The sequence below is a fragment of the Sulfobacillus thermotolerans genome, from assembly GCF_039623705.1.
GTDB classification, from domain to species: Bacteria; Bacillota; Sulfobacillia; order Sulfobacillales; family Sulfobacillaceae; genus Sulfobacillus; species Sulfobacillus thermotolerans.
Genome location: NZ_CP133983.1, coordinates 1 through 57,671, shown reverse-complemented (window position 1 = coordinate 57,671; position 57,671 = coordinate 1). Strand labels below are relative to the sequence as shown.

General features: G+C 52.4%; 48 protein-coding genes, 1 tRNA gene and 1 pseudogene (1 of these 50 running past the window's edge). 17 read left to right on the top strand and 33 right to left on the bottom strand.

All coding sequences use genetic code 11. From position 1 onward, the window contains the following. Positions 1-1,361 carry the 3' portion of a hypothetical protein gene (locus tag ORD20_RS00250; RefSeq protein WP_146038960.1) on the top strand. 592 nt of this gene lie to the left of the window's left edge, so 1,361 of the gene's 1,953 nt are visible here — the last part of the coding sequence; the start codon falls outside the window, past its left edge; its stop codon occupies positions 1,359-1,361. Between the two features lie 238 nt (positions 1,362-1,599). Here the strand turns inward: ORD20_RS00250 and ORD20_RS00245 are convergent, their stop codons facing one another. From ORD20_RS00245 to ORD20_RS00235, 3 genes are all read right to left on the bottom strand, one after another. Further along, positions 1,600-2,022 carry a hypothetical protein gene (locus ORD20_RS00245; RefSeq protein WP_103374272.1) on the bottom strand — a complete coding sequence of 141 codons (423 nt, stop codon included), beginning with the start codon at positions 2,020-2,022 and terminating at the stop codon, positions 1,600-1,602. 252 nt (positions 2,023-2,274) lie between these two features. Then, a complete protein-coding gene (locus ORD20_RS00240; RefSeq protein WP_158246141.1) occupies positions 2,275-3,948 on the bottom strand; it encodes a glycosyltransferase in 1,674 nt (557 codons plus the stop codon). An 8-nt stretch (positions 3,949-3,956) separates the two neighbouring features. Then, a complete protein-coding gene (locus ORD20_RS00235) occupies positions 3,957-4,292 on the bottom strand; it encodes a hypothetical protein (RefSeq protein WP_158246142.1) in 336 nt (111 codons plus the stop codon). A gap of 315 nt (positions 4,293-4,607) precedes the next feature. On the opposite strand from ORD20_RS00235, the gene ORD20_RS00230 reads away from it, so the two are divergent. Continuing rightward, on the top strand, positions 4,608-5,006 hold the full coding sequence (locus ORD20_RS00230) for a hypothetical protein (RefSeq protein WP_430626389.1): 399 nt from the start codon (positions 4,608-4,610) through the stop codon (positions 5,004-5,006). 537 nt (positions 5,007-5,543) lie between these two features. Continuing rightward, positions 5,544-7,097 carry an AMP-binding protein gene (locus tag ORD20_RS00225; RefSeq protein WP_103374275.1) on the top strand — a complete coding sequence of 518 codons (1,554 nt, stop codon included), beginning with the start codon at positions 5,544-5,546 and terminating at the stop codon, positions 7,095-7,097. Positions 7,098-8,720: 1,623 nt separating this feature from the next. Here ORD20_RS00225 and ORD20_RS00220 read toward each other — a convergent pair. From ORD20_RS00220 to ORD20_RS00200, 5 genes are all read right to left on the bottom strand, one after another. Next, positions 8,721-9,398 carry a formylmethanofuran dehydrogenase subunit E family protein gene (locus ORD20_RS00220; RefSeq protein WP_430626388.1) on the bottom strand — a complete coding sequence of 226 codons (678 nt, stop codon included), beginning with the start codon at positions 9,396-9,398 and terminating at the stop codon, positions 8,721-8,723. Positions 9,399-9,453: 55 nt separating this feature from the next. Further along, positions 9,454-9,807 carry a hypothetical protein gene (locus tag ORD20_RS00215; RefSeq protein WP_242968256.1) on the bottom strand — a complete coding sequence of 118 codons (354 nt, stop codon included), beginning with the start codon at positions 9,805-9,807 and terminating at the stop codon, positions 9,454-9,456. A gap of 191 nt (positions 9,808-9,998) precedes the next feature. After that, positions 9,999-12,188 (bottom strand): SF1B family DNA helicase RecD2, encoded by a 2,190-nt coding sequence (recD2, locus tag ORD20_RS00210; protein WP_103374279.1) that lies wholly within the window; start codon positions 12,186-12,188, stop codon positions 9,999-10,001. 592 nt (positions 12,189-12,780) lie between these two features. Further along, positions 12,781-14,073, bottom strand: a complete 1,293-nt coding sequence (locus ORD20_RS00205) for an RtcB family protein (RefSeq protein WP_103374285.1) — start codon at positions 14,071-14,073, stop codon at positions 12,781-12,783. 575 nt (positions 14,074-14,648) lie between these two features. Beyond that, positions 14,649-15,113: a hypothetical protein gene (locus tag ORD20_RS00200; protein ID WP_242968258.1), complete on the bottom strand. Its 465-nt coding sequence runs from the start codon at positions 15,111-15,113 to the stop codon at positions 14,649-14,651. Positions 15,114-15,664: 551 nt separating this feature from the next. Between ORD20_RS00200 and ORD20_RS00195 the strand changes: the two genes are divergently transcribed. Further along, complete coding sequence (locus tag ORD20_RS00195; protein WP_103374280.1) at positions 15,665-17,335, top strand: AAA family ATPase; 1,671 nt, start codon at positions 15,665-15,667, stop codon at positions 17,333-17,335. Positions 17,336-17,390: 55 nt separating this feature from the next. Here ORD20_RS00195 and trxA read toward each other — a convergent pair whose 3' ends face one another. Beyond that, positions 17,391-17,717, bottom strand: coding sequence for a thioredoxin (trxA, locus tag ORD20_RS00190; protein ID WP_103374281.1), 327 nt, complete (start codon positions 17,715-17,717; stop codon positions 17,391-17,393). A 54-nt stretch (positions 17,718-17,771) separates the two neighbouring features. Here trxA and ORD20_RS00185 point away from each other — a divergent pair, with 54 nt between their 5' ends. Beyond that, a complete protein-coding gene (locus ORD20_RS00185; protein WP_430626387.1) occupies positions 17,772-18,311 on the top strand; it encodes an MFS transporter in 540 nt (179 codons plus the stop codon). A 170-nt stretch (positions 18,312-18,481) separates the two neighbouring features. On the opposite strand, the gene ORD20_RS00180 is transcribed toward ORD20_RS00185, so the two are convergent. From ORD20_RS00180 to ORD20_RS00170, 3 genes are read right to left on the bottom strand one after another with little or no spacing between them, the layout of a single operon-like run. Then, a complete protein-coding gene (locus tag ORD20_RS00180; RefSeq protein ID WP_103375911.1) occupies positions 18,482-19,258 on the bottom strand; it encodes an RNA-guided endonuclease InsQ/TnpB family protein in 777 nt (258 codons plus the stop codon). Positions 19,259-19,270: 12 nt separating this feature from the next. After that, on the bottom strand, positions 19,271-19,669 hold the full coding sequence (locus ORD20_RS00175) for an RNA-guided endonuclease InsQ/TnpB family protein (protein WP_430626386.1): 399 nt from the start codon (positions 19,667-19,669) through the stop codon (positions 19,271-19,273). After that, positions 19,666-20,280, bottom strand: coding sequence for an IS607 family transposase (locus tag ORD20_RS00170; protein ID WP_430626385.1), 615 nt, complete (start codon positions 20,278-20,280; stop codon positions 19,666-19,668). The genes ORD20_RS00175 and ORD20_RS00170 overlap by 4 nt, the downstream gene beginning before the upstream one ends. 56 nt (positions 20,281-20,336) lie before the next feature. Here ORD20_RS00170 and ORD20_RS00165 point away from each other — a divergent pair, with 56 nt between their 5' ends. Together ORD20_RS00165 and ORD20_RS00160 are read left to right on the top strand one after the other, a co-directional pair. Further along, positions 20,337-20,639 carry an MFS transporter gene (locus ORD20_RS00165; RefSeq protein WP_103373962.1) on the top strand — a complete coding sequence of 101 codons (303 nt, stop codon included), beginning with the start codon at positions 20,337-20,339 and terminating at the stop codon, positions 20,637-20,639. Between the two features lie 574 nt (positions 20,640-21,213). Beyond that, positions 21,214-21,954 carry a tyrosine-protein phosphatase gene (locus tag ORD20_RS00160; protein ID WP_430626737.1) on the top strand — a complete coding sequence of 247 codons (741 nt, stop codon included), beginning with the start codon at positions 21,214-21,216 and terminating at the stop codon, positions 21,952-21,954. A 46-nt stretch (positions 21,955-22,000) separates the two neighbouring features. On the opposite strand, the gene ORD20_RS00155 is transcribed toward ORD20_RS00160, so the two are convergent. After that, entirely contained in the window at positions 22,001-22,345 is a 345-nt protein-coding gene (locus tag ORD20_RS00155) for a hypothetical protein (protein WP_103373965.1), read from the bottom strand. Between the two features lie 258 nt (positions 22,346-22,603). On the opposite strand from ORD20_RS00155, the gene ORD20_RS00150 reads away from it, so the two are divergent. Continuing rightward, complete coding sequence (locus ORD20_RS00150) at positions 22,604-22,966, top strand: undecaprenyl-diphosphate phosphatase (protein WP_430626384.1); 363 nt, start codon at positions 22,604-22,606, stop codon at positions 22,964-22,966. Between the two features lie 110 nt (positions 22,967-23,076). Beyond that, positions 23,077-23,223, top strand: coding sequence for a hypothetical protein (locus tag ORD20_RS00145; RefSeq protein WP_430626383.1), 147 nt, complete (start codon positions 23,077-23,079; stop codon positions 23,221-23,223). A gap of 331 nt (positions 23,224-23,554) precedes the next feature. On the opposite strand, the gene ORD20_RS00140 is transcribed toward ORD20_RS00145, so the two are convergent. From ORD20_RS00140 to ORD20_RS00115, 6 genes are all read right to left on the bottom strand, one after another. Then, entirely contained in the window at positions 23,555-23,719 is a 165-nt protein-coding gene (locus ORD20_RS00140; protein ID WP_158246112.1) for a hypothetical protein, read from the bottom strand. Between the two features lie 470 nt (positions 23,720-24,189). Further along, the gene (locus ORD20_RS00135) at positions 24,190-24,939 is read right to left on the bottom strand and encodes a hypothetical protein (RefSeq protein WP_103373969.1); all 750 of its coding nucleotides are present in this window, start codon (positions 24,937-24,939) and stop codon (positions 24,190-24,192) included. 243 nt (positions 24,940-25,182) lie between these two features. Next, on the bottom strand, positions 25,183-25,431 hold the full coding sequence (locus tag ORD20_RS00130; RefSeq protein WP_158246113.1) for a GNAT family N-acetyltransferase: 249 nt from the start codon (positions 25,429-25,431) through the stop codon (positions 25,183-25,185). 314 nt (positions 25,432-25,745) lie between these two features. Next, on the bottom strand, positions 25,746-25,910 hold the full coding sequence (locus ORD20_RS00125) for a DUF1778 domain-containing protein (protein WP_430626736.1): 165 nt from the start codon (positions 25,908-25,910) through the stop codon (positions 25,746-25,748). Between the two features lie 238 nt (positions 25,911-26,148). Further along, the gene (locus ORD20_RS00120; protein WP_430626382.1) at positions 26,149-27,450 is read right to left on the bottom strand and encodes an MFS transporter; all 1,302 of its coding nucleotides are present in this window, start codon (positions 27,448-27,450) and stop codon (positions 26,149-26,151) included. Between the two features lie 156 nt (positions 27,451-27,606). Beyond that, positions 27,607-27,999, bottom strand: a complete 393-nt coding sequence (locus tag ORD20_RS00115) for a MarR family winged helix-turn-helix transcriptional regulator (protein WP_158246115.1) — start codon at positions 27,997-27,999, stop codon at positions 27,607-27,609. Positions 28,000-28,111: 112 nt separating this feature from the next. Between ORD20_RS00115 and ORD20_RS00110 the strand changes: the two genes are divergently transcribed. After that, positions 28,112-30,034 (top strand): ABC transporter ATP-binding protein, encoded by a 1,923-nt coding sequence (locus ORD20_RS00110; protein ID WP_103373974.1) that lies wholly within the window; start codon positions 28,112-28,114, stop codon positions 30,032-30,034. On the opposite strand, the gene ORD20_RS00105 is transcribed toward ORD20_RS00110, so the two are convergent. Further along, positions 29,970-31,355: a leucyl aminopeptidase family protein gene (locus ORD20_RS00105; protein WP_103373975.1), complete on the bottom strand. Its 1,386-nt coding sequence runs from the start codon at positions 31,353-31,355 to the stop codon at positions 29,970-29,972. The two genes, ORD20_RS00110 and ORD20_RS00105, sit on opposite strands and share 65 nt — an antisense overlap. A gap of 211 nt (positions 31,356-31,566) precedes the next feature. Between ORD20_RS00105 and ORD20_RS00100 the strand changes: the two genes are divergently transcribed. From ORD20_RS00100 to ORD20_RS00090, 3 genes are all read left to right on the top strand, one after another. Continuing rightward, complete coding sequence (locus ORD20_RS00100) at positions 31,567-33,294, top strand: peptide ABC transporter substrate-binding protein (protein ID WP_103373977.1); 1,728 nt, start codon at positions 31,567-31,569, stop codon at positions 33,292-33,294. 207 nt (positions 33,295-33,501) lie between these two features. Next, positions 33,502-34,365, top strand: coding sequence for a DNA adenine methylase (locus ORD20_RS00095; RefSeq protein WP_103373978.1), 864 nt, complete (start codon positions 33,502-33,504; stop codon positions 34,363-34,365). 291 nt (positions 34,366-34,656) lie between these two features. Then, entirely contained in the window at positions 34,657-35,763 is a 1,107-nt protein-coding gene (locus ORD20_RS00090; RefSeq protein WP_103373979.1) for an MFS transporter, read from the top strand. Between the two features lie 241 nt (positions 35,764-36,004). Here the strand turns inward: ORD20_RS00090 and ORD20_RS00085 are convergent, their stop codons facing one another. Together ORD20_RS00085 and ORD20_RS00080 are read right to left on the bottom strand one after the other, a co-directional pair. Next, complete coding sequence (locus ORD20_RS00085) at positions 36,005-37,597, bottom strand: hypothetical protein (RefSeq protein WP_103373980.1); 1,593 nt, start codon at positions 37,595-37,597, stop codon at positions 36,005-36,007. Positions 37,598-37,633: 36 nt separating this feature from the next. Next, positions 37,634-39,097 (bottom strand): NAD(P)/FAD-dependent oxidoreductase, encoded by a 1,464-nt coding sequence (locus ORD20_RS00080; protein ID WP_255398081.1) that lies wholly within the window; start codon positions 39,095-39,097, stop codon positions 37,634-37,636. A gap of 16 nt (positions 39,098-39,113) precedes the next feature. Here ORD20_RS00080 and ORD20_RS00075 point away from each other — a divergent pair, with 16 nt between their 5' ends. The 4 genes from ORD20_RS00075 (at position 39,114) to ORD20_RS00060 (ending at position 44,512) form a co-directional block, all read left to right on the top strand. Beyond that, a complete protein-coding gene (locus ORD20_RS00075; protein WP_430626381.1) occupies positions 39,114-39,278 on the top strand; it encodes a hypothetical protein in 165 nt (54 codons plus the stop codon). 65 nt (positions 39,279-39,343) lie between these two features. Further along, positions 39,344-40,051 (top strand): EAL domain-containing protein, encoded by a 708-nt coding sequence (locus ORD20_RS00070; protein WP_430626380.1) that lies wholly within the window; start codon positions 39,344-39,346, stop codon positions 40,049-40,051. After that, a complete protein-coding gene (locus ORD20_RS00065; protein WP_103373983.1) occupies positions 40,052-42,454 on the top strand; it encodes an MFS transporter in 2,403 nt (800 codons plus the stop codon). 264 nt (positions 42,455-42,718) lie between these two features. After that, positions 42,719-44,512, top strand: coding sequence for a peptidoglycan-binding protein (locus ORD20_RS00060; protein ID WP_103373984.1), 1,794 nt, complete (start codon positions 42,719-42,721; stop codon positions 44,510-44,512). Between the two features lie 455 nt (positions 44,513-44,967). Here ORD20_RS00060 and ORD20_RS00055 read toward each other — a convergent pair whose 3' ends face one another. The 11 genes and pseudogenes from ORD20_RS00055 to dnaA all read right to left on the bottom strand — a co-directional run bounded on the left by ORD20_RS00055 (position 44,968) and on the right by dnaA (position 57,671). After that, positions 44,968-45,339: a HepT-like ribonuclease domain-containing protein gene (locus ORD20_RS00055; protein ID WP_103373985.1), complete on the bottom strand. Its 372-nt coding sequence runs from the start codon at positions 45,337-45,339 to the stop codon at positions 44,968-44,970. A gap of 254 nt (positions 45,340-45,593) precedes the next feature. Beyond that, positions 45,594-45,677 (bottom strand) — tRNA-Ser (locus ORD20_RS00050). A 73-nt stretch (positions 45,678-45,750) separates the two neighbouring features. Continuing rightward, positions 45,751-47,013 (bottom strand): serine--tRNA ligase, encoded by a 1,263-nt coding sequence (gene serS / locus ORD20_RS00045; RefSeq protein ID WP_103373987.1) that lies wholly within the window; start codon positions 47,011-47,013, stop codon positions 45,751-45,753. A gap of 133 nt (positions 47,014-47,146) precedes the next feature. Beyond that, on the bottom strand, positions 47,147-48,214 hold the full coding sequence (gene mtnA, locus ORD20_RS00040) for an S-methyl-5-thioribose-1-phosphate isomerase (RefSeq protein ID WP_369825222.1): 1,068 nt from the start codon (positions 48,212-48,214) through the stop codon (positions 47,147-47,149). A 345-nt stretch (positions 48,215-48,559) separates the two neighbouring features. Next, positions 48,560-49,144: a pyridoxal 5'-phosphate synthase glutaminase subunit PdxT gene (gene pdxT, locus ORD20_RS00035; protein WP_103373988.1), complete on the bottom strand. Its 585-nt coding sequence runs from the start codon at positions 49,142-49,144 to the stop codon at positions 48,560-48,562. Further along, entirely contained in the window at positions 49,145-52,234 is a 3,090-nt protein-coding gene (gyrA, locus tag ORD20_RS00030; RefSeq protein WP_430626379.1) for a DNA gyrase subunit A, read from the bottom strand. A gap of 16 nt (positions 52,235-52,250) precedes the next feature. After that, a pseudogene (locus tag ORD20_RS00025) lies at positions 52,251-53,541 on the bottom strand (ATP-binding protein). 155 nt (positions 53,542-53,696) lie between these two features. Next, on the bottom strand, positions 53,697-53,822 hold the full coding sequence (locus tag ORD20_RS00020) for a hypothetical protein (RefSeq protein ID WP_430626378.1): 126 nt from the start codon (positions 53,820-53,822) through the stop codon (positions 53,697-53,699). Continuing rightward, positions 53,822-54,874, bottom strand: a complete 1,053-nt coding sequence (gene recF / locus ORD20_RS00015; RefSeq protein ID WP_103373994.1) for a DNA replication/repair protein RecF — start codon at positions 54,872-54,874, stop codon at positions 53,822-53,824. The genes ORD20_RS00020 and recF overlap by 1 nt, the downstream gene beginning before the upstream one ends. After that, positions 54,875-55,984 carry a DNA polymerase III subunit beta gene (gene dnaN / locus ORD20_RS00010; RefSeq protein ID WP_103373995.1) on the bottom strand — a complete coding sequence of 370 codons (1,110 nt, stop codon included), beginning with the start codon at positions 55,982-55,984 and terminating at the stop codon, positions 54,875-54,877. A gap of 301 nt (positions 55,985-56,285) precedes the next feature. After that, the gene (dnaA, locus tag ORD20_RS00005) at positions 56,286-57,671 is read right to left on the bottom strand and encodes a chromosomal replication initiator protein DnaA (RefSeq protein ID WP_103373996.1); all 1,386 of its coding nucleotides are present in this window, start codon (positions 57,669-57,671) and stop codon (positions 56,286-56,288) included.

Genomic DNA, 57,671 nt, shown 5'->3' with positions numbered 1-57,671 from the left:
CCTTGTCGCTCGAGACGCCCAGCATACCGGACACTACGGGGCTTCCTGCGTTATGGAACGACCTAGACGAGCATTCGCCGTCGCGCGACGCCATCGATATCTTAGCCCTAACACTGGTGGCTCCATGGAATTTTATCCAAGAGATATTGCACCGTCCCGTGAGCCTTGCGGAATACCAATCCTTAAGCCAGCTGGCCTTTGTGCGGCGCACGCCGCAAGGCTTGACCCTGCATGACTTGGTCCGGCATTATTGGTATGAGCATCTGCGGACGAAGCGCCCCGAGCACTTTACTCAGCTCCGCGACAAAATCTTTCGCCGGTTTGTCCACGATTGCCGCGTTGGCACGCCCACAAGCGGAACCTTTATGTCCCAGCAATTTTTCTGGTTGTTCCGCGACGTCTTTGGTATCACCACGCCGTACGCGAATCTAAGGGCCCTCTTGGATCAATTCGAACCCACGCCCTTCCGGCGCGAGGACACCGAGTGGTTGCTTAACGTCAGCAGGTTATGGCAGCGTGAAAGCCTTCCCGTAAGCGCAGAAGACGCCCAGGGCTTTCTCTACGAGGTCATGACCCGTTTCCCAGAGCTCTTGCGTATCTTGCGCCGGCAAGATACCGGGCGTCCTGTCGCCTATATGATGTCCATTTGGCTCACTCCGGCAACGGCCGATCTGATGCGCGCCTATCATCCGGCGTTTACGGACGCATTACTAGATGCTTTACACCTATCCCAAGAGAATCTGGGGCAGTCTAATACTACCTATCATCTCACAGCAGGCGTAGACCCCACGCAACACGATTATCCCCGTGATGAACTCATGGGCATCGTCATTCGCGATGCCTTTGGGTTGATGGCAGGAAACCGCAATTTGGTCATGGCCCAAGTCCCAGCACTGCAGCAATTTCTACAAACGTTTGGTTATCATGCAACAACTTTTCACAGTGGTGACGCCATACTTTATGAGCTAGACCTCAGACAACTGCCGTTTGCGCGTTGGATTGTCCCGGTGTTAGCACGCTTGTCCCACAGTGCCTTAATACGTCGGACAGACATTACCAGTGCTGAGGTCAAAGCGGCCTATGAGCACCTTCATGACCATTCCTTTCATCTCGCGGATGACAGTGTATTTTCCGCAGACGCTGGACCCATTTGGCGCCGGGGCCTGAAAGACTTATTAGAGCCGCCATTTATTGCCCCTTTAACGGCACAGGATGCCCAGGTCTTGCACTGGGTCTATGTCGAGCGCCACACTGATCCCATCTCGGCCATGAAACGCTTTGCATTCAGCCGTGCTAGCTTTTATCGGCACTTACGCTCCGCCCTCGAACACGTCACAGAGGTTGTGCAAAAAACATTCTAAAGACAACGGGGACCCTCGTTCAAGACATCTGTGAAGTCCCCTTGCGCAACTCACTGTGCCACAGCAATAGGGACCGCCTCAGTCCTATTAGCGACCGGGGCTCCTGCTCGAGTTCGTCTATCATAAGAAGGTGAATGACCAAGTGGCACCCATTTTGCTTGATACGTTTAGCCCCTCTGGCCTGATAGACGCTTCATGAATCCGGGCCTAACAAAAACACCACGTCTAGGGCATGGAGTTAACGCAGGATGCGCTCTATTTGTTCGCGGACTGATGGAATAGCCGCTAAGCGGATTAAGACATCTTGCGCTTCCTCTAAAGACAGCAGCCGAATCAGGGACGTCAACGGTTGGCGTTGCAAGACCTGATCAGGAAAATCCCGAGCAATCACCACAACGGCCACCACATGGGCACACCACACACCTGGGTCCGAACAGGAACACGCTACCGTCTCCGGCACCCACGCGTCATGATGAGGCGCCAAGGTCACGTGCACCTGGTACGGTTCCCGCCCCAGTCCTTCCACTTCCCCCATTAAATGGCCACGCCGCACCGTGACATTAAACACCCGACTCTCCTTCGCATAGGTGAGTCCTTTGGCGAGAACCTCGCTTTTTGCAATTTGTCCTATCCGCTCATTGCTAATATCAATTCGGTCCATAGTATTTTCTACCTACCTTATTTTGTGTAAGCTCTTGGAGCTCACAACAATCGTTAATGGGTTGTGATACCATCTCAAAGTTTTTAAACAGACCACAAAATGGTTGACACCGCGTCCAAACGTGTTCGCTGACTTAGTGTATCATGATCTCAATCTTTTGGAATACCAACGCGCTTACACGTTATTGAGGCCAACCAAATCTCAGCACCACGCCTAAAATCAGCGGAAATTTCGTAAGGCATCGCCCCGTCTTTATCCAAACATTGACGGCGACTGGCCTGATTGTTGCTGATAACGTGGACGTCTTGTTGTCCCATGCCAGCGGTGACGCAATCCGTGGAACACCGACGTAATTTTGGGATCTGACTGGAGGGAAAAACCCGTAGTTTGCGCGTAAGTCAGCCGAAAGACCGCCTGATACGCCAGATCGTCCAGGGCCTCCCAGCGCACATGCAAGAGTACCGAGTCTCCTTGATTATCGGCCCGCTGCACAATGTGCCCGGTCACATCCACACCATTTAAAAAGATTTGAAATGAGTCGTTCACGCTCCACGAACTATCCCCAGACACGGTCACCGCACATCCTCCTTCACTCAAATCCACGACCCGCACCGGCACCACCCGATGACGGTATACGCCGTAGGTCGTGTAGTTCACGCGAAATCGCTCAGTTCGGCGCCAACGCGGCCAATCGACACTGACGGCCACGCCTGTGAGAATCGCAGCCGCATTGTACAGGGCCCAAAAAGCGGCCAGCACCAGAAAACCCACCGGTCCTGCCCCCATTTGCATTTGATGCCAACGGCGGATAGCGCCCAGGGCGGTCATCGCCAAAATGACCACAAAAACGGCCATGGACTGCCATGCCACTTGAGGACGGTCCGATGTTAGGTTTTTCTCGGTGACCCGAAAGGTTTGAGTTTTGCACCCGACCGTTTCACAAAATGCGGCCGCCGCCATCACCGGAGCCTGCACGACCTCATAAACGTGGCTCCACCATAGTGTGCGAGACCCCCGTGTAATGCGCCGAAAGGTCATCCATTGACTCAAAAACGCCGGAAGCCACAGACCGACAATCCACAAAGTGGGCGCCACCAAACTGCGGACATCGAAATCTAAATAAAGGAGAGGCGCTAAGAGATAAATCATTTTTTGCATCCCAAAATACCAATACAAAGTGCCTGAGAGATAAATCATCCGCTGCATCAGGCTGAGTCCTGGCAACGTTAACGGATTCCACTGTTTGAACACTTGAATATTCCCGCGGCACCACCGGGCGCGTTGATGCAGGAATTCTTGATACGACTCAGCAGCTAAGCCTTGTGCCACAACTTGGGGAACAAAACATCCTCGCCATCCCTGACTCTCGAGTAACACACTCGTCGCCGCATCTTCGGTAATCGTCCCGGTTGGAAAGCCGCCGATCGCTTCGAGGGCTTGGCGCCTAAAGGCGGCATTACTGCCTACAAAAAGCAACGCATTGACCTGGGCCCGTGCAGCCTGCAAGGAGCGCATGAAAAAGTCCTGCTCATTAGGTAGCGCCTCATATAATCCTAAATTATGCTGAAACGGATCATGATTAAAGAAGGCTTGGGGTGCTTGCGAAAACGCACATGGGGTATTTTGTAACACGGGTTTTACCAAAGTTTTGACCGCCTTGGGCTTTGGGACCATATCCGCATCGAAAATCACGACGAACTCGCTAGTCGTCTGCGCCAACGCCGCGTTTAAATTGCCGGCCTTGGCATCGGTGCGGGTCTTGCGTGATAAATAGCGCACCCCCATAACCTCAGCTAAGTGCTCAACAGCAGGACGCGCTCCGTCATCACAGACATAGATGTGCAGGCGGTCAGGCGGGTAATCTTGAAGGATACAGCCCGTCAGTGTGCGGCGCAAGATCGAGAGGTCCTCGTTGTAGGTCGGCACCAAAATATCTACCGTAGGCCAGAGTAAGGCCTTGGGCTCCGGATCCGGAAGCCACGATCTAGTAAGTGCCACGACTGGAGATAAAAAATGACCAATTGAAAGAGGCCAAGCAGTTCCGCTATCCATAGCAGCACAGAGGCCACACCGTCCCATAACGTGGCTCCATCCAGCGTCGTCATCCGAAACAGGAAATAGGCTGTACTCGTCATGACAGCCGCTACAATCCCAAACCGCCGCCCAAGGTCCTCGTCACCGCGAGTGAGAAGACCACCTATCAGAAGCACGAGTACCCATAAACCCAGCCACCATAAAGGCCATAAGAAGTCGATATTATGATAGTTCATATCCTTATAGAGGATAACAATTTCCTACTGAATGCTCTATGGTTCTCGCGATTTATTTTTTCATGAACTTATATTTGCCCAGCACAAATCCACAATGTCCGCGGTAAGGGCCAAAATTAAAGCAAATCGATAAAATGCAGCCCTCCCAACTATTGTCATGGAACCGAATTCGGTACGCGGTGCAGGACTTTTCCCAAATCGATGGCTCCTCGTTGTGCAACCCTTAGGAAATTCTTAAGAAGGACTTATCGTCCCTATGATACAATCACTCATAAGTCTAATGAACATGCCCAAGGCATGAATGCGGAGGTTTCGATGTCCCACCATGTGAATCAACCCACGCCCACGCGTGCGGCTAAAGCCTCGAATAAACGCGCCAAATGGCGCGTGCGGCCCGGACGCAGACGACGCCTTATGGCCTTGCTTCTCGTTATCATCGCGGTCTTAGCCGGTGCCTTGTGGTGGCTGTTTGATCCCTCTCGAGCCCTTAATACAGCACGCGTGAGCGCCTTGAACAAAGGCTATGCCTTAGGCCAACAACGCGTGACGATTTTGATGCTCGGCAATGCACTTAGCATTATTAATGGAAAAGATGTGACCAATCCGCATGTGCGTGACCGCACCGATGCCATGATGATCATAACCACACGCAAAATACGATCGTCAATTTCACGGGAGACGACCCCTTTGCGAAATCCATCGCTAGCGTGTTAGGCCCTCAAGGCACCACCACGTTATCCGACAGTCCTTATCACGACGTGCCCCATGTCGATATGATTATTACGTTGGGATCTGACTTTAAACCCTCATTCTAACGGCTATCCTCATGACGGAAGAAGCTCCCACATGTTGGGAGCTTCTTCCGTCATCTGGGAAAACGACCAACAAAAAACCCTGCCGGGCGCGGCGCTTTTGGGCAAAAGAGCCAAAGTTCTGTCATTGCTTAGTTCTCTTGGGGGTCGTTTATAATAAGAGTAACAGCATGTTTGGATAGTCTTTTGCCTTGCACTATCCCAAATCAGAACTTCTACACCCTCGACTTCTTGTCATACATCATGGCACAGCATTAACACCGTCGTTGCCGTTCAGGCACAGGAAATGTTTTGTAGTCTTCACACAAAAAGGAGAATGCCCTTGAAGCCGAAAGCCGGGCGTACGGTGTTTACTCGCCTCTTTCTGTCTCTATTTTGCAGACCCACAAAAGACACAACCCGTATCGGCCATTCTCGTCAATGAGGAAAGAGGTGCGTCATGGACCAATTCACCATCCCTCAAGTGCTTCGTGAAGCGAGCGACAAATATCCGGCTCAAGGCGTTTGGGCGGACAATCAATTCACGCCTTACCCGGACCTTTTAGAACGCGTGATACACTTGGCAGGGGCCTTAGACCAAATCGGCATACGCCCTGGCGACGTTGTCGGCGTGTTAGACGTCAATTCCTTGCGTCATCTTGAGTTGCACTATGCCCTGGCCATGCTTAAAGCCGTGATTCATCCTCTCAATTTCCGCCTCTCATTAAACGACTTAGAATACACTGTACGACTGGCTCATGATGAATGGCTGATTGTGGGACCAGATTTTATGTCCTTGGGCCATTCTTTGCGGCACATGGTGCCTCATCCTCTGATAAAGCCCGAAGACATTGAAGCGCATCGGCACGCTGACAACAAGCCCCTCATGACCCCTATCCATGAAAATGACCCCTATTCCCTGTGTTTTACTACCGGAACGACGGGACGTCCCAAAGCGACTCTTTACCGCCACCGCGATGTCCTACTATCATCGTGGCAAATGGTGCATCATTTGGCGCTCCATGATACCCCTGCACGTCTTGGAATGAATGAGGTCATCTTACCGCTGATTCCGTTCTTTCACATGCATGGGTGGGGCATCCCCTTCATTGCTCCTTATGTTGGCGCCTCTGTGGTGCTCGCAGGGAAAATATCCCCCCAAGAGCAAGCCGCTCTCATCTATCGTCACGGTGTCACCTGGAGCAACATGGTTCCGACCCAGCTGCAAGCCTTGCTCAACGTGTTGACAGACCCTCCGACGGAACCGCTGAAAGTGCTGACAGGGGGGATGCCCATCACAGCCGGCCTCGTGCGTCGTGCGAACGAACGTCACGTCGCCCTATCCGTCGTCTATGGCGGCGCCGATCAATTGGCAGCCGCCATCTCAGCCGTACCTCCCCATACGGCATTGTCCTCCGTAGAGCAGGCCACGGTGCTCGCCACCCGACTTTTGCCCCTCCCGATGGTCGAGATCCGCGTCTGTGATGAAGCTGGCCACGATGTCCCTCATGACGGGAAAAGCACGGGAGAACTGTGGGTAAAAAGCCCCTGGCTACCATCTGGGTATTGGCATAATCAGGCAGCAACGCTCTCACATTACCGCGAGGGCTACTTTGTTTCCGGAGATTTAGGGACCCCTTTCCCTGATGGCACAATTGCCGTCATCGACCGCCTCACCGAGGCGGTGAAATGGGAGAACCAATGGATCCCAACTCACTACTTGGAAACCATTATTTCGGAAATCGAAGGCATTGACCAAGTCGCCGTCTTACCCGTCATGAGCCCGCAGTGGGGCGACAAGCCCGTAGCCGTTGTACAAACGCGGCAGGCCATAGACCCCGAAATGGTCACCGCGTATTTGCACGACCAAGCCCTGGCTGGGCGTATCGCGCCGATATGGGTTCCCGAACGAATTTTCTATATTACCACCATGCCCCTAACCAGCGCCGGTAAGATTAACAAAGCCGATTTACTGGCCAAGCTTGACCAATTGCCCGAATATCCCGCGGTCTAATCAATAAGGGAGGATCCGTAAACGGAGCCTCCCCAAGGCCCACACGTCTTCAACGCGCAAAGCGACTGGGCTTTCCCTGCTATCAGGCGCCATGCCATGTCCCGACCAAGGTTTAGGCTATTCCTTCCCCTTCTGTTGGACGGCCAGAGGCCCGTGACTTTTTCGCGGTCATTTACGTTATGTTGATTAATAAACCACCGTACAGGGGGGCCAGCACCTTGCCATACAAAACATCCTGGGGTCTATTCCCCGCGCTACCGATCCTACTCACGTTAAGCGGTTGTGGACTGCAGCACACCGCAGCGCCCTATCATCCCCCCCATTCTAGCGCTTCTACAACACCGGCCAGCACAGGGATAACGCCATCTTCCCAAAGCACAGCGTCTGCCTCGCCGGCAGTGACCCCTTCGCCTACAACAACCATCACCGTGCAGAACGCGCCCCCGACCCAAATTGAATCGTGGGCCAAGCAGCATATCCTCTATATCCTAGGTCCCAGCAACGCCTATGATGTAAATCCGGGTGGCACCATTTTTCTTTTGCCAAAAGCCTTCCATATTCCCACCACGCTCCATCATTGGCCTTCTTCGCGGTTCCAAGCCGTGGCGGTCCTCACAAATCCAGGGATCCAATTAGGCACGGGAACCGGCACCTTATGGAATCAAATGACCTCGAGCATCTATTGGCTCAAGCCGGCTTCATCTTCTGTCCTTCCCCGCACTATCAGTGCCAGCACAGATCCCTCGTCAGTCTTCACAGTGCCCGCCGGCCAGTTATTTGCGGTACCGTGGCCAAGTTCCGCCTACCCCGAGCGCGTGTTGTTTCTAAAACCCCGGCACTTCAAGGTGCCCACAGAAGTCAACCACTGGCCATCTCATAATTTCCGTGTTGTGGCCGTCTATCCCGAAAAAGATCTCCCCGGCATGAGCCCATGGCTAAACCTGGCCCGCGTCATTCCAGAAGCCGCCGGACTCAACGCCCGTGCCACCCCTATCCCCCTATCCGCGTTGCCATCTGCCTTGTCCAATTATGCGGCTGTTCGCAACACGGTTGGCAAACGTCTAGCGCAGACCGCTGATGTCCCGGTTTACCTGCCCTCCCACCTTCTCCAAGGCTCTTATCATGGCGATTTAGACGTGAAGTATTCCGAAAAAAACCAGGGCTATTCAATCACCATTGGCGCAGGCCCTGCATTACCTGCTAATTCCCCTAAAATTGAGATAGGGAATGCCGAGCTTTTGGGAACCATCACCGCCATGCCCTGGTACCTACCCTTTCACGCCCGCCAAGACGATATGCCGCTTTATCCGGCGCCTCCCCACACCCAAGGCCTCAGCATTCCGCTCGCACCAGGCATCACCGGGATTCAATATACCGGCACAGAACTAATACCCACGCTCATTACCTGGCATGAAGATGGATGGACCATGAATTTTCTAGGCACCGGGGTATCTGCTAGCATCATCACCGGATCCGCCAAGTCCATCGCAAAGTCGTTAGTTGGAGCCAAGTTGCCCGGTACGCACGGACGGGCGACCTTTAGCATTGGGTCCGATGCGCCAAGCGAAGCCAGTTACGACCTTCACGGCACGCGGTATTTTATCTATGCCAATGGCTTTAAGGCTATGCAGCAATGGCGGTCAAAGCCTTATATCCCCGTGCTAAGGCTGCGTGTTCCGGCACGTTTTTGTACAAAATATCCGTCCTCACGCCGATATGCTCAAACGGAACGTCTGGCCCGGTAAAATCAAGGGGCTCCACAAAATAATGATCTGATGGCGATGATGGCAACAAGACGTGCTCCACCCATTGGTTCTGTCGGTCTTGCAACGCCGTGACAGCGCGACTTAAATCGTCCCCGTTCAAATGCGCCAATTGTGCTTCTCCTTGCCCAATCTCGGTCGGGAAGAACCCTGGCTCTTCGTGCACCTTCACCGTTTGCCCTGTACTCATGCGTTGCAGCAAAAACCAAACGCCTAACGAATTATCGACATCTTGGGTTCCAAACCGAATTCGGCCGCCCGTCAGATAAGCCGCCACATCGCCCAAGCAAGGACTGTTCCGTGACATCACCCGCATATCGGTGCGGTCAATCACGCCATCAGGAAACAAAGCAGGAAAGGCCACTGATAAGGCATACATGCCCCGAAAGAGCCCATCACAAGCATGGCCATGAAAGCGCACCAAATCGATCCCTGTAATCTTCTTGGCCCGGTCTGCATAGCGCCCGTGACTTGACACGGTATCACGCACCCAAAAGGTGGGCAACTCCGTTTGTTGAGCTGCTAGTGGCAGTACCACAAATCATCTGGCTTCGATATCATTACCCACTATCCTAATAGAGCCGCACTAGGATCTAAAATGTCATGACCGTGAACCCTTCCCGTGCGTAACGCGAAAACGCATCACGGGCAAATTCTAACTGCACGCCAAATTCTTGTGCCGTGTTCTCGACCTGCCATGCCTCGGCCTGGTTCGAACAGGCCCCCATCAAAATCCCTTGCTCCCGCAATTCAACCAGCATAGCCACGACCTCTTCTTCCGCATTCTCGAGAAGTTTGACGCCACCGGTAAACAAGAAGACTTCCACGGCATCAATTCCGTTGGCGTCCTTGGCTTCATGAATCCGTTTGGCCACATGAAGACCCGACATCACTTTCGCCTTTTGATCCCACCCTGATACAATAACAATCGCAATTTTTCCTGCCACCGAGCTCATCTTCTTTCACTGGAATGTGTGATTCATGTTTCCATATCAGTTTTATATAGCTATTTGGTTATCTGTCATGTGCGGTAAACGGCCCCTTTTAAGCGCTTTTTAGGGGAGCGTGAGTGAACAAGTGCTGGACAGCCAAATTGCCAGCGTTTGCCCAGTCTCACCGTCAGCCCTCTCGTTATTTCTCAGATCTCTTTCGTTTGCTCGACGAGCCAATCATGCAGTTTTGACCACCGCCGGTCCGACGGCTTGGCGTGGATAGCCATGGCGATGGCTTTGGGTTGTCCCACAATCACCACGAGCTTTTTGCCGCGAGTCACGGCCGTATACAGCAAGTTGCGACGCAGCATCAGATAGTGCTGGGTGGTGATAGGAATCACGACCGCTGGGTATTCCGAGCCTTGGGCCTTGTGAATCGTGATGGCATAGGCTGGCACGATTTCATCGAGATCATCAAACCCATAAAGCACATCACGGTCATCAATCCGAATTGTCATGGTCTGATCTTCGAGATGCATGGCACTAATCCACCCGATATCCCCGTTAAAGACTTCGCGCTCATAATTGTTGACCAGCTGCATGACCTTATCGCCTACCCCGTAGCGCCATCCAAAGCGCATCACACTTTGCTCGGTGGGGGGATTAAGACGCTGTTGCAAAAGCATATTAAGCTGACGTGCACCCGTATCCCCACGGTTCATGGGACAAAGCACTTGCACATCTCTAATAGGGTCGAGATGAAATTGCGCGGGAATGCGTTCTGCCACCAAGCGCACAATTTTCTCTGCTACCTCAGCCGGTTCGTGTGCGGGTACGACATAGAAATCTTGCAACAGTTCGGGGGAGGCATGGCCTAAAGGCATTTGCCCCTGATTAATGCGGTGCGCATTCATGACAATGCGGCTCGACGCTGCTTGTCGAAACACTTCGTGAAGCCGGACCGCAGGCACAGCCTGAGAGGTCAAGATGTCACGAAAGACTTGGCCAGGCCCTACCGAGGGAATTTGGTCCACGTCTCCCACCAGCAACACGCTAGCGTCTTGGGGAATCGCTTTCAATAAATGATGCATCAGGGTCACATCAATCATCGAACACTCATCGACGACAATGACATCGCCCTCCAGCGGCGTTTCTTCATTGCGGGTAAAGCGGCCTTCATGGGGATTAAACTGCAAGAGCCGGTGAATGGTCTGCGCCGCAATTCCTGTGGTTTCGCTCAAACGTTTGGCAGCGCGCCCGGTCGGAGCGCACAAAAGGGGTTGAACGCCTTTCGCGCGTAAGATGGTTAAAATGGCATTGACCAAGGTGGTTTTGCCCACCCCGGGTCCTCCGGTAATCACCAAGACCTTGGTTGATAGGGCTTGACGCACCGCTTCTTTTTGACTCTCTGCCAATGCAATCCCTAAGCGTTCCTCTGCCCACCAGGTAGCTTTCTCTGCGTCAATGCCAGCCCACGGCGGAGACCCGTGACTGAGAGTGTGCAAACGCTGGGCAATGGCGCGCTCCGCATAGGCTAAAGAGGCTAAAAACACCACCTGCCGACCTTGAGTGGGGGCAATGACCACCGTTCCCCTTGACGTTTCATGCGCAATGGCTTCCTCCACCAAGTCCGGAGGTACATCGAGCAGCGTCGCGGCTTGCGTCATCAAGTCCTCGGTAGGCAAGCCACAGTGCCCCTCTTGCGTAGCTTCCAACAAGGCAAAACTGACTCCCGCTTGCACCCGAATCGCTGCCGTTTTCGCAATACCTAAGTGTTCTGCAATGCGGTCGGCGCTTTTAAATCCGATTCCTCGGATATCTCGGGCCAGGCGGTATGGATTTTCTTGGACCGTGGCTATTGCGTCATCTCCATAAGTTTTAAAAATTCTCACCGCCTGAGCCGTCGACACGCCGTGCCCATGCAAGAACACCATAATCTGGCGAATAACTTTTTGATCTGACCACGCCTGGCAAATCCTTGCTACGCGCTTTGGACCAATTCCCGGAACCTCTCGTAGCCGATCGGGCGTTTGTTCGATGACCGTAAACACTTGCGTGCCGAATGCCTCAACCAGCCTTTGTGCATACACCGCGCCAATGCCTTTGACCATGCCTGAGGCTAAATATTTTTGGATCCCTAAAACGGTTTGCGGGGGAATAATGTGGAGAAGACGCGCACGAAACTGACGTCCGTATTCGCGGTCGACCACCCAGTAACCTCTCGCCATCACGCTTTCTCCCGGCGTGACCGCCGATGCTTGTCCGGTTACGGGCACCAAGTCCTTCAGTTCTGGAATTTTGACCTGCAAGACGCAAAATCCCGTCTCGGGGCTATGATACGTCACACGTTCAATTGTGCCTTCCAGCGTATCTTCCGCAGCAACCTGCGACTCCATCGCATCCTCCTTTATCCCTTTCTCATACGAGAAGACGTTGACACCCCAACGCACCTTATGTATTATTCATGAAGTCGAGAGTCCGACCATTTTGAGGTTATGCTGACACGAATTATTATCGCCAACAAGCAAATAGGCGACCTATGACTTTGAGTTCATAATGGTCAGTAACACACACAGCCACCCACTCGTTCTTCCAAAGGATATGACACAAAAGGGACTGTGAGGTCATTGCTAGCAAAGCTCGTACCTTGTAATGTCCAGCCCGCCATGCTTTCGCAATATGTTTTTCGATAGCTTCAACGGTTTTTACGCTGAAAAATAAGGAGAAAGAATTACGGTGCTAGCCTGAAGAGGATCAAAGGCTGGTTGTGTCACGGGGTTTCTAACATGCACCGTTATACTTGCGCACGACCATCCCTTCAGGCCATTACAACGGGGACCCCAACCGCATGTGTGTTGTTGTCAGTACGAATGTTCTTAAGGACATCTACCCTCAAACCTTCATCCATCCGTGGATCTCGCCGTGGTCTAGGATCTCCCTGTTTCAAACCGCTATTCCATTTGGCTCCTGTTTTTTGCCCCTAGGTCTTTAGCCTTTAACACATAAGAGCTGTTTCAGCTGATAAACAGGCTCTACGAGATCATGTTGGGCGGCCATCACGGCATCAATATCTTTATACGCTGCCGGAATTTCATCAACAATAGCGGCATCTTTACGACTCTCTACCCCTGCTGTTTGACTTTCGAGATCGGCTGTCGTAAAGCGGCGCTTGGCTTCGCCTCGCGACATCTGGCGGCCTGCGCCGTGCGAGCACGAAAAGTAAGAATCAGGATTGCCCTTGCCGCGCACAATGTAACTGTGAGTGCCCATACTCCCAGGAATAATTCCCCATTCGCCACGTCTCGCCGATACGGCACCTTTGCGCGTCACATAAGCTACCGATCCATCAATCGTCATTTCTTCAACATAATTGTGGTGACAATTGATGCTCTGCACGACCTCTGCGTGCTGCGGAAGAAAAGGCGCCACCGCGTTCCACAACAAACTCAACATCATATCCCGATTCGTCCGGGCGTAATCTTGAGCCCATGCCAACGCCGTAATGTACTGTGCAAATGACTCTGATCCAGCAACCAGCCAGGCAAGGTCTGGGTCGGGTAACGTATCGCCGCGTCCTTCGGATTCTTGACGCGCCAACTGGATTGCCACTTCCGCTAATACTTTACCGACGTGGCGAGATCCCGAATGCAGCATCAGCCACACCGTTCCCTCTTGATCCATTTGCACTTCGATAAAGTGATTACCGCCGCCCAATGTGCCAATTTGTTTCCACAAGACGCCTTGTGTCTCGTATTGGACTTTCTTGGAAAATTTTTGCGAAAGCAACAAGCCATGATACCGTTCCCGTAAAGTCCGAAGACGCTGTTCAAAGGTCTGATGGGTATCCAGAGACAAGACGTCGTCTAACACACGGTCATTTTTATGCGAAGCAAACCCGACAGGGATGGCCGCTTCAATGGCAGAACGCATCGAAGCCAGAGTATCCGGCAATTGGTCAACCGTAATGTTAGTCCGGATAGCAGCCATCCCACAACCAATGTCCACGCCCACTGCAGCTGGAATAATAGCGCCTCGCGTCGGTACCACACTGCCAACGGTGGCTCCCTTTCCCCAATGCACATCGGGCATAATCGCTATAGGCCCGGCTAAAATTGGCAACTGGGCCATCGTGACAATTTGCTGTTGGGCTTTTTCCTCGATCGGCAATCCGTCAATGGTCCACATGCGCACGTGGTCCAAGGCTTCCACCTGTCCCTTTCTGGTCACTAGCCACCCGTGGTCGAAGTGCTCCTCCTTGCGTTCCGGTTTCCAGTCTACCATAGACGACACAACACCGTGGTTGGCCATTCGTAGGTTAGTGCGCTTAGAAAACCAATCACCAGAAATAAGTTGAAGGCCGAACTATGCGGCAGATGGAAGTAAGGCAGACGCATGGGTCTGGGATGTCACGTCAACGGGAAACTTCCATAGACCACAACGGGCTATCATGCGATGAGCAAACGGCAGCGGATGATTGATTCATAAGGGGCTTTTCTATGGCCTCGCCTATCTCTTATAGAGGCCTGCTGCGCACAGTTTAGTACACGGCTCGCAGGCCTTCATGTGACTTTTGTTGGGCAACAACATTAAAACCGCCTTCTACAGACGCGGACGGGCACGGCTCCTGTGTAATCGGCGCGTCTAGGGGCCCGAATGCTACAGCAAATGACGCTACATATCTGAGACTTGCCGCGGTCGCCCACGCCAGTATGCCGCTGATATGATGCAAGTGGAAAACCTCAATGCACGACGACACAGCATGGCTCGTAATCCATATTAGGTCCAGCACGCCCTATAAAGAAAAAAGGTCTTAGAGCGGTCCTCTCTAAGGCCTAGGACACCTTGCGCAAGAATTCTTAGTCGAGCAAATCATTAATTTTCGACCCGGGATCCTTCTTTAACATGACAATGCCCATTATTAAGAGGTATAGCCACGCGATGAGAGAAAAACCCCGACCAAACGAATACTGCGCGAATTGAAGATGGCCAACTAAGGGCGCCTTGTTAATGCCAAACGGCAATGCCACCAATCCTGAGACAAAGTACATGGTCATGTTGTACGCCGTAAAGAGAATCGGCAATAGATAGTACCGGCGCAGCCCAAGTAGATACACCACTGCAATCAACCCGTAAGTTGCCGTTTCAATATCAATCCAGTACGAGACAATAGGGGTAGAGCCAGGGCTGGCAAACAAGTGCGCGGCAACGTCCACCAGCGCGAAAAATACCATCGATAACCGCAGCCAGTCGAGTCCTGGATGTTGTGGCGAAATAATGTGGGTCGCAGGCTCTTTGGCAGGATTCTTCATGGGATTCGTCATCACAGCCACATCCTTTCTTTTGGCAAAACCATAATGATTACAAAACAAGCATACTATCATGCCAACTTTGTGAAGTGGGTCACAAGGCCTGAGATCTCCAGACATCGGTCGCTAGGTCGAAGGTCTAATGGTCCCCCACTCTACGGCTGAAAGGCCTTACGGTTTATGGGCATCGGACGTCTTAGAAGCACCTATATCCATCAATGACGAGTAATGCGTTCAACTTATTAAGATAATACCAAACGGTCACACGCAAACCTACCACCAGCGCGTCTTGAATAGAGATTATCCATGGCTCCATGCATAATAAGGTATAATGGGACCATAGAATGGTGGGCTTTTCATTTTTTACAGCGTTTTCCGCCCGACACAAACGAACCCTTTGCACCCGTCCTTATGCCTCGCGCCATTTGTAGAAAACCGCACCACATACACACGTCTGGGTAACCGGACACGGCTAAGGCGTGAACACGACGCACACGGATTAGAAAAGGGGAGTGGTCTCAACGACAAGCGACAACCAGTACACAAGCGCAGAAGCTCCAGGCACCATGATGACATGGACAGCCGATCAAGAAGCGTTTCTTAACGTGCTTGAGCACACCAACTGGCAGCGCATTGCGCTCATTGCTCCAGCTGGGACCGGTAAAACCACCGTGCTCGAAGAATTCGCCAGGCGTTTGGGACGCGCAGCTCCCGTCCTCTTTCTGGTCTCCACCCACCAAACCAAAGCGTTGGTTCAAGACCACCTGCCAGCCCCCATTGCAGTCAAAACCTTTGCAGACCTCGCCCATGACAGTTTTCCTGGCTCCGACGAGGTGTCTTCCTGGAGCTTGCCGCAACTCCGTCAAGTGATTGCCCCACAGATTGACCAATTCGGCACCTTATATGCCGACGATGTCCAGCAATGGATTCGGGAGTACTGTCTCGTCCCGGGGGACGAGCCGTGGAGTACGTGGGCTCAAACCAAAGCCCATGCCTTCGATGGCCCAAGCGTCCATGAGCGCTTAACCGCGCTCATCTCCGATGGACAAGCTCTATGGGACGCCTGTGAAACTCAAGCCTTGCCGTATCTTTCCGAGATGTTGCTCAAACGCTTTGTACGTCAGCATCCCGTACATGATATCCCCTTCATTATTGTGGACGAAGCGGAAAATGCGGGGGTTATCTTTAAGCAGTGGCTGGCCATGCAAACGGCGCGCGAAATCTTAGCAGCAGACCCGACGGGTATCGAATCTAAAGACCCTACAGAGCCAAACCTTCTGCTTGACCTCCCCGTGGACCACGTCTTTACTCTGGACGCTTCCTTCCGCTTGGCGGATGGCGCTGCCGAACGCGCCACACGTATTATGAACTGGCGCACAAATCGCCCCACGCTCAAAGGTCTAGGCGCTTGTGAAGTCAAAGTCCAAGATAGCATAGTGGGAAGGCGGCCTTTAACGCTGATTGCCCGCTATAATATGAGCCTCCTCGAGAAAATGATTGATATCAGCATGGCGTATCACAGTACGTTTCTCTATTTCTATTGGGATGCCAGCGGCTTATGGCAAGACGTCAACAGCGCTTACCGGCTATGGGCCCGGGAACGTGGATTTAGTTGGACATGGCATGGCGAACGCTGGACCAACTATCATGAATGGCTGCAAAAAATGACTGTAGCCAAAAATTCGGAGGCCATAACCTTAGCTTCCCTTATTAAGAAACACGGCAGGCGCCTGCCCGTTATCATGCAGCAAGTCCAAAATCAGATTGTCGACACCATCGAACCGACGACCGTCGTTCTAACCACGGCGGAAAATGCTCGCGGGCGCGAGTGGGACATGGTACAAATCCTGGACGACTTTATTCCGCTGCCACAATTGAGCCTCGCATACAAAACGCGGCGTCAAACGCGTCAGCATGCGTTAAGCGCTCCGCGCGCGGCCTACGAGGTACAATTGTTGTATCTTGCCATGACCCGTGCCCGCCGCACCTTATGGATTCCCTCATCGGTTGATACCTGGCTACACCCTACCTGGCAAACGTTCTTTGACAACGTTTTGAGCGCCCAGCAGCGCGCTTTGTGGAACCTTCACGAAAATTACGAGCAAACTGCTGAACAGGTTGTGCAAGGAGGCAAATGGACCGCGGATGAGCTCGCGCGTGCTTGGGCTTTGATGCAAGAACACTGGTCACATTGGAGTGGAAATCAGCCTTGGCCCGGTGATGAAATTTGGGAGTGAATTGAAAAACCGAGCCGTCTGTGTCCTAGTCGGCTCGGTGGTTCTAAGCAGAGGTTTACGCATTCAATCCCAGTTGCGCCAGTAACGTCGCCTTCGGCAACGCTCCGACCACACGTCTGGTCTCTTTACCACCATCAAATCGTAAAATGGTGGGAATGCCTTGCACATTGAACCGGCGAGCCAGCCCGGGATTCTCATCCACATTGACTTTAGCCACCTGTACCGCATCCGGACGCTCTTCCGCTAATGCATCAAGCACAGGACTTACGCGTAAACACGGTTGGCACCATGGCGCCCAAAAATCTACCACTAACGGCTTAGTGGCATTGGCTGTTAACGCATCGAAGCTCTGCTCAGTGGCCGTAATCACGGCATTACTCATGTAAGCGACTCCACCTTTCCGGGATTAGGCGCCATTTTAGCCTCACTCATCTATATGGCCGGTGTTCCGCACCCTCTTGTTTGGCGCATTGCGTTAGGCACCGGGGCTTTGCCCTCTCTGTCCGTGAAGTACCTGCGTCGGCGCGTTCCCGTAACAGCCCGCTATCTCGTCCGAATCGCGGGCGACAATGCCGCTGCCGAATCTGTCATTGCTAGCGTTGATCAATCCACCCACAACCACACCGCATGGGAAGAGTCCATGTTGCGGGACCAAAAAGGTTTTGGCTATTACTTCGCGACGCATGCCCGTGAATTCATCATCGCTTCGGTGCTGTGGTTTCTTTTTGACATCGTAGGCTATGCGGGGAACTTGTTTGGCCCCTCGCTGCTCGCTAAAGGTATTGGGCTGACCACCGGCACGTTTGGTTTGGTCATGTTTGCCGTGTTTTCGCTGCCAGGCAAAGCCTTGGCTATTGGGCCCATCGACCGCTGGGGCCGCAAGCCTCTGCAAGTGTGGGGTTCCGTAGGCTGGTTGCTCTCATCTTATTCATTACGCTGCACGGTCGCATTATCGCCTTTCCACTGCTCGGTTTGATGATTTATGGGGCATATACCGTTCTGATGGACTTATCCAAGTCTGATCATCGTTAGTCAATGGATCAAACGGAGCCACCTTCCTGTGTCATCATGCCACCGCTTCTTAGGGCCATTGGCCGGTCGTCCACGGGCGGGCACTCCACAGGCTGTCACCGAGCAGGTCTGCCGTCAGGCAGACACGGGTGAGGAGCTCCTCACCGAACTCTCGGCCACGTTTCGCAAATTAATCGCCGCATTGATGTCGCGGTCGTGGTGTGTGTGACATTCTGGGCACGTCCACTCCCGCATAGCGAGCGGCATTTTCGGCATTTTGTATCCACACGCGGAACACGTTTTGCTGCTCGGATACCAACGGCTCACGATGACCACCGTTTTCCCGCGTTGGGCCGCTTTGTATGCGAGTTGCCGACGGAATTCCCCAAAGCCCATATCGGCAATCGCCCGGGCGAGCGAAGGATTTTTGAGCATCCCGGCGACGTTCAGGTCCTCGATGGCCATGACATCGAAGCGCTGCACGAGATCGGTGGTCAGGTGGTGTAACGCATCCGCCCGGATATTCGCAATCCGCGCATGGAGTCGGGCCATGCGCCGCTGCGTCTTTCGCATATTCTGGGACAAGGGCATGGGCATCCCTTTCGGGAGGGGCTGGCCGGGCTGAAGCCCGGCGCGAACTTTGGCGGCTTCCATCTGGCGACTGAATTGTTTCGATAACCGCCGAAGCTGTGCCAAGGCGTCCGCATAGGCTTTCGGTCCCACGATCTTCTCTCCGGTCGAGAGCGTTGCCAACGCCGACACGCCCAAATCCACGCCGACTACCGCTTGGCTTTCGCGGCGGACACGGGGGGGATCGGGAAGTTCGACGGTGACGCTCAATAACCAGCGATCAGCGGTCCGCGACACGGTGCCTTCTACCACTTTGCCGATAAATCGCAACGGTTCGTGCATGCGCACCCAGCCTCATTTGGGAATATGCACTTTTTGCCCTTTGACCGTGAATTGGTCGTTGGTGAGCGTAAAGCTGTCGTGTCGGCCCTTTTTCTTAAACGTGGGATACTCCGCGATACCGGCAAAGAAATTCTTAAACGCCCGGCCCAAGTGGATCACGGCCATCTGCGGCGCGTTTTTCGTCACTTCCAGCATCCAGGGGAAGGCGTCGCGCTTAAGGGCATTGAGTTGACGTCGCAGGGCCGCCTCGGACGGTTTCCGCAACGTGGGGTCCCCTTTCCACGCATCATATTGCTGCTGCCATTGGTCCAAGGCCCAATTGTAGGCAAAGCGTGCCACACCAGCCGCCTTGCGGAAATACGTCTCCTGTACATCGTTGGGATCGAGGGCAATTTTATGGGCCAAAATCATGACGATGCTTCCTCCACGGCGTGTTTCACGCCCTCCAGCAGTTTTTGATTCTTCCGCGAACGACTGCCATATAACCGCGCTGAAAAGACCGTAATGATTTCAAGAACATCCTGCGCTAACTCCTCTTCGAAGGTCGTATCCTCGCCGTGATTGAGAATCACCACCTCCACCTGCTTGGCTTCGCAGATCGCAAAGACGAGCTCCGCCCCCAAGCGTAAGAGACGATCCTTGTGGGTCACGACCAGCCGACCAACCCGGTCGGCCATGATGTCATTGAGCAGGCGTTTGAGGCCCTTGTTGTGGTAGTTCATCCCCGACCCGAAGTCGGCTATCACCGCAAAGGTCCAGCCTTGGCGGGCACAGTAGAGTTCGAGTACCTGCTTTTGGCGCTCCAGATCCTCTTTCTGGTCGTGGCGCGACACCCGCGCATAGGCGACGGTTTGGCGAGGAGTCCCGTGGTGATGAAACTGATCAGGACGCAAGCGCGCTAAGTCGTAACGACGATACCCACCCGCGGTACGTTCATCGGGTATCAGTTTACCTTCATGCTCCCATCGACGTAACGTCGAGGGCGTCACGCCTAAAAATTCGGCGGCTTCACGAATGCCCATAGGTAAAGATTTATGAAACGGTTAAAACCCTTACAGGGTCCATGGGCCCTGGCTCAGTGAGCACCGCCGGAATTTTTGGCGTAGAACTTGCTCCGACGCGGGTGCGAAGTCTCGTGCAAGCCATCACCGTGGCATCTGGCCGCATCGGCGCCACGCTCACATCCCTCGTATTTCCCGTGCTATTCAAACTGTACGGACAAAACTTTGCCGTGGGCTTCTTAGCCGCTCTTACCGTCATTGCCGCATTGCTGACCGCCTGGGGCATTCCCGAAACCAAACAAGCCAGTTTGGAAGACACAGCCCGCGAGTCATTAGGCGGAGACGCGTCCTTGGCCTATGCCTCCCAACACGATGCCTAAGGGAATCCTCAGGCACTTCTACGGGCTGCTCTTTAGGAGAGCAGCCCTTTCGTTTACACGCCAAAATCCCTCCGGCACCCTCGTTTTGCACCCCAATTTATCCTCAGATGTCCCCCCTGGTTATTAAGATTTAATCCACAGATTTCTGGATTTTGTGGATTACTTGTGGATTGCTTAAAGATTTTCCGCCATATTTAGTGTTCAGCCGACAAATTCGACGACACTATTCACGTATTTTCACCAGATTATCCACAACTTGTGAACAAATGCACAGGCACCAGCTCAAATTATCCCCAATTCCTTGAGCTGTCCTCGTCGGCATTTTGCAGCTTTACAAGACGCTACCGTGGTCCCTCATTTTTCTTTGAAGTCCTCACATTACGGAGAAACACTCACTCCTCTTACAACGTTTATAAAACATTAACAACGCCTTCGCATGGCGATAACATTGGGCTGATACAGTGGCACTGAATTCTTCATCATCATGCGTCACGCTTACCCTCTGCAATACGCGAAAAGAAAGATGGAAAGCCGGCTACACATCCACGCTGTGACAAAGGAGATGCAGTATTTGATGATAGAAACGGCTCGATACCGTATTGAACGCTTCGAAGATCATGGCTGGCACATCACGGCCTTATCCGAACCTGTGGCATGGCCCACCGTGTACGTCAGCACAGAACCAGACCCCAGAGTCCTGGACTTTTCACAGTTAGAGCCTTTGCCCTGGAAGGATCATGGCGTGCTGACCATTCGCCTTAGTCAAAGCATGCGCCATTACGTGCATCTGCACCATGGTGACCACATCGAGACCTTTTCCGACCGGATTGTGCCATTAGAAGGGGGAATTAATTTTCGGGATTTGGGCGGCTACCGCAATCCCCAAGGGCAAATGGTCCGGTGGGGCACCCTGTACCGTTCTGGCAAGCTAAGTGGGCTAACATCAAGGGATCAGGCCTACATCCGCCAACTTGGCATTCAAGTCGTTTGTGATTTGCGCAGCGCCCACGAATTGCAGACAGATCCCACACCCGCTCATCTCGTGCCCACTCTTTCTCATCTGCCCCTAAAATTACGCGAGACGTCGTCCGTACCTGGTCATATTGATCAAGAGACAGCACAAGCGCTATTAAGGGAGAGCTATGAAGCCTTCCCCACGTCCTTAGAGTCTTACACTGCCTTTTTCCGTACCCTGCTGGATAACGAATCGGGTGCCGTGCTCTTTCATTGCACGGCAGGCAAAGACCGTACAGGCGTCACCGCGGCCTTGCTGTTATGGGCCAATTTATCATCCGGCGTGAGCAAGCGCAGGTAGACGCCATGGTCCAAATCGGCTTCTAGGTTCATCGACACACCTCTCTCTAGCGTTTGAGTGCCGACGCAATCACCGCGACAGCATCGAGCAGCACGACGGCAAAAACGCCCGCCGAATGGGCCACCCCGCCCGCAATCGCCATCAGCGGAATAGACAACACAAACAGACCCGCCACAGAACCTGACCCCTGGTTTTTGCGAAATCGCCTAAGAATGAGCCGTTGGTCGTGCGGCGATAGCTGGGCAAGATAGGCGGCCACATCCTCTGGAGTCTCAGGCGACTTCTGCGTGATTAAGTCAAGAATCTGGTCTGCCGTGTGCTCATCGTAATCCGGCCCCAAGGCGCGGTTGGCCTGCAAAATCGCGAGAATTTCTTGTTTATTCACGCCCACGTTCGAAAGCCTCCTCTTTCCTCTTGAAATGTCGCGCGTCCAACGGCCCATGTTATTCCATCTGAGAAGAGCATATCATGACGCCGTTGTGAGGGAGAAAGACATCGCTGGATCCAAGAAAAATAAAGGCACCACACACGCCATAGGGGGCTGAAAAACCTTAACCGCGTATTTATCCGTATTTCATATTCTTCGGGTATGATAGGACTGTATGTCAAATTATGTCCTTGTCGCGCAGGCAACAAGGCAAAGGAGTCGATGAACGTGCCTTTGGGCAGTGCGGCATTGTTAGGGATTATTCAAGGATTTGCAGAACTTTTTCCTTTTTCCAGCTTAGGCCTGTTGGTCATCTTGCCTCATATCGTTCACTTGAATGTGCCAACCCAAGGGGCCCGCTACCTACCATTTCTTGTCGCGTTGCACCTTGGCACCGCCGTTGCCTTGCTGTTACTCTTTCGCCACGAATGGATCGCCGTGGTTCGTGGATGGTTTCTCTGGCTAAAAGGCCAACACACCCTATTAACACACAAAGACCTGCGAATCACCCGTCAAGAGGGGAGCGCCTGGAGCGCTCCCTTTTTACATCTCAACCTTTTTCTTCCCAAGATGGACAGCTTTTGAAAAACGGAGCAGAACCTTGGCCATGGCCTGGTTATGGGTACGTACTGACACCATTGCGCCTTTGGGCCCACAATGAATGTGATGGAAAAAGCCTAGGAAGGAGAAAGCCGATGGTTACATACGACGTCACCGACATCCATTGTCCCTCGTGGACCGAAAGCTGGGTGCTCACCACTATTCGGAACCTAGCACAAGAATTTGACTTGGTGGTCAAAGAAGAAACCACGCTGCTCTCCAAAAAAGGCTCCATTCACTGAAACGCATGAGCCGCCACGGCTGCGAACACCTTCTTGCTTCCACAGGAGACCTGGGATGCCCGCGCGGTCCTGCAGGAATATAAAGGGCAGGTCCTATGTGATCGAACGTTCCATTTTATGAACGATCCGTTGTTCATCAACGCGCTGTTTCTCAAGACCCCAGAACGGTTGGAGGCCTTGGGCTAAGTGGTCTTGATGTATCCGCCGCGGCGAGCTTGTCTAACGCGCGCCCGAAACGATCATCGGCCGCGCCCCCCAACAACAAGGGCACATCCGTCTCCATGAGGCGATCCGCGACCCGATACAGCGGCATCTTACCCATCAACAGGTCTCAGATCATGACAAAAAGCCGTTCCGCCGGAGAAATCCGGGTCCGCGCCGGGTCCCACACCAGCAGACGGTTCAAGAGGTCTATGAGTTCAATATGATCGGCCAGCGCACGAACAAGAGGAGCGAAACCGACGACGCGGCTTGTCGGTTCAGAAATCGTCATCATAGAGAAATACTTCGCCACAGCTATCCGGTATCTTTTTGCGAAATATCACGAATATTAGGTGTCGAAAAGCATTCCCCAAGAGATTCACGTGCTGAAAACCTGCCTGACGACGTCCGAGGGCAAGTGTTCGATCTCCAGAGTGCAAAAGGAGCGGATTAAGAAGGCCCGACGACAGCGTAAAACATGGCAGCGGCGGGCAGCCCGGCGCAAAGACAGGCGCCCAAAACCAAAAGAAAGCCTATCGCAAGGCGGCGCACTACCAGTTCCACCCGTGTATAGTTCCCAGGAATGTGCCGTCTGCACATTCACTGGCCCGGACAATCGGCCCTCACAGGACGCATCGCGTAACGGCACACGGGCTAGAGTTAGTGGGCAGTCGCCGCGGCGTTTCGATAGAAACATGCCAAAGTACGGGTTTTGCCGAAACTATAAAATAACCTCGGACGAGTTGGTGGGCGTTTGCGGCGAATTTATTTGACCGCACCCGTCATGTGAGAATCGATCGAGTTCGCATAGTGGCGCTGCTTTTTGCTAAATTGCCGTGACCACCGCACAACAAAGGGGGAGAGGGTCGGCGCCCAATACCACATGACGGGCACCGGAGGAATGACTTTTTGTGGGGTATTGACCGGGAGATCCGCGTCGCACTGGCTCCATCGGGTGGTTTTGTCGGGCACGGGGGGCACGCCCGTGATTTCGCTCAAGACCGTGACGAGATCGCCCGAGGGACGGCGGATACGGCCCATCCAGACCCCTGGTTTGGCCGCCCGCGTCGCATACGGGACGATCATCCAGTCCTCCAAGAGTCCGGTCTCCCATTGGCGGCGATGTTTCCAGAGAACCAAGACCACTAAGGAAAATATCACCCCCACTATCGGACCTAAGCCGATCGTGAAGATAAATTGAGATGTTTGACCGACGGTTTGGCCCCATACATGAGCAAACGCCTTTTGCGCGCCAAACAACACGACGAGGAGCAAGGCGATCGCATACAGAACAAAGATACCCAAGAGACCCACCATAAAGCCAAAGCCGGCGGCCCCAAACACCGAATCCGTCATCCACCGCCCAATGCCCCAATGAGGTCCCGTGCCACCAAACGGCCATGGACTGCGTTCGCGCACAATACGAAAAGTCCGGTGCAAAGTCCAGATCACAGGACCCGCCAACAGGACTATGATCCCTGCCCAAACGATTGCCGACACAACAGGCTCGCTCATTATTCTACCCTCCATATTTGAAGCCGGATGTTGTGGGAAAACCCGTCGTAATGTCATGGAGCCAGGACGACACGGGCAACGTCCACGGAGCGGTGGCTAGGGCATAACGTCCGATGAAAATGCTGGAGGCATAACTAGCCATAGGCTGCTCGGCACCAAGTTGAGTTAGACCCTTAGCCAGGATACCATTTAATGCGCCAAAGCCAAAATTTCCATCTCTGCGGTTATCGCTTTCCGAATTAGCTACATCGGAATGAAGAGATCCAACGACTGCCCGAGTCGACCAAAGCCGAGCCGTTCGTAAAAGGGGATGAGGTGGACAGTCTTGGCTTGGACTAGCACTCCAGCTAATCCGATGTCCGCCTGGAGACGTTCGGCGCGCTTCAGAGCATCAGCCACTAAAGCGGAGCCGATTCCTTGCCCTTGAATGGTCGTCGAGATCCCTAATCGTCCCAATAAGGCGACTGGAACTAAGGGATATTTGGGATACAATTTAATCCATTGCGTCGGCAGGTGACTAGTTCTATCGTCGCAGCTGATAGGGTATAAAATCCGATCACCTCTAAAGGCTGTATCTCATCGATTAACACGTACACGACAGATACGCCACGTTTCATGTTCCAGAGGAAAACGACGCGCGATGATGCTATCTCGTCGCAATTTTTCCATGCGATACGTCGCTGGCATAGGTGACTAATCCGACTCAATCATTTCGTCGTGACGTCTCATCGCGTCACCCAGAGCTTGCGGGGAACGCGCAGTTTGATCCAGCAGCATTTCGGTAAATTGTCGGCTCACCATCTCGCTCAGTTGGATGTGATGATGCCGCGCCAAGAGGTCTTGGCATGATGTTTGACGGCTACGAGCACAAAATCCGAAAGACTCAAACCTTCCATAGCGGCCGCTGTTTCGATCAACTGCTTATCTTCGGGCCGAAGACGAGCTTCTAAACGGGCCGTCCGGTTGGCGATGTTGGATGATAAAGAATCAAAGAGTGATTTTATGATTTACCTGGTACACTACAAAAATTTAGAAAAAGTTCCCATTTCTTAAGGGATAAATAATGTGTTTTGTTGAATTGATTTTAGTCTCAAAAATTCGGTCATCTCCTGGTCGACATACCATCCTCTCAATTGGTACAAAGCAAAAACACAAGCACCTATGTGAGGTGCCTGTGTTTTTAGGGCATCGGCCTTACTTTAAAATATTTCAGGATCCGGTTTTACTATACGTAGGGGTCTGATCCACTGGGCTGATGTCTTCGAGCGACCGACCAGACGGTTCGGGTAATAATAAGGTCAGCAAAACCCCAACGATGGCAAACACGAAGGTTATCGTCAACGTTCCGTTAAGGCCCAACGCTTTCACCAATAAGGGGAAGGCAAACACTCCAATAAACGCCCCGAATTTTGCGACGCCTGCCGAGAAACCATGTCCTGTGGCCCGGACACTGGTGGGATAGACTTCGGCGGACAAGACAAAGGTCGTGGTGTTCGGGCCAAATTCGGCAAAGAAATAGCTGATCCCAAAGATCAGAAGGAACGGAAGAATATCATGCGTCAAGTTGGGTACAATACCGATGACTCCAAACGCCGCACCCATGATTAAGAATCCCAACCATTGCAAGCGGCGATGGCCAATCTTGTCAATCGTCATAAAGGCTAAGATATAACCGGGTACAGCCGCCACGGCAAAGATGATAAGGGACCAGGCAATACTCGTCACATCCGTCGCATGAGGAGCTACACTTTTAATCACCAACGGAAGCGATATCGAGTTTCCGTAGTAGGCGTAGTCAAACAACGCCCAACTACCTGCGGTACCCAACAGCAAGCGCCAATATCGTCCTTGCGATAACATCTCCTTCAACGACAACTTACGTGTGGGTTCCTTTTCATCGACAATGCCGACTTCGTTGCCTGCGAAATTCTTGAGTCCCAAGGCGGCCTGTTTGTCCGCACCGCGCACTTGGGCTAAATACCGGGGCGATTCGGGCATCCGCCGACGCAAGAGAATGACAGCCGTAGCGGGAATAGCGCCTAAGCCCAACATTAAGCGCCATGCAATATCCGGGTTAATACCTGAACTCAAAAGGGTTAGGGCCACAATCGGTCCCGTAATCAAGCCGAGAGCCTGCATTGAGAACACCAAGCTGACTAATTTGCCGCGGTCTTTGGTGTTAGCAAATTCACTCATTAAAACGGCCGACATCGGATAGTCGCCACCGATACCCAGCCCCATGATAAACCGGAATATCAGAAGCCAAAGCACGTTGGGAGAAAAGGCGGACAAAATAGCAGCAAATGCGGCAATTAGGGCGGTCGATCCCAGCAATCCAATCATGGCCGATGAGGGATGCCACTGCGCTTTAATCAGGACAAGAGCCGCACCAATAATAAAGAGGTCGTAGGCGTCTGTAAAAAACCCCATCCCAGCGGTCAGTACGGCACGCAAATGGAATAGACCTAAAGGCGCTTCATTTAATGTTTGTGTTACCGTTTTTGATGACATAAAGTCCTCCTCAAAAGAGTTTGACGATCCATTGGAGTGTGAGAACCATCTACACGTGATAAGAGCTGGAAACAAAATTCATTATGCGAGGAGGGAATTAAGACCCTAAGAAGGTTATGTGAAGAAAAGGTTAAGATCAAGTTAGTGTTTTGTGGCCTAAAACTCTTGAGGCGTATCCAAGAGTTTATTTAAAATCCGCTGCAAATCCGTTTGGTCTGCTTGAGGAAGCGTTTCGAGAACCTGGGCTAGTGCTTGCACCCGAGTTTGATGCCACTCTTGCCAAGCTGATGTTCCTAGGGGCGTCACCGTAATAGAGACACGGCGTTGATCGTTGGGCGAACGTAAGCGCGTGACGTAGCCTGAGCGTTCGAGCCGCTGTGTGGTAATGCTCATGGCCGAAACACTGACACCCCAAAACGCGGCTAACGCAGAAACCGACAGCGGGCCGCACCGGCTCAGGTGCTTGAGTAACCGATATTGTTCCGAGGTAATGTCCGTCTGAATGGTTTTGGACCGCATACGCCACCGGCGCCATAGTTCCCACAGCATTTCAACCGACCGTTCTGAATCTGCCTGAGGTGAGATTGACGTTGTCATGTATTTGATAATACCATCAAACTATTAACCCATAAAAGTATTTAGTGAAAGCGAGGAAAGCCCTATGGGGATGCATTCGGGTATGGGATGGGGTGGCGGAGGACCTTTACATTCCGTTTGGGAACAAAGAAAGTCCTTACAATATTTAAAAAGTGGGGGGCGGCCAAGTAAGGAAACCGTTCAGCGTTTATGGAAGGTCCTAAAACCGCACCATAGGCTGCTGGCGTTAGCCATGACGTTGACGACCTTAGGCGTGGTTTTAGCCCTAGTTCCGCCCTTGATTATTCGTGCGATTATCGATAACGCCATCGCCCACCGTCACCTAACCCTCCTGATGTGGTTAGCCGCCGCCTTGTTGCTTTTCCCTGCGGTCAAAGCACTCGTATCCGTGGCCCAAAACTATCTCAACACAGTTGTCTCCCAAAGCGTTATCCACGATTTGCGCACAGCCCTTTACGAACACGGCCAGCACTTGGGCATCGACTTCTTTACCCATACCCCCAGCGGGGAGATCCACTCCCGTTTAATTAACGATCTCAATGCCGTGCAGCAAGTCCTTAGCCGCACATTAACCGGCCTGTTTGTCAATGGCTTAACGGTACTCCTCACCTTGAGCATGATGTTTTTCCTTAATTGGCGACTCGCCCTAGTTTCTGCCATCATCCTCCCCGTCTTCGCCTTGCCTGTCGTCAGTTACGGCCAAAAAACGTATACCGCGATCACCACCGCTCAAAATCGGCTCGCCGAGTTGACAGCCCACCTGGAAGAAACACTGAGTCTTTCTGGCATCGTGGTGGTGAAAAGTTTCGGGACCCGCGCGCGAGAAGCGCAGCACTTTCGTTCCCTGAGTGAAAAGGTCAAGCAAGCCCAAATCCAGCAAAATCTCGTGGGCCAATGGCTATCATTCGTGGTGCAAGCCTTGTCCGCTGTCGGTCCAGCTCTGTTGTATGGATATGGCGGCTACTTAGTCATCGCGGGACAAACCCAATTGGGGACCATTGTGGCCTTCGCTACGTATTTAACCCAGCTCTTTAATCCAGCGTCGTCCTTAGCCGGATCCAACACTACGTTAATCGGAGGGCTTGCCTTATTTGACCGGATTTTTCAGTTTCTCGATTTACCCATTTCCGTCCCTGAGCCGCTTACCTCGGCGCCCGCCCCAGGACCAACCCCGTCTTCGCCCATTCGCATTCACTTCGAACACGTCTCTTTTTCCTATCCGAAGGGCGAAGAGGTATTGCACGATATTACCTTCACCGCCCGCGGCGGACACTTGACCGCATTAGTCGGGCCCAGCGGCGCCGGCAAAACAACCTTGTTGTCCTTAGCCGCACGCTTTTATGATCCCACAGCAGGCCATGTCCTATTAGAAAACACACCCTTGACCCATTTCAACGAAGACACGCTGCGCCAAACGATCGCCGTAGTCACGCAAGATTTGTTCTTGTTTCATACCACCTTGGAACAGAACATTCGTTATGGCCAACCCACCGCATCCGAAAGCGAGCTCATGGAGGCTGTCCAAGCGGCACAGTTAGAAGATCTCGTCGCGCAGTTACCCCAAGGTCTTCAAACGGTGGTCGGAGAGCGCGGGTACCGGTTATCGGGCGGAGAAAAACAGCGCGTGGCCATTGCCCGCGCTATTTTACAAAATCCTCGCGTTCTGTTGCTAGACGAAGCCACAAGCTCTTTAGATTCCCATGCCGAACGGCTGATTCAAGACGCGCTCGCCCGCCTCTTTCACGGCCGGACGGTCATTGCTATTGCCCATCGTCTGTCAACCATTTTGGCCGCTGACCAAATTATTGTCGTGCAGAACGGTCAAATCGTCGACCAAGGACGTCACTTAGAGCTGTTAGCCCGTAACGGGCTGTACGCCCATCTCTATCACGAACAATTCGACGCTGCGGACGTCTCCACCGTTACTGCGCCTGAGCACTCCATAAACGGCATAATTCCACCAGTAATGCTGCCCCATAACCCGTAGCGCCCGCTCCGTCTTGTCCACTAAACGCCAAACCCGCGATATCCAAATGCGCCCACGGTGTCTCCTTGGCAAAGTGTCCAATAAAGAGACCGGCGGAAACAGTACCCGCTGGACGCCCTCCGCTATTCTTGAGATCCGCAATCGTGCTGTCATTCAGGTGCGCATACTCGGGATCATGAGGCAATTCCCAGACCGGTTCTTCCATCTGGTCGCCGGCTTGCGCGACCAACTGTCCCAACGATGCATCGTTGGTGATAAGCGCGGCGCGAATGCCGCCCAACGCCACCACGTTCGCCCCCGTTAATGTCGCGATATCGACGACCGCGGCCGCGCCGTTTTGGCGAGCAAATGTGAGTGCATCGGCTAGAACCAAGCGGCCTTCCGCATCCGTAGAAATAATCTCCACGCGCGTGTTATCAAGCATCGTCAACACATCCCCTGGCCGGTAGGCGCCGCCACCGGGGAGATTTTCTGCCAAAGGCGCTAACGCCATCAGGTTTATGGGCAGGGCGAGATCTGCTACGACGCGTAACGCGGCCATCACCGCGGCCGATCCAGCCATGTCGCCTTTTAAGCGCCCCATGCCTTCGGCGGGTTTTAACGAAATGCCCCCGCTGTCAAAGGTAATGCCCTTGCCAACAAGCGCTAGCCAAGGCCCCTCACCATTCCCGTGGTACCGCCCTTCAAGCAGTACAGGAGGCCGGGTGCTGCCTGAGCCCACCGCCAATATGCCCCCAGCGCCCATTTCGAACAAATCCTGCTCATGATACGCATGAAACGTCACTGAGCTCGGGGCGTCTTTTTGATATTCCAGAGCTAAATCTTCTGGGGACTTTTCATTAGGCGGCATGTTGACCCAGTCCCGAGTTAATGACTGGGCTTGCGCAATGCGAACCAGGCGCACGAGCCCTGACTCTTGATCCTCTCCGGCCACCACCGTGACACTCTGAACTGGTGCTGCGGATTTCAGGCCCACGTAACGGTAAAACCCTTGCTCCAATCCGGTAATAACCGAGGGCAGCGACTCCCTCGCCATGCCTTTAATCCAGACACCAACGCTCTGTGCTCCCATTTTCGCCGCGTTTTGCGCAGCCTCACGGTACACTTTCTGTCGCAGTTGACGAACAGGCGCAGCATGCACGACTAGCACGAGATGAGAGTTCAGGTGCATCGTAAGAAACGAACCTTCCGGGATAGAGGGAAGGGCTTCCTCCTCCAAAACCGTTTCCTTTATGTATAAAGGCCAGAGCTCGTGCGGCACGATCCAAGCCTGGGGTTGAACTTCTGGGATATGCGTAGTCACGGTCCATTGCCTCATCATTCAGTCACCTCATGGTATGGGATGTCCAGGGAGGATTGCTAGGCAAAAATCCTGGGGTACTTTTCATCTTACCGCATTGCTTGGCAATATGACGCATAGGCACCAGCACAATGTTTTGGGCCGTTTTCAGAATCCAAAAAAATTTATGGACAGACCAATGTGTATATTGTATATTACCCTCTAATCTAAACAAACCAGAAGGAGGGTGGCTATGCACAAATCGGCTTCCTGGCGTATCACGGCTATTGGTCTTATCGGAATTCTTGCGTCTGGTTGCGGTGCGACCTCATCGGCTTCCCACTCTGCAACCCCGGCTAATGGCGGTACCGCTGTTATCGCATTAGCTCCCCAAACCTCGCCAAACTGGTTTTTTCCCGTGCGCGCGGTTGGTTATGGTTCGGATGTCAATATGCAGCTCGAAGGACTCATGTACAAACCGCTCCTTGATATTACGCCGAGCGATGGGATCAACTTCGCGCATTCGTTAGTGTCATCGATTGACGTGTCCTCCAACGACACCGTCTTTACTCTGCATCTTAATTCGCGTTACCGCTGGTCAAACAATACTCCCATCACCGCACAAGATGTCGTTTTCGCCTGGAAGATCATTGATACGACCAGTTCCTCAGCGCCGAATCTTCCATGGATTCATGCCGGCAGTGGCGTGGGTGGGGTGCCTACCCTTTGGAAAAGTGTCGTCGCGCTAAATCCCCAAACCGTCGTGGTCACCCTGAAAAGCCCTTCCAATCCGGTGTGGTTTGAACACAATGGGCTGGCTCCCATTACGCCCGTGCCGGAAGCGGTGTGGAATAAATATCCCCAAAACTTTATGCAGGAATTGGCCTATATCAAATCGGTGGCCAATTCGCCCACCGCAGCGCCCTACCATATCGTCGACGGCCCGTATCAATTTGCCAGCATGCAAGCCAACAACGACTGGGTATTTGTACCCAATCCGCATTACGGCGGACACCCTTCCTCGTTATCCAAAGTCATCTTTCAGTATGAAACCTCCCCGCAAGCCGAATTTGAGGGATTAAAGACGGGGACAATCACATTAGGATACTTACCTTCATCGTTGTGGAGCTCCCGACAAGAGCTGACCCACGATGTCCTCAATACCGCCTATCTCTTTGGATTCGACTACTTGCAGCCGAACTTGAATCCGAATGCCCCAGGTGGACTCGGTGTCGCCTTCAATCAGCGCTATGTCCGTGAAGCGCTCGAAATGGGGATTAATCAAGAAGGCATCATTAAGGCTTTTTACCATGGTCACGGGGTTGTCGAGGACAGCCCAATCCCTGCTAAACCACCAACAAAATTCTATGACTCCGCCCTCAGCCATCCGCTTTACCCCTATAATCCTGAGCAGGGCAAAAAGCTCTTGGAAGCCCACGGTTGGCGACTGGTCAATGGGGTGATGACTAAAGGCTCGACCCAACTCCGATTTACACTGACGTACGTCAGTGGGAGCAATACCGACGCTGACATCGTGCAGCTTATTAAGAGCACATGGGCCAAAGAAGGCATTGCTGTCACCCTCACACCACAACCCTTTGATCAGATTATTGCGCAGGCTAATCAAACCGATCCGACCAAGTGGAATATGGTGTGGTGGGGCGGAGGCTGGACTTATGAGCCCGATTTCTATCCGACAGGCGGAGGGTTATTTAAGTCGGGAGCGGGTGCTAATTTTGGCGGATACTCCAGTTCCGAAATGAACCAACTCATTGCCGAAACGTATGCCCCAGGCTCTGCTGCACAATCCCAAAGCCGACTGGATGCCTATCAAGCGTGGGCCGCGAAAGACTTGCCCGTCTTGTGGATGCCGTGGACTCCCGCCTTTAACGTCCATGCCGTGAATTTACATGGGACGGTCAAGACCTTCAACCCGGTCTCCGACTTGTTGTCTCCGAATTATTGGACTTTGTCCCAATAGGGAGACCGTCCTATTCATGTCCCTAATTCCTGCCAATAAGTGGCAGGAATTTTTTTGCAGACACGCTTTATGCCAGCTACGGGCTAAGCGCTAATTGGGGCTAAAGAGAGTCTCGCCTTGTGAAAGTCTGAACATTGCGTGCCCCTTGCTTCTTTGCCACGAGGCCCTAAAAATATTATATGCTGTTCCCAATGGGGTGGAAAAGCATTGTCCAAGAACAAGATGGTACGGCCGTTTCTCAAGTGGGCGGGAGGGAAGCGGCAGTTGTTGCCGGAGCTCCGGCGCTATTATCCAAAGAACTTTCACCGCTATTATGAACCGTTTGTGGGAGCCGGGGCTGTGCTCTTTGATCTTCAGCCATTACAGGCCGTTGTCAACGACATGAATAGCGAACTCATCAACACCTACCGCGTAGTGGCGAATGACGTCGAAGCCCTCATTGCTAACATGGCCAAGCATCACAACGACAAGGAATATTACTACCAATTAAGAGGCCTCGACCGGACTGCGCAATATCGGGAGTTAACCGACGTCGAACGAGCATCCCGCATCATTTTCCTGAACAAGACATGTTTTAACGGTCTTTTTAGGGTCAATAGCCACGGGCATTTTAATGTGCCATTTGGACACTACAAGAATCCAACTATTATCGATGAGACCGCATTGCGGGCGACTAGCCAGTACCTGTCCTCAAACGGCATCTCATTAACGAATATGGATTTTGAACAGGCTCTACAAGGTGCCACAAAAGGAGATTTTGTGTATCTTGACCCGCCTTATGATCCCATTTCAGATACCGCATCTTTCACGGCATATGATCGCGGAGGGTTCGACCGCAACCAGCAGATTCGACTCAAATCGGTGTTTGATGATCTCAACCGCCGAGGCTGTCACGTGCTGCTAAGCAATTCAGCGACCGCCTTTATTAAAGACTTATATCGCGACTATCCCATGCAGATTATTGGTGCAAACCGGGCTATCAATTCCGATGCAAAGCATCGGGGCAAGATCGATGAAGTGCTCGTGATGAACTATGATACCTCAGCGAACGCTGTTGGTTCTAGACTCTGACGCGGCCATTTGGTAATTGTATGGCCTGACCACCAATAGCCATTCATCACGAAATTTCGGACACTGGTGTTTCGTAAAAGAGAGTGCAGGGTTAGGTCTCATCAGTGAGCCAGATAGTCTCTACAAGTTTTAGCGCAGGAGTAGCCATCATGCTATAATCGAAAGACATAGTCGTGAAAGGTGGGTCGATCATGCGCATATCACCATGGGCGAATCCGACCTTTCGTATCACGCCCCCCTAAAATCCTCTTACTGAAATAGAAACCTATCTATCATAATGAGGGGATTGCTATGTCTATTAGGCAATATCCCCAGTTCTTGCGCTACTGGATTGGTGACACCGCGTCCTTATGGGCTGGCAATGCTTTTCAAGTCGCCCTCTATTGGACCTTGGCGTCTTATGCCCACGTTGCCCAAGAACTGGGTTGGCTAAGCTTTTTCTCGACAGCTCCCGTTTTAGGCGGCGGCCCTATCGTGGCTGGGTTATTTCAGCGCTTTGGCATTCGTCGTGTGATGGTTGCGGACTTTTGGATGCGCTCTGGCGTATACGCGGCTCTTGCGTTTTGGCTCACCTTGCATGGTTTCAGGCATCTTTGGTTTATTGATGGGGCAAGCGCCCTATGGGGTCTGACCTTTATTGCCAATACTAGTGGTGGGCCTAGCTTATGGCCACGCCTATTACCTGAAACAAACCTGCCGCTCGCCATGAAGTTAGAGCAAACAGGATGGAATATCTCAGCGGTAGGCGGCTCACTTACGGGTGGGTTGCTAGCTATGGTGTTCCCACTAAAAACGCTGGCCTTGATTGTTAGTGGGATCTTTTTTCTGGCGGGTCTGAATCTTGCGGTACTCTTTCTCCCTCCCCAAGGTGCTCCCCAAGCCATTCACGAAGCGCACGCCTCCTTTCGGCCATGGTCACTGGTGCGGTCCGATATGCGCCTTTGGGCCCCACTGCTCGTATTTTGGCTAAGCAATTTCGGGGAGGGCGACTTGACGGTGGTGCAACCAATTATGGTGCACAAATGGCATGCGCCGGCATTGGCTTATGCTCTGTTGGAAAGCTTGGGTGCCCTAATGGGAACGGTGGGGACGTGGTTTTGGCCTCGTCGCCGTTCCACACGTCCTCTTTTAACTAGGCTATGGCTGATGCAAACCGTGGCGGGACTTGCTCTGGCCGGCTATGGATCGGCATCAGGCACCCGTTGTGGGCGTTTGTGGGGATCACTGTCAACGCGGCGATGGCTGGAGGAACCAGTATCTTTGTCATGCAGTTGCGGTTCGGTGCGATACCCGAAGAGCACCGCGCGGTGGTCCTTACGCACATCCGGACCCTTCTTCAAGCCGCCGGACCTCTTGGTGCTTTGGCGGCCGGGCAATGGCTCGCGCATCACACCTTAGGCCCCGCGATCGGTGGGGCTGTTCTCATCTCTGTTGTTCCCAGTATGGGACTGTTAGGAGCCACGTGGTGGCGGACAATCGGTTAAGTTTTTGCTGAAGGTATCGCCCTCGTTAGGACGCTAACGAGGGCATCTGTTCGTTCCTAAGCCATCGGCTGCAAAAAAGGGGCAACAACAGCGGTACAAAGAACGTAGACCTTGCCAAAAAACCATAGGTGTTATCAACACCCCAATGCCTGTGTTTAGACTCCCTTATGGCTCTTTTGGGTAGGCTCGGTGTCAGCGCGAAAATAGGCAAGAAGAGCAATCGGGGCCACCGCCACAGCGGTCGCCAATATTCCTAGGCAGATACGGCTCAGATTAATTGAGGCGGGTGGCGCTAACAAGACGACATGGCCTAATAAATAGGACAGCAAACTATGATGGTAATACCGCCAAATAGTCCGGCTCATGGTCGCTAAGGATAAGAGCGCGGCACCGATAAATGTCCCAATTTGCAAGACTTTTGGCCACTTCATCCACCAATGTGCCGCAAGCCACGAAGCAGGAGCCAAAAGAAACAAAAAGTATCGGCCTTGCAAGAAGTAGAACCCGGTTAAGACATTATACTCTCCTTGCATGAGCCACAGCATCGTAAAGCCGGCGCTGATCCAGACCAGGGCTAAAGCCCAGCCCCGCTGTCCCCTTCCCGCAAGCACTCCGCCCAATAGAATCCATATCACTATGGTCCCGAGAACAAGGCGAAACCACGAAATGGAGATCCAAGGTTGCCACCATGGACAATCCATACCAAAAAACAGCTGAGTCACCATCATATCCATCTGAAAGGAACGACTCAATAGCTCATGGCGAACCACAAATCCCCACGTGCGAGGATTGCTCCCGGCACTCTGATAAGTTAAGGGGGGAACCAGGGCGTGGTAGCGGTGAAGCATCAGCGCAAACCAAGGCCAAGCCACCAAAAGGGCCGTAGCGCCGGCCAATCCAAACCATGCTCCCCGCACGCGCCACGAAGCCTGCTTGCGCCATACGCTGCTTAACACAAAGGGAAGGGAGAGGGCTAAAGCGAGGTAGGCTTCTTCCTTGGTCCAGATAACCATTCCAGCTAACAATCCCAGTGCGACAGCCCCCTTCCACGAGATAAACCGCAGGGGATTCTGCATCGCGGCCAGCGATGCGCCAAATACCGCCATACTGGCACCGTCCATGACCACGTCATTGTTCACGACACCCCCTAGCATGCCAACGGTAGGAATCGCAAGCACTGCGGTGGCCAAAAACATGAGACGTAAAACGCTTTGACGAACCACAGAGCTTAGCACCTGATTCCATACAACGCCCAATACCGCAAGCCACAAAGCGCTGACCGCCCGTGCCATATACGCCGCGTTAAACACATTGCGCAGGCCTAATAACCGAAGCCCCCGTGCAATGAGGTCATAATAGAGGGGAGGATAAATCTCCACGTAATTTTGTGTGCCCATCGTTGGCGCTTGAGGGCTCGCGCTCGCGTGCGCCACCGCCCGAAAAATCTTGGCCGTTTCATAAGGTGTCCAAGAAAACCACGCGGCCGGATCCTGCAGTACCCGGGCACGCTGGGACAACGTCACCGCCATGTTTTCTGCGGACGAGGGGCTATACAGCCAAGGACTTTGTCCCGCGGGAACAATGTCTTGCCGCGGCGGAAACACATGATGTTCCATGTACTGGACATAAGCAAACTGTGCCGGCTCATCAGGCCCTTGCCACAAGGGCATCAGACCCATCCATATCAGCCCCAGGCTGAGGAAAAACGCAAACACCATGAATTGTTCTCGTCCTCGTACTTTGTGCATCGCGCCTCCTCGGGCATCTGACAACACCATACCCCTTTATCCTTTGAGGCTGCGCAGCCTTTGTGGAACCGACCGCACACTCCCTGAAGTCTCCAAGTATTGCGCATCGCCATTCACGGCCCACACATCATAATGGGCGCCAGACACATTCTTCGCCGCTAAAATCCCCGTCATCATGGCATGATCCTGATTATTGTAACGATGCATGCCATTGCGGCCGGCGACGTGGACATTGGGCAGGTGTGACGCCAGAAAGTGGCGTATGGTCCTGAGGTGGTTCTCATAAGCGTCGTCATAGACGGGGTAAGCCTTGGGGACACGAATCACCGTTCCGTCAAGACAGCGTGCTTGCCCCAAAAGACCGGTTGCGCGGGCTTCTTGTTCGGCTAAATTCAATAACGCCGCGTCCGTCATGGTCCACAATTTATCGCCCGCAAAGCAAAAATACTCCATGCCTATACCGGTCTTAGATGCATCAGGGACCATAGCCGGACTCCAGTTTTTGAAGTTTTGAATGCGCCCGACTTTAAGGTCGGGATCATGGATGTAAATCCATTGGTCGGGAAAAAGATGGGGCGCATCAATAATAAGCCCTACCGTCAAAAAATCTCGGTACTGCAGCGATTCCGCCGCGTTGATGACTTCTTCTGGCGCCTTGGGGTGCAAGGCGCGCACGAAAGAGCGCAGCGGCATTGATGAAATCACGTGATGGACGGCACTGACATGATGGGGTGTTTCGATTTGCACGACGCCACGCCCCTTTTCCCAGATAATGCGATCGACTTTGGCCCCCATGACCACATGCCCGCCTTGCTCACGAATGCGCTCAGCGACTTTTTCCCATAACATGCCAGGCCCTAAGCGCGGGTAGAAAAAAGCGTTCGTTAACGTTTTAACAACGCCGTTAGCCGATTGTCTGCCAGGCCAAAGAGCCGCCTGCACCGCACGCCCTAAACTGAGTCCTTGAATGCGTTGTACGGCCCAGTCCGCGCTTATCTCTTGGCAGGGCATTCCCCACACTTTCTCCGTGTAGGTTTTAAAGAACATTTGATACAACTGTCGACCAAAGTGGTTGATGACCCACTCTTCAAAATTCGTGACAGGTGTGATCGGTTGGATTTGCGCTCCGGCAAAACTGGCCAAACACTGCACCGTCTTGAGCATTCCCATATTGCGAAAGGCATTAGAAGCTTTCAGCGGGTAGTCATAAAATTTTCCTTGGTAGTAAATGCGGGACAACCGCTGCCGCCTTAACAGATCGTCACCTAGCACGTCTTTCCAATAGGTTTCCATGGCCAAGTTCTTGGAAAAAAAGCGGTGGCCACCAATATCAAATCGGTAGCCTTTATACTCAACGGTTCGCGAAATCCCCCCGACATGATGCGCATCTTGCTCGTAGACGATGACCTGATGCCCCTGTTGGACCGCTTCATAGCCTGCCGCGAGGCCCGCAGGTCCTGCTCCGATGACAACAACGTCCATGACCCTGTCCTTTCGCACTGTCTCGGAGAGTATAATGACCCAGAAATTGCTGAGTTATCCACACATTGTGCACATCATCATGCATTGCGAGCCGTTTAACCCAATCTTAATCCCATCCTCTCCTGACATTAATGTCGGTACGGTAGGATTAATTGCCGTCTCATATGCGATATCACAAGGAGGATGGAGCCTTTTGTGACCACAGGAGTTGCAATCCCTGAAGGACGGAACCCATGCCAAGTCTTTGCGCAAGAAGGATCTAACGTGCAACTCTATACCGCATTACAACCGATAAAAACGGTGAATTCCTTGGCTATCAGGGGATATGAAGTCTTATTGCGTGCTTTAGACCCCACCCACAACCGCTGGATATCGCCCTTTACACTGTTTAACACGTCGCATGTGACTGACGCCCTGGTGCTTGCGCATCACGCGCAACAGTTGTCGCGTCATTGCTATGGAGACATCCCTTTGTTTATTAATATTGAACCGGTAACATTGACACACCAGGATGCCTTGCCAAGCGCTTTAGTCGACATCGCGAAACAATGCTCGGAACGGATTGTCGTCGAAATTACCGAACGCTGGGTGAAATCTCAAGATTTAGCCTTATGGCGCCATAAGGCTCATACCTTGCGAGATCACGGTTTGGACATTGCACTCGACGATTGGACATGCACCGATGCGGGATTCGAACTCGTCACGGCGATCAAACCGCACTACGTTAAACTCACCCTCACCGATATCCAGCAGCACTTTTTCCATGATGGTCGCGTCCACTCGGGTATTTCATCTGTCCATGGATTGCTTTCACGACTGCAAGAGGCCCACACACAGATTATTATCGAAGGCATTGAAACTGATGCCCAATATGCTTGGCTCCAGCATTTTCACATTCCTTTCGCCCAAGGATATTGGTTGGGACGTCCAGTCATCCAGCCCTTGCCGATGATCCCCCAAGGAGGTGCCTAAATGAGCCGTCCGCAATTGCTGGATCCTTTGCAGGACCTTGATACGTCGCCCGTCACGCGTCAACATTGGCGCACCGTTATCACCACAGGCATGGGATTTTTTACGGACGCCTATGACCTCTTCGTGATTGGCACGGTGACGGTGCTGTTGCAATCTCTATGGCACATAACGACTTGGCAATTATCACTCATGAACAGCGTCTCACTGTTATCAGCTGCTACCGGCTCGGTCCTCTTCGGTTCGATAATGGACCGCCTAGGCCGCCGCAAAATTTATGGGTTAGAAGCACTCTTAATGATTGGCGGGTCCCTACTCTCAGCACTCTCTCCGAATTACGCTTGGCTTATCGTATCCCGGTTCATTGTAGGCATCGGTATTGGGGGGGATTATCCTGCTAGTGCTGTTATTGTCAGTGAGTTTGCCACCAAAAGCAACCGAGGACGCTTAGTGACTTACGTCTTTGCAATGCAAGGAATCGGATTAGTGGCTGGACCCTTAGTGAGCCTCATTGGTCTAGATGCTCATTGTCCCGCTCCTATCCTTTGGCGCCTTCTGCTCGCCCAAGGCGCCATTCCAGCCGCTTTCGCCCTCTATTTTCGTCGGCAAATGCCTGAGACCCCCCGCTTTATGTTGCACGTCAAACACGATCCGCTCCAAACACGCCAAATCATTCATACCGTGACCGGCCAGACGGTAGACGTCAGGACGTTTTTACACACCCCGCACACAGGGATGTTACGGCAACAGCCTTTTCTTCGACGGCTTATCGCAACATCATTGGCTTGGTTTTTTCTTGACGCTATTTTCTACGGATTAAGTATTTCATCTCATGTTGTGTTGCATCACTTTGTTCCCCATGCGTCGTTGGAGACAACGACAAGAGATGCGCTCATCATTTTCGTTGTGTCTGCGTTGCCAGGATATTATGGGGCGGCCGCCAAAATGGATCAGTGGGGACGCCGAAAAATCCAGTGGGTGGGTTTTGGAGCCCTGGCCATCATTTATGGCCTCATTGCCGTTTTTGACCATCGAATGATGGATGCCTGGGGCCTTCTCCTACTGTATGGTTTAGGGTATTTCTTTATCGAACTCGGTCCCAATACCACAACCTTTTTATACCCTTCTGAAATTTTTCCTACCCACCTGCGCGGTCGTGGGCATGGCTTAGCTGCGGCCGCAGGCAAGGTGGGGGCCTTTGTGGCGACTTTTTGCCTTCCGCTCGTGGCCCAAACCTACGGAGTGGCCTGGGTGTTTTTCTTGCTGTCACTTGCGGCCGTATTCGGTATCATCGTCACGATTGCTTGGTTACCTGAACCGCGAAACCGAGCCTTGGAGGAACTTAATGGCTATTTGCAGACCGATTCGGTCCATCATACCTATAGTCGCATCATCGAGGCATTGCACGAAGACCAAGTGGAAGACGCGATTGTATCTGAGATGCTCACCCTTAGTGGATCGGAATTGGTAACCATTCATCACTTCGATGAAGACACGATGACGTTGGTGCCGACGCAGTGGAACGGATTGTATCGCCCAGACGATATGCTTGTCAAAGACGCCCTGACTCTTCCCTTATATCGAGATGACCAAGGGCGCGGTCTTAACGCGCCTCAACCGAACACCCTGACCCATTCCTTTACTCAAGCCATCATCGTGGTGGATAACGATCTCACGCGTTCGCAAGACAATGCGGCCCTGTCTCATGCCTTCCCCGCAATGCGGTCGATTGCCTCGTTTCCACTCCTCCATAGACACAGGCCCACTGGACTCATAACATTTTGGGACCGCGATGCCATGGCTTTTTCTGAAAAGCGCATCTCCCAATTGCGCATGTTTGTCCAAGTGGCCGCTATCGCCTTAGCTCAAGCGCAACAGTTTACCGCGATGCGCTATCTCGCGTTTACCGATGGCCTCACCCAATTACCCAACCGGATGGGGCTAGAGCGTGAAATCGAGCGCCGATTTGCACAAGCAAAGGCTTTCGCCTTTGTTATCATGGATCTCGATGGGTTTAAACAACACAACGATACATTTGGGCATCAAAGTGGCGATCAGGCGCTGCAGACGATAGCCACTCACCTTCGTAAGGCCATTGAGGCGGGGGATGCCGTAGCACGTTTGGGAGGCGATGAGTTCATCTTGCTGCTAGGGGGGGTGACGTCTGCGTCCGGTACCTACCGCAGATTTTTAGATATCGCTGGTGCCCTGCCCCTCGAGGCCTTCGGACTCGGCGTCAGCGCCGGCAGCTGCTTGTATCCAGAAGATGGCCAAACCTATCAAGACCTCTACCGCGTCGCCGATCGCCGTCTTTACGCAGCCAAGCAACAAGGCCGAGGACGCTTGATTACCGCGGATGACGCTTCAATGGAAAACCCGTCCCTTCCTAGCGGTCGTCGCCGTTAAAACACGCAACCGTTTTGGCTGCCTTGCCTTTACGATCTGGCCGCATAATTTCTCTTGCGAGCCATCCTCCCAACCCCCAATAGTAGCAAGGATTCAAAGATCATGGGTCCCGTCTTTGGACGGACACAAGCCGTTGTCTGAGAGCAAATTCTATCAGAGCCAATCCGTAGCGGCCTTCTTACCACGATGCAACAAAGCAGAAATATTACGTGGAACACATTCCCATTTCATCCGTATGATGGGGTACATAGGAGGGATGCGCCAGTGGCTAGTTTTTCTAACAACTTGCCGGTCGTGCCTTTTGGATCGCGAGTACTTCGGTTGCAGTCGCCTGCAATTGCCGGAACTGATGTGAAAGTTTTTCAACGCCTATACGATACCATGCTAGAACTTATGGATCCCCCTCAAGGCCCCATGGGCTCCCGCATTCCCATTACCGGGATCTTTGACCACAGTAGCCAACAAGCCGCGTACAATATCCAAAGTTATTTCGGAATTGCGGTCGATGGTGTTGTCGACCGGCAAACGTACCGCATTATGGGGCAGGATAATAGCGCCTATGGAGGTCCCGCATTTGGTTCGCGTTCATTAAGCATCGGCACGCATGGCGGAGACGTGAGGGTACTGCAAAACCGATTAAATTGCCTGCGTTACGCATCGATTAATAATCAGCCTGCCAATGGCATTTTTGGATCCTCGACAACACCCGCGGTTCTCGCGTTTCAAGGCGACAACATTGTTTATCGCCATTGGGACATATCATTCGATGGGTCAGTTGGTCCCAACACCTTTGATATCTTGTGGATTACATCTTTTACCGGCGGCCGCAATTTGGGAGAAGGGGACAACGGATTCGATACTGTGGGCCTCCAAGTCATTCTGCAAAATCTAGGCTTCTACCTTGGTCGCATTGATGGCTATTTTGGACGGGCTACGCGTGAGGCCGTGCGCGCGTTTCAAAAAGCGTTTGGCATAACTGTGGATGGCGTTGCCGGCTCAGAAACATTCTACGCGCTAGGACGTTCGAATCCGGTCTTTTGGTACTCGGCGGACCTTTATCCTCGCCAACGCATCGGCGATCTGCACACTATTCGAGAAATTTCATCGACGATAGATCCCATAAACGGTGACAAAAATCCCTATGGCGTCATATTAGCGCCGAATACGTTTGATGATACCCAAACCGTGCTCAAACACGGCGATGTGCTGGTTTCAAACATCAACAACGCCAAAGGCATCATCGGTCTAGGCAGCACCTTAGAACGCATTGTGCAGGGGAAACCTCACCGATTCTTCGCAGGAGCCATGGCACCTATTGCGATTGCGACATCAAATCTAGGAGCCACGTGGATCGCCGATTACGGATTTAATCCGAACGGGAGTCAGGGTCTTGTCCAAGTGATTTCGGCGAATGGTCTTCTATTTTCTGGAGGCGATATTCGTCGTGATCTATTTGCCGGTCCTTGGGGAATGCAGTTTAATTTTGGTGAATTCTATGGACTTCCCGCCGCATTCTTCTCTACCAATGTCCTTTCAGGCACCATCGATCGATTTACAGGCTTTCATCCGCCGAACTTTAATGAAGACTCCCTCACCGTACAAATCGGTTCCGGCTTTGCCCACGTTGGCACCACCATTAATACAGTGTATGGTCCCCAAGGCATGATATGGTTACCAATGGGCGATGCTCTCTACATTGCCGATGGAGCCAATGACAGTATCTCCGTGCTCGCCCCTGTCTCCACAGGTGAAAATGATATGGGATCAGGGCTTACGATTTATCAAGGACCTCCCCTCAACAAGCCGGCAGGGTTGGGGTTCAATCCCGAAAACGGTCACCTCATTGCGGTTAATCAAGGAGACAATCGAGCCATCGAAATCAATCCCCGAACAAGACGCCTTGTGTCATCTCGGACGTTGGATAAAACGCCTGTCAACCCCGTCACAGGCGCTGGCTCTGCCTTATTTGGGATTTATGTCGCCCTTGATGAAGACGGGGAACTGGCCTTATATTTCACCAATAACAATACCAATACGGTTAATGTTCTCACCCGTTAGCCAAGTTTCAATAGGTGAGCTCTCATCTCGTCGGTTACCTTCCGTGTAGCCATGATAATAAAGGAGTGCTTGGATCCAAGGCCCCGGGCAAATTCGGCCCGGGGCTACTGTCCAATAAGCCGTGCTTGACTGGGAAGCGAAAACCACAGTACGGAGACCTTGTCCCATGCAGTCTTCAGCTACCCCCTACTATGGACCAATAGATCACCCGGTCTGTGTCATCATGGTCCCACTTAGAGCCAAGCGTAACGTGTACAACCACGCCGAAATCTCAGCGCGCGAATCGTATTAGTATGAGTCTCAATACAGGACGTGTACTGGCCTTGAAAGCTAGTATATAACTATCCCAGCCCATCAGCATCGAAGTTTTGTCCTACGAGGTTTCTTGCGCGTCAATTAGATTTCAGGCTTTTCGAGGTCCTTTTGGCGCAATTAGAGATTTTTTGGGTGCGTTTTTAGCGATTCCCAACTTGACTATGTGAACTGCTCCCGCCCGCTTCGCTTAGAGCACTCATTAATCCTATGCTACCATGGAAGCCACGAAATCCCGGGGACGAGAGCGTATCAGATCCCATATCCGATAGGATTCTCTTGAGCTTCTTGAGGATCGCAGGGACATCCTCTTGTACGGTGTCCCAAACAATCTCGGGATCCACATGACCATAGTCGTGAACCACACGGTGGCGAATGCCCGTGATGGCTACCCAAGGAGCATCGGAATACCGAGTGGTCCATAGTCGATCGAAACGCCCCGCGGCTTCCCCCAAGACAGTAAGGTTCCTCAGAACCGCTTCAAATAACAATGTATCATCGACGAATTCGGCCAAGGTCCGATTTTAACAATACCGGAGGATTTTTTCGCATGCACCCACCATATCGACTAAGTATACAACCGAATTCTTTTCCGCCATTAGGCTTGGACCTCTGGTGGAAAAATCGACACCATCTGCTTTCGAACTTGGTCTCTAATCACGGGATGGATCTCCTGCAGGGTATGCATATCGACAGAGCGCCTTCGAATATCTCTGACAATCAATAATCAGACTAGGCATGGCAAGCCTGCAGAATCTGGTTTAAAAAGTGGCGGAGGGGACAGGACTCGAACCTGCAAGCCCGAAGGCGGTGGTTTTCAAGACCACTGCGTTACCAATTACGCTACCCCTCCAAAGACAAAGAATAGTGTACCCTAAAAATGCAGGGAAGAAAAGAGGGAGGCACTGGGAAACAGCACCTCGATCTTAGAGTTGTTCCATGCCGCCCATATAAGGACGCAGCACTTCAGGAATCTGAACATGGCCATTGGCCATTTGATAATTTTCTAAAATAGCCGCAATGGTGCGTCCCACGGCCAGAGCACTGCCATTGAGCGTATGAGCCAATTCCGTTTTTTTGCTGCCTTTAGGTCGGTACCGAATGCTGGCCCGCCGCGCTTGAAAATCGGTCATGGTGCTCACGGAAGATATCTCGACATACTTGCCGTAACTTGGTAGCCATACTTCAATATCATAGGTCAAAGCTTGTCCAAAGCCCATGTCCCCACCACAAAGCATCACCGTATGATAGGGGAGTCCAAGGTCCTCCAGCACACTCTCTGCATCACGCAACATTTCTTGCAAGGCTTGCTCGGACTTCTCAGGTTCTTCAATGCGCACCAATTCCACTTTGTCAAATTGGTGTTGACGGATAAGACCGCGCGTGTCGCGTCCGGCTGCTCCCGCCTCCGCCCGAAATGACGCCGTATAGGCGGTAAACTTTAAGGGCAACGGGGTGGAAATAATTTCGTCCCGAAATAAATTGGTCAGCGGCACCTCGGCAGTCGGAATGAGATAATAATCATGGGGCACAACATGGAACACATCGTCCACAAATTTGGGAAATTGTCCCGTGCCGAACATAGAGGTGGCATTGACTAAATAAGGCGTGGCCATTTCATGATACCCTCGTGCCCGTGCATGGTCCAACATAAAATTTATCAAAGCGCGACTGAGTCTGGCCCCGCCATCTGCCAATACCGTAAACCGCGCGCCACTAATTTTTCGTGCCCGCTCAAAATCTAGGATGCCCAACCGCTCGCCAATATCCCAGTGCGCTTGCACAGGAAATGAAAAAGTCCTCGGTACCCCAAATTTGTGGACTTCCACATTATCATCGGCCGATTCACCCTCTGGGACTTGCGGCAACGGCGTATTAGGCACGGTGAGCAAAAATTCCTGCAACTCCGCGTCAATGGGTTCAAGCGATGCTTCTAACGCTTTAATCTCGTCGCCCACCTGCCGCATTTCTAAAATGAGGTCCTGGGCATCTTCTCCGCGCTTTTTGCGTTGCGAGACGGCCTCCGAGGCTTGATTGCGTTTGGCTTTCAACTGTTCGATTTGCAGTGTCACCTGACGCCGTTTTTGATCCAGTTCTTGTACGGTGTCGAGATTTACGTTCACATGTTTTTTCGCTAACAGCGCCTTCACCGTCTCCGGTTCTTGGCGTATGCGCTTAATATCGAGCATCCCCTGTCTCCTGCCTTTCACTGGATACGACCATCACTGGCGTGTCGTCCGCCTTGTCGCATATGCTACCTTTATACAAGGAGTCGACTAATTCACTCTTTATATCACTTTGGTGCATCTCATACCGCAGGGTTTAGACATTTTTGCTTATGAGACGCGGAATATTTTCGGAAAATGGTGGGGAAATAATCCCTTTTTCAGTAATAAATGCGGCCACCAGACTCCCCGGGGTAATATCAAAAGCGGGGTTATACACGGGAAAATTTTCGGGGGCCACTTGCGCGTTGCCCACACGGCGCACTTCGTCAGCTGCCCGAAGTTCGATAGGGATATCCGCGCCGCTTTGCGCCGCGATATCAAAAGTACTAAGGGGCGCAGCCACGTAAAAGGGAATCTGATGAAAAGCTGCCAGCACGGCTACAGTATAGGTTCCAATCTTATTTGCCGTGTCGCCATTTGCCGCAATCCGGTCAGCTCCTACAATTACGCCATCAACCATATGTTGTGCCATGACCGTGCCCGCCATGCTATCCGTAATCAGTTGAGCCGGGATATGTTCTTGATCCAGCTCCCAAGCGGTCAATCGCGCACCTTGCAACAGAGGACGGGTTTCATCGACCCAAACCTGCTGCAAACGTCCCGCTTGGTAAAGCGAGCGAATAACCCCTAGAGCTGTTCCGTAACCACCAGTAGCCAAAGCTCCCGTGTTACAGTGCGTCAAAATCCGCACCGATCCGTCAAAGAGGGTCGTGCCCCATCTTCCAATTTCTTGGTTTAAGGTGATGTCTTGCGCGAGCAAGCTGTCGGCCCATTGCCGGCACGCTAAAACCGCATCTTGCGGCGCAAGAGACCGCATGCGCTCATAGGCAAGGTCCACCGCCCACGCTAAGTTCACCGCCGTCGGGCGAGCGCTTTTAAGTGCCGTCACCGCATGCTGGACTTGAGACCAAAAATCATCCGCCCGAAGAGCTTGACGCGCAAAGAGCCAAAGTCCATACGCTGCGGCAATCCCAATCGCAGGGGCGCCTCTTACCGCCAAAGAGCGGATGGCTTCAATGACGTCATTTCCATCGGTACAGGTCAAATAGGTTACTGTTTGCGGTAAAGCGCGTTGATCCAATAAGATGACTGCCGTCTCTGAGGCCTGAATTGTAGATATGGCCGGTGTATCCATGGCTTGCCCCTTTTCGTCTGCACGCAAATAAAAACTCCTCCCACAGTCGGGGACGAGTATAACCCGCGGTGCCACCCCAATTGACGCTCTACGCGCCCAACTCAATGCCCAGTAACGGCGAGCCCCGCCGACTCATCGCCGGAGATTCACGAGAAGTGGAATAAGACAACAGGCCTGCCGGATTACACCCAGCTCCAGCTCTCTGTAAGGCCTAAGTGCCCATATTCTTCTCGGCTTTTCACGAAAAGCCCTGTTCTACTTAATCAGTTTGATTTTGCCTTACTGCATATCGGATGTCAACTCAAGGGGAGGGCTTTTAATGCCAAGAGCACAACGCCCCCCAAAGTGAGGTCGTTGTGCTCTTGGCCTGGTTTAAACGGTTTGTGTTTTTCGTACCTTGTCGACGAAATACTGGTGAATACGCACGTCATGACTCATTTCAGGGTGAAAGGCTGAGACTAAAAGTGAACCTTGTTCAGCCATGACAACCTGTCCATCATATTCGGCCAGCGGGACCACGTCCGCTGACATCGCTAGGATTTTTGGCGCCCGTATGAAGACCGCTGGAAAGTCAGGTTGCCCTAAAAAGGGAATAGTAATCGGGGCTTCGAATGACGCCAATTGGCGGCCATACGCATTGCGTCCGGCTGTGATATCCATAAGCCCTAACCGAGCAGGAGAAGGCCCAACCACGTCTTTGGCCAATAAGATCAGGCCGGCACACGTGCCGTAGACGGGAAAGTGATCGTTTACCACGCGTGAACGAATGGCGTCAATCAGTCCTTCTTCTTGCATCAACATGCCGATGGTCGTGCTTTCCCCGCCTGGAATAATAAGGCCATCAACGCTGTCAAAGTCTTTGACCGTGCGCACCTCGGCGGGTTCAGCACCAACCGCGATCAAATGATTTTTGTGCTCACGCACATCGCCTTGAATGGCCAGCACACCAATGCGCATTTAAATCCCCCGGTCCTGCATGCGGTCAGCAGGCGTTAAGGTTGCCATTTCCAGTCCCGGCATCCCATCGCCAATCCCTTCCGACACTTCCGCAATGATTTTAGGATCATTAAAGTGCAAGGTTGCGCGGACAATCGCACGGGCCATAGCTTCAGGATTTTGGGACTTGAAAATGCCTGACCCTACAAAGATGCCGTCAGCACCCAATTGCATCATCAACGCCGCATCGGAGGGACTGGCAATGCCTCCTGCGCTGAAGTTGACGACGGGTAGGCGTCCGAGCTCTTTGACCTTGCGCACCAAGTCAATGGGAGCCCTGAGCTCTTTCGCCAAATCCGGCAATTCTCCATCGGGCGTGGCAACCAAACGACGAATCTCGGCATTGACGGCACGGAGATGGCGCACCGCTTCGACAACGTTGCCAGTACCCGGCTCACCTTTGGTCCGCAGCATCGCAGCCCCTTCGGCGATACGGCGCAGGGCTTCGCCTAAGTCGCGCGCTCCACAGACAAACGGCACTTGGAATCCCCATTTATCAATGTGGTATTGCGGATCAGCGGGGGTAAGCACTTCGCTCTCATCGATATAATCGACCTCTAGAGCCTCAAGTACTTGGGCTTCCACAAAATGGCCAATGCGCACTTTGGCCATAACCGGAATGGAAACCGCTTGCTGAATGCTTTTAACAATACGGGGGTCTGCCATGCGGGCGACGCCACCTGCCGCACGGATATCGGCAGGCACGCGTTCAAGCGCCATGACCGCGACAGCTCCAGCTTTTTCCGCAATAACGGCTTGCTCGGGAGTGGTCACATCCATAATCACGCCGCCTTTAAGCATTTCCGCGAGTCCAGCCTTCACATTAAAAGTCCCAACCTGCTTTTCGTTCATTTGTCTTGTTATTGTGACGCGGAATTGATCGGTATCTGTGCGCTTGCCAAACCCCTTTTCTGTCAAGAGGAGCAATTCGCCCATGTCACTGACCGTGGCCAAGGATACGACTTTGTCGCCTCCGATTAGGCGGATGCCTTTAACGCCATGCGCAGACCGACCCATGGCGCGCACTTCGGATTCAGGGAACCGAATGATTTTGCCAAAGGCCGTAGCCATCAGGACATCACTGTGGCCCGTGGTTTGCTCAACCCCGATCAGTTCGTCATCCTCATCCAAATGGATGGCGATGACACCACCGCCACGCCACGTGGAATAATCGGCTAACGCTGTGCGCTTGACCACTCCTTGCTTTGTGGCAAAGACCCAATACGTATCTTCAGGAACATCTTGTGGTAGTGTTTGCACCGCCGCGATCCGCTCATCTGTTTCCAACGCCACTAAGTTGGCCACGGAAATTCCTTTGGCTTGCCTTCCCGCCTCGGGGATTTCGTGAACCTTTACGCGATAAATGCGCCCTTTGTTGGTGAAAAAGCAGAGATAGGCATGGGTTGAAGCAATAAACAAATGGTTGATGAAGTCATCTTCGCGCACGGTACTGCCCATGACGCCACGCCCACCGCGTTTTTGAGACCGGTACACAGAGGTTTGTGACCGCTTGATATAGCCGCGGTGGGTTAACGTAATGACCATATCTTCTTCGGGAATCAGATCCTCATCACTCATGGTTTTGGCAGCTGCCCCAATTTTAGTGCGGCGGTCATCGCCATATTTTTCCTTAATCTCAAGAAGATCGTCTTTAATAATTTGATAGACGAGCCGTTCGTCCGCTAAAATCTCACGCAGATGCGCAATCAGTTCTTGGATTTGGCGGTATTCTTCTTCAATTTTTTCGCGTTCGAGTTGCGTTAAGCGTTGCAAGCGCATTTCCAAGATGGCATTGGCTTGCAGCTCGCTTAAGCCAAAACGCGTCATGAGTCCCGTGCGCGCGGCATCCACGCTGGCAGCAGCGCGAATCAAGGCGATAACCTCGTCTAAGAACTGCAGAGCAATGCGCAAGCCTTCGAGAATATGGGCTCGGGCTTCGGCTTTTCGCAAGTCAAACTGTGTCCGGCGAACAATAATCTCCCGCCGGTGTTGCACAAAATAATGCAAAATTTCCTTGAGCGATAAGACCTGGGGACGGTTGTCCACCAGGGCGAGCAAAATCATGCCAAACGTTTGCTGTAAAGGTGTATATTTGTACAATTTGTTGAGAATGACCTTCGGCACGCCATCACGCTTGATTTCGATCACAATGCGAACGCCATGGCGGTCAGACTCGTCGCGTAAGTCCGCAATCCCCTCAATCTTATGTTCGTGGACCAAGTCCGCAATTTTTTCGAGAAGACGTGCTTTATTGACCTGATAGGGAATTTCGGAAATCACAATCCGGGTTCGTCCTTGTTCAGGTTCCTCCACCGCCGCAATCCCGCGCATGACAATAATGCCGCGGCCCGTAGCATAGGCTTGGTGAATCCCTTCACGGCCCATAATCATCCCGCCCGTGGGAAAATCGGGACCAGGAACCAATTTCAATAAATCTTCCAAACTGGCTTCTGGGTGATCGATGATATATACTGCCGCATCCGCCACTTCGGATAAATTATGGGGCGGAATATTTGTAGCCATCCCCACCGCGATCCCAGCAGACCCGTTAATGAGCAAATTGGGAATGCGTGCGGGCAATACTAGGGGTTCTTGGGTTGTTTCGTCAAAGTTGGGTGTAAAATCGACCGTTTCTTTGTCAATGTCGACTAACATTTCCATCGCAATCTGCGATAAACGCACCTCTGTGTAACGCATGGCGGCAGGAGAATCTCCATCCATGGATCCAAAGTTGCCGTGTCCATCGACCAGCGGATACCGTATAGAAAAATCCTGAGCCATCCGCACCATGGCATCATACACCGCCACGTCGCCATGCGGGTGATACCGTCCTAGCACTTCTCCTACAATACGGGCCGATTTTTTGTAGGGATGATTGGGGGTATTGCTGAGCTCATTCATCGCATACAGGATCCGACGATGTACGGGCTTAAGCCCGTCGCGCACATCCGGCAATGCCCGGCTGACAATGACGCTCATGGCATAGTCAATGTACGACTTCTTCATCTCATCTTGGATATCAATGGGCAACACATGCCCGATTTCAGCCATTTATCGTTTCCTCACTTTATCCTACGGTGTCAAGATTACGCACAAGGTGGGCATTTTCTTGGATAAACTCGCGCCGTGATTCCACTTTTTCCCCCATGAGCACGCTGAAGATCCAATCCGCGGCCACAGCATCTTCCAATTCGACCTGCAACAGCGTCCGGGTTTCCGGGTTCATTGTGGTCTCCCACAATTGTTCGGCATTCATTTCCCCTAACCCTTTGTACCGCTGAATATTGATGTCTTTTCCATGCCCAAGCTCTTCTTGCAATTTAGCTAAAGCAGCATCGTCATACAAATATTTCTCGAACTTGCCTTTTTTAACCAAATACAAGGGGGGTTGAGCGATATAGACATAGCCTGCTTCAATCAGGGGTGTCATGTAGCGATAAAAAAATGTGAGCAACAGTGTGCGAATATGCGAGCCGTCAACATCCGCATCAGTCATAATCACAATGCGGTGGTAGCGGGCCTTTTCGAGCACAAACTCGTCGCCAATCGAAAAGCGTTTCGTTATAGCTGTCGTTATACTGTAATGCCACATCGACCATGACACCGTCTTTCGCTCCGGAAAAAGCAATGGGAGGGGCATGGAGAACGTCGCGGCTTAAATTCAGATACTCCACAAAGGAGACGACGCCGCCTTGAAATTCAAACTGGATGGTACGGCCAGTTTCTTCCTCGTGCAACGACAAGAAGACCCCAGCATTGAGAAACGCTTGTTCGCGCATGCGGTTGGCTAAGACGTCAAAAGAGAAATGCACATCTTCAAAGATTTCGGCATCGGGACGAAAGATAACTTCGAATCCTGTCTCATTGGTTTCGTCTACCTGGGTGACGGCGTCAAGCGGTTTTCCTTTGGCGTAATGCTGCACAAAGGTGCCGCCCCCAAAGCGGCTTGTTGCCGTTAATTCCGATGAGAGGGCGTTGACAACGGATAAACCGACCCCGTGCAACCCTCCTGACACTTTATATCCGCCCCCGCCGAATTTTCCTCCGGCATGCAAGATGGTGAGCACAACTTGCAATGTGGGAATACCGGCTTTGGGATGAATGCCGGTTGGCACACCGCGGCCGTTATCGCGAACGCCTACACGGCCATCACGATAGAGTGTCACCCAAATGTGATCGCAAACTCCAGCAAGCGCTTCGTCGATTGAGTTGTCGACAATTTCGTATACCAAGTGGTGAAGACCCCGTGAGCCTGTCGAGCCAATATACATTCCCGGGCGTTTACGTACAGCCTCAAGGCCTTCTAATACTTGAATATCGCCTTCATTGTAGCTTCCCGGACGGGAGTCTTCCGTCATGAGTGGTGGTTCCTCCTTACCTGAGTCACAGGCAAAAATGCCCTATATTTCAGTATACCACATAGCTAAAGAGCCTTCGGACGCTATCTTACCGGCTCGTTTGTAGAGCGTGGCGGCCGAGATACTGGACATAACAAGGCCGGAATCTGTCAAGATCATGGTTTTTGCGTCCGCGAGGTCGCCTTGCAATCTAGAATCCATAAAGATTTGGCGGGTTGCCACGCATAGCGTTCCACCAATCGGTCGAGTACCTCGCGTAGTTCCTCACTGTTTGTATCCATTAGGCTTGCCTCGAAAATTGGCCGTCCTCTACCGTGTAGACCTGCGGATGGAGGTGGTCAAAATTGCGTGCTTCGGTATCTGTGACAATCGTTTGGGGATGATTGGTCGCAATGAATGCGAGCAGACTAGAGCGTTTAATCGGATCGAGCTCTGATAAGACGTCATCAAGTAAAACGATTGGCATAATTCCCGTCTCCTTTTCGAGGACGTGGTAGCTGGCTAGTTTGAGGCTTAAGGCGAGGGCCCGGTGTTGGCCTTGAGACGCATAAGGAGATGCGGCCACGCCATTGATCTGAAATAGCAGGTCGTCGCGGTGCGGACCAACCAACGTCATTTGCCTTTGTTTCTCTTCGGTGCTGCGCTCATCCATTAAGGTTCTGTACTCCTCGAGGGTTTCAACCTTTCTCGAGCTTCCGCCCTCTTTGAGCATACATTGCATGGAGAGTCCTGTCAGTTGGGTAAAGATTTCTTGAGCCCTGGGCACTATATTTTGCACCATCTCACGCCTGCGGATCCACAGGTAAAGACCGGATTCGACGAGGACGTGGCTAAAGTCAGGTAATGTCGGCCAAAGACGTGAATCTTTTAATATGCGGTTTCTGGCTAATAAGGCGTGTTGATATTGGCGGTATAAGCGGAGATAGCGCGTATCTACAGTAGCCAAGGTCCAGTCGAGAAAACGGCGCCGACCGCTTGGCGACCCTTTGGAGAGCTGGACATCATCAGGAGAAAAAAGGACGGCGGGCCAGATTTGCCCCGTGTGTTTTTTTCTCACGGGCTGGCGTCCGATAAAGTGAGTGATTGTCAAAGGGTCGGTGTGGTCTTTCCGAATTTTGGCGGTCAGGCTTGTAAAGGGTTGGTTCCAGCCAATGAGGTCTTGGTCTGAAGTACCCCGGAATGATGTGCCCGTTAATGTGACATACAAAGCTTCTAGGGCGTTGGTCTTGCCTTGGCCATTGTTTCCGACAATCAGTGTCAATTGCGGGGAAAACTGCAATGTCGTGTCCTTGATGTTGCGAAACCCTTTGATGTCCAACGTATCCAGTGTCATTTAAATCATCTGCCGCAAGGGAAGTAAGACGTGAAAATATTGAGCGCCTTCGGCATCCATGATTTTGGCCGGAGATTGAATGCCGGAAAATTGTAAGAGGGCTTCGTCGCCCTCGAGTGCTTTAAGGGCATCTAGAATATACGTGGGATTGAATAAGATGTCCAAGGCCTGGCCATGGGTTTGCGCTTCTACAGTCTCTTGGGCTTGGCCAATATCGGCTGTTTGAGTTGAGAGATCGATCGTCCCGTCTTCTAGATGCACGGCAACTGGCGTGGAATGATCCTTGGCGGCTAAGAGGTTGACACGCTCTAAGGAACCGCGGAGATCCGCAATAGATACCCGACATTCAGCAATAAATTCCTGGGGGATGACGCGGTCATAGTCAGGAAATTGGCCTTCGAGCAGCCGCGTGGTAAAAGTGGTGCCTGGGGCGGTGAGTTCAACGAGTCCGGTTCCCAAGGTGAGGGTGACGGGATTGTTTTGGTTTAGACGCGCGCCTTCGCTGAAGAACTTGTGCGGGAGGACAACCTCTTTTTGGGGACCCCGGTAGTCAGGAATGGGAAGCCAGCTATGAGATAGACGAGTACCGTCGGTGGAGACGAAGACGAGGCGGCCGGTTCCGAGCTTTACATAGACGCCTTTAAGAATGGGGCGGCTATCTTCTCGGGATACAGCGAAGAGGAGTTGCCGACTCAGCGTTGATAGCGTCCCAGTCGGTAACTCAAGGCGAGCTTGGGTGTCCTCAAGCATAGGAAAACTTGGTAACAGTTCTTGGCCATAGCCGTTGATGATGGCTTTGTTGCGCCCATAGCGAATAGTGCTGCGTCCGGTATTGGGATCGGAGGTTAAGTCGAAAGTGGCAGTGGGAAGGCGTTGAATGAGTTCGGTTAACGTGGAGCCCGGTAGAACGACAGAACCTGGCTCTTGAACGTCGCAGGGAATTTCTGCGGCGATGTGACTGGAAAGGTCGGTCGCTGACAGCAAGAGACGACCATTTTCGGCTTGGAGTTGGATGCCTGCGAGAACAGCCATGGTGTTTTGAGGTTGAATAACGCGACCGACTTGTTGAAGAGCGCGAGTCGTAATGTCTTGGGCAGCGCTAAAGTGCATGAAAGTGGTCTCCTCCCGGTAGGGTTTTTTGAGATGGGTGAGCGACTTTCGTAGCCCACTTATGATTAAGATTCTTTTTTTGTCTTTTTTCCGTAGTCATAATAAGGGCTGGGGATAATCTGGATAAGTGTCCGCAACCCTTATGTTATCAGGCGATGGGGCGCAAAATAATTCTGAATAACCTCTGGATCGACACGGGGAGAATTGGGGATGATTTTTGTGTCTGATGGTGTAGTTGTGTATTACCTGTTGTTGTTCCACAATTAACCCCCCGTTTTTTCACCATTTATCCCCAAGCTTTTCAGCGAGATTTGATCCGTTTGGAGATGGCTTCGAGAATTTGTGCGAGTTGGGCATCTTCGTGTCGTTCCCGGTCGATTTTTTCGCAAGCATGAATTACGGTGGTGTGGTCGCGTCCGCCAAATTCCTCACCGATTCTTGGGAGGCTAGCGTCGGTCAAGTTGCGTGCGATATACATGGCGACTTGCCGGGGAAATGCCACCGCGCGCGTGCGTTTTTTGGCCTTGAGATCTTCGACACGCATGTCAAAGTGTTTCGCCACTTCTTCTTGGATAAGGCGGATGGTGATCGCTTTCGGACGCGAATTGGGTATAACGTCTTTTAGCGCTTCCATCGCCAATTCTGCTGTCAAAGATTGGCGGGTGATAGATCCATAGGCCATGACACGAATGAGAGCCCCTTCGAGTTCGCGAATGTTGGTGTCGATGCGCGCAGCAATAAACTGGAGGACGCTGTCGGGCACTTGCAAATCTTCCAGTTGGGCTTTTTTGGCTAAAATTGCAATACGGGTTTCGAGATCTGGGGGCTGGATATCGGTGATTAAACCCCACTCGAATCGTGACCGTAGGCGCTCTTCAAGGGTTGGGATATCTTTAGGAGGACGGTCGCTCGATATGACGATTTGCTTATGGGCCCCGTGTAAGGCTTCAAAAGTGTGGAAAAATTCTTCTTGGGTGCGTTCTTTGCCTGCGACGAATTGAATATCGTCAATCAAGAGGACATCAATGTTCCGGTAACGTTGTCGAAACCGAACCATTTTGTCGTCGCGAATGGCGTTGATCATTTCGTTGGTAAAATTTTCTGAGGAAACGTACAGAACACGAGCTTCTCGGTTGACGGATAGAACTTGATGCCCTATCGCGTGCATTAAGTGGGTTTTGCCAAGACCCACGCCGCCATAGAGAAATAGTGGGTTATAGGCTCGTGCTGGCATTTCAGCGACGGCCTGGCAAGCAGCATGGGCGAAGCGGTTGGAGACTCCAACGACAAAGGCTTCGAACACGTACTTGGGGTTAAGGCGAGTATGAAATTCCGACTCTTGGGGCTCTGGCGCAGACTCCTTAGGCGCGGGCCGAACCGATTGGGGCGGAGGAATGGGTACAGGCTTTTCCTCGTCAAGTGTTTCCGGCGCTTTGGGTGTCAGCACAAGGTGTACCTCGATCGGGCGTCCAGCAGACTTGGTCAGCACGTCGCGGAGCAATCCAGCATAGCGGCTGGCAATAATTTGGCGGACGAAATCACTGGGTACGGCCAAGTCAAGTACGCCATCATCCAAAGAGAGTGGGAAGACTTGACGCACCCACGTCTCCATACTGGGTGTGGATAACTCGCTTTCCAGACGAGCCACAGTATCCGCCCACAGGCCTTCTAAACCGACCTCCAGCAT

Coding starts and splice junctions, on each gene's coding strand:
- ORD20_RS00245 (WP_103374272.1), bottom strand. CDS start 2,022: ATGGACCGAATTGATATTAGCAATGAGCGGATAGGACAAATTGCAAAA.
- ORD20_RS00235 (WP_158246142.1), bottom strand. CDS start 4,292: ATGAACTATCATAATATCGACTTCTTATGGCCTTTATGGTGGCTGGGT.
- ORD20_RS00230 (WP_430626389.1), top strand. CDS start 4,608: ATGTCCCACCATGTGAATCAACCCACGCCCACGCGTGCGGCTAAAGCC.
- ORD20_RS00225 (WP_103374275.1), top strand. CDS start 5,544: ATGGACCAATTCACCATCCCTCAAGTGCTTCGTGAAGCGAGCGACAAA.
- recD2 (WP_103374279.1), bottom strand. CDS start 12,188: ATGGAGTCGCAGGTTGCTGCGGAAGATACGCTGGAAGGCACAATTGAA.
- ORD20_RS00205 (WP_103374285.1), bottom strand. CDS start 14,073: ATGGTAGACTGGAAACCGGAACGCAAGGAGGAGCACTTCGACCACGGG.
- ORD20_RS00200 (WP_242968258.1), bottom strand. CDS start 15,113: ATGACGAATCCCATGAAGAATCCTGCCAAAGAGCCTGCGACCCACATT.
- ORD20_RS00195 (WP_103374280.1), top strand. CDS start 15,665: ATGATGACATGGACAGCCGATCAAGAAGCGTTTCTTAACGTGCTTGAG.
- trxA (WP_103374281.1), bottom strand. CDS start 17,717: ATGAGTAATGCCGTGATTACGGCCACTGAGCAGAGCTTCGATGCGTTA.
- ORD20_RS00185 (WP_430626387.1), top strand. CDS start 17,772: ATGGCCGGTGTTCCGCACCCTCTTGTTTGGCGCATTGCGTTAGGCACC.
- ORD20_RS00180 (WP_103375911.1), bottom strand. CDS start 19,258: ATGCACGAACCGTTGCGATTTATCGGCAAAGTGGTAGAAGGCACCGTG.
- ORD20_RS00175 (WP_430626386.1), bottom strand. CDS start 19,669: ATGATTTTGGCCCATAAAATTGCCCTCGATCCCAACGATGTACAGGAG.
- ORD20_RS00170 (WP_430626385.1), bottom strand. CDS start 20,280: ATGGGCATTCGTGAAGCCGCCGAATTTTTAGGCGTGACGCCCTCGACG.
- ORD20_RS00160 (WP_430626737.1), top strand. CDS start 21,214: ATGATAGAAACGGCTCGATACCGTATTGAACGCTTCGAAGATCATGGC.
- ORD20_RS00150 (WP_430626384.1), top strand. CDS start 22,604: ATGAACGTGCCTTTGGGCAGTGCGGCATTGTTAGGGATTATTCAAGGA.
- ORD20_RS00145 (WP_430626383.1), top strand. CDS start 23,077: ATGGTTACATACGACGTCACCGACATCCATTGTCCCTCGTGGACCGAA.
- ORD20_RS00140 (WP_158246112.1), bottom strand. CDS start 23,719: ATGATGACGATTTCTGAACCGACAAGCCGCGTCGTCGGTTTCGCTCCT.
- ORD20_RS00135 (WP_103373969.1), bottom strand. CDS start 24,939: ATGAGCGAGCCTGTTGTGTCGGCAATCGTTTGGGCAGGGATCATAGTC.
- ORD20_RS00120 (WP_430626382.1), bottom strand. CDS start 27,450: ATGTCATCAAAAACGGTAACACAAACATTAAATGAAGCGCCTTTAGGT.
- ORD20_RS00115 (WP_158246115.1), bottom strand. CDS start 27,999: ATGCTGTGGGAACTATGGCGCCGGTGGCGTATGCGGTCCAAAACCATT.
- ORD20_RS00110 (WP_103373974.1), top strand. CDS start 28,112: ATGGGGATGCATTCGGGTATGGGATGGGGTGGCGGAGGACCTTTACAT.
- ORD20_RS00105 (WP_103373975.1), bottom strand. CDS start 31,355: ATGATGAGGCAATGGACCGTGACTACGCATATCCCAGAAGTTCAACCC.
- ORD20_RS00100 (WP_103373977.1), top strand. CDS start 31,567: ATGCACAAATCGGCTTCCTGGCGTATCACGGCTATTGGTCTTATCGGA.
- ORD20_RS00090 (WP_103373979.1), top strand. CDS start 34,657: ATGTCTATTAGGCAATATCCCCAGTTCTTGCGCTACTGGATTGGTGAC.
- ORD20_RS00085 (WP_103373980.1), bottom strand. CDS start 37,597: ATGCACAAAGTACGAGGACGAGAACAATTCATGGTGTTTGCGTTTTTC.
- ORD20_RS00075 (WP_430626381.1), top strand. CDS start 39,114: ATGACCCAGAAATTGCTGAGTTATCCACACATTGTGCACATCATCATG.
- ORD20_RS00065 (WP_103373983.1), top strand. CDS start 40,052: ATGAGCCGTCCGCAATTGCTGGATCCTTTGCAGGACCTTGATACGTCG.
- serS (WP_103373987.1), bottom strand. CDS start 47,013: ATGCTCGATATTAAGCGCATACGCCAAGAACCGGAGACGGTGAAGGCG.
- pdxT (WP_103373988.1), bottom strand. CDS start 49,144: ATGCGCATTGGTGTGCTGGCCATTCAAGGCGATGTGCGTGAGCACAAA.
- gyrA (WP_430626379.1), bottom strand. CDS start 52,234: ATGGCTGAAATCGGGCATGTGTTGCCCATTGATATCCAAGATGAGATG.
- ORD20_RS00020 (WP_430626378.1), bottom strand. CDS start 53,822: ATGGATACAAACAGTGAGGAACTACGCGAGGTACTCGACCGATTGGTG.
- recF (WP_103373994.1), bottom strand. CDS start 54,874: ATGACACTGGATACGTTGGACATCAAAGGGTTTCGCAACATCAAGGAC.
- dnaN (WP_103373995.1), bottom strand. CDS start 55,984: ATGCACTTTAGCGCTGCCCAAGACATTACGACTCGCGCTCTTCAACAA.
- dnaA (WP_103373996.1), bottom strand. CDS start 57,671: ATGCTGGAGGTCGGTTTAGAAGGCCTGTGGGCGGATACTGTGGCTCGT.